The 57,671-nt window shown below is 73.5% G+C and carries 38 protein-coding genes (2 of these 38 cut by a window edge); 22 read left to right on the top strand and 16 right to left on the bottom strand.

All coding sequences use genetic code 11. The annotated features are described in order from the left end of the window. On the bottom strand, positions 1 to 754 hold the 5' portion of the coding sequence (locus WMF22_RS20180; RefSeq protein ID WP_438036744.1) for a helix-turn-helix domain-containing protein. 41 nt of this gene lie to the left of the window's left edge; the window shows 754 of its 795 coding nt (coding positions 1–754); it begins with the start codon at positions 752 to 754; its stop codon lies beyond the left edge, outside the window. Between the two features lie 288 nt (positions 755 to 1,042). Between WMF22_RS20180 and WMF22_RS20175 the strand changes: the two genes are divergently transcribed. Beyond that, the gene (locus WMF22_RS20175) at positions 1,043 to 1,669 is read left to right on the top strand and encodes a recombinase family protein (protein WP_438036743.1); all 627 of its coding nucleotides are present in this window, start codon (positions 1,043 to 1,045) and stop codon (positions 1,667 to 1,669) included. A 33-nt stretch (positions 1,670 to 1,702) separates the two neighbouring features. Here the strand turns inward: WMF22_RS20175 and WMF22_RS20170 are convergent, their stop codons facing one another. Further along, positions 1,703 to 7,351, bottom strand: a complete 5,649-nt coding sequence (locus WMF22_RS20170) for a pentapeptide repeat-containing protein (RefSeq protein WP_438036742.1) — start codon at positions 7,349 to 7,351, stop codon at positions 1,703 to 1,705. A gap of 501 nt (positions 7,352 to 7,852) precedes the next feature. Here WMF22_RS20170 and WMF22_RS20165 point away from each other — a divergent pair. Continuing rightward, entirely contained in the window at positions 7,853 to 10,570 is a 2,718-nt protein-coding gene (locus WMF22_RS20165) for a dynamin family protein (RefSeq protein WP_438036741.1), read from the top strand. 134 nt (positions 10,571 to 10,704) lie between these two features. On the opposite strand, the gene WMF22_RS20160 is transcribed toward WMF22_RS20165, so the two are convergent. From WMF22_RS20160 to WMF22_RS20150, 3 genes are all read right to left on the bottom strand, one after another. Continuing rightward, positions 10,705 to 12,261, bottom strand: a complete 1,557-nt coding sequence (locus tag WMF22_RS20160; RefSeq protein ID WP_437300673.1) for a protein kinase domain-containing protein — start codon at positions 12,259 to 12,261, stop codon at positions 10,705 to 10,707. A gap of 53 nt (positions 12,262 to 12,314) precedes the next feature. Beyond that, entirely contained in the window at positions 12,315 to 13,904 is a 1,590-nt protein-coding gene (locus WMF22_RS20155; RefSeq protein WP_438036740.1) for a 3,4-dehydroadipyl-CoA semialdehyde dehydrogenase, read from the bottom strand. A 116-nt stretch (positions 13,905 to 14,020) separates the two neighbouring features. Continuing rightward, positions 14,021 to 15,511, bottom strand: coding sequence for a TolC family protein (locus WMF22_RS20150; protein WP_437300671.1), 1,491 nt, complete (start codon positions 15,509 to 15,511; stop codon positions 14,021 to 14,023). A gap of 161 nt (positions 15,512 to 15,672) precedes the next feature. Here WMF22_RS20150 and WMF22_RS20145 point away from each other — a divergent pair, with 161 nt between their 5' ends. Then, positions 15,673 to 16,719 (top strand): hypothetical protein, encoded by a 1,047-nt coding sequence (locus tag WMF22_RS20145; RefSeq protein WP_437300670.1) that lies wholly within the window; start codon positions 15,673 to 15,675, stop codon positions 16,717 to 16,719. Between the two features lie 15 nt (positions 16,720 to 16,734). Here WMF22_RS20145 and WMF22_RS20140 read toward each other — a convergent pair whose 3' ends face one another. Further along, positions 16,735 to 18,222, bottom strand: coding sequence for a hypothetical protein (locus WMF22_RS20140; RefSeq protein ID WP_437300669.1), 1,488 nt, complete (start codon positions 18,220 to 18,222; stop codon positions 16,735 to 16,737). Positions 18,223 to 18,362: 140 nt separating this feature from the next. Between WMF22_RS20140 and WMF22_RS20135 the strand changes: the two genes are divergently transcribed. The 8 genes from WMF22_RS20135 to WMF22_RS20100 all read left to right on the top strand — a co-directional run bounded on the left by WMF22_RS20135 (position 18,363) and on the right by WMF22_RS20100 (position 26,477). After that, positions 18,363 to 18,902 carry a hypothetical protein gene (locus WMF22_RS20135; RefSeq protein WP_437300668.1) on the top strand — a complete coding sequence of 180 codons (540 nt, stop codon included), beginning with the start codon at positions 18,363 to 18,365 and terminating at the stop codon, positions 18,900 to 18,902. A gap of 39 nt (positions 18,903 to 18,941) precedes the next feature. Continuing rightward, on the top strand, positions 18,942 to 21,377 hold the full coding sequence (locus WMF22_RS20130; protein ID WP_437300667.1) for a DEAD/DEAH box helicase: 2,436 nt from the start codon (positions 18,942 to 18,944) through the stop codon (positions 21,375 to 21,377). 224 nt (positions 21,378 to 21,601) lie between these two features. Continuing rightward, positions 21,602 to 22,291 carry a hypothetical protein gene (locus WMF22_RS20125; protein ID WP_437300666.1) on the top strand — a complete coding sequence of 230 codons (690 nt, stop codon included), beginning with the start codon at positions 21,602 to 21,604 and terminating at the stop codon, positions 22,289 to 22,291. 594 nt (positions 22,292 to 22,885) lie between these two features. Further along, entirely contained in the window at positions 22,886 to 24,235 is a 1,350-nt protein-coding gene (locus WMF22_RS20120) for an STAS domain-containing protein (protein ID WP_438036739.1), read from the top strand. Positions 24,236 to 24,258: 23 nt separating this feature from the next. Next, the gene (locus WMF22_RS20115) at positions 24,259 to 24,654 is read left to right on the top strand and encodes an STAS domain-containing protein (protein WP_157906757.1); all 396 of its coding nucleotides are present in this window, start codon (positions 24,259 to 24,261) and stop codon (positions 24,652 to 24,654) included. Further along, positions 24,635 to 25,420: an anti-sigma regulatory factor gene (locus tag WMF22_RS20110; RefSeq protein WP_437300664.1), complete on the top strand. Its 786-nt coding sequence runs from the start codon at positions 24,635 to 24,637 to the stop codon at positions 25,418 to 25,420. Before WMF22_RS20115 ends, WMF22_RS20110 begins: the two co-directional genes overlap by 20 nt. Continuing rightward, positions 25,417 to 26,001, top strand: coding sequence for a SpoIIE family protein phosphatase (locus WMF22_RS20105; protein ID WP_437300663.1), 585 nt, complete (start codon positions 25,417 to 25,419; stop codon positions 25,999 to 26,001). Before WMF22_RS20110 ends, WMF22_RS20105 begins: the two co-directional genes overlap by 4 nt. Then, on the top strand, positions 25,998 to 26,477 hold the full coding sequence (locus tag WMF22_RS20100; protein WP_437300662.1) for an ATP-binding protein: 480 nt from the start codon (positions 25,998 to 26,000) through the stop codon (positions 26,475 to 26,477). The genes WMF22_RS20105 and WMF22_RS20100 overlap by 4 nt, the downstream gene beginning before the upstream one ends. Before the next feature lie 51 nt (positions 26,478 to 26,528). Here the strand turns inward: WMF22_RS20100 and WMF22_RS20095 are convergent, their stop codons facing one another. Both WMF22_RS20095 and WMF22_RS20090 read right to left on the bottom strand, forming a co-directional pair. Then, positions 26,529 to 27,554 carry a tetratricopeptide repeat protein gene (locus WMF22_RS20095; protein ID WP_012236238.1) on the bottom strand — a complete coding sequence of 342 codons (1,026 nt, stop codon included), beginning with the start codon at positions 27,552 to 27,554 and terminating at the stop codon, positions 26,529 to 26,531. A gap of 284 nt (positions 27,555 to 27,838) precedes the next feature. Further along, positions 27,839 to 29,752 (bottom strand): L,D-transpeptidase, encoded by a 1,914-nt coding sequence (locus tag WMF22_RS20090; protein ID WP_437300660.1) that lies wholly within the window; start codon positions 29,750 to 29,752, stop codon positions 27,839 to 27,841. A 284-nt stretch (positions 29,753 to 30,036) separates the two neighbouring features. Here WMF22_RS20090 and WMF22_RS20085 point away from each other — a divergent pair, with 284 nt between their 5' ends. The 3 genes from WMF22_RS20085 to WMF22_RS20075 all read left to right on the top strand — a co-directional run bounded on the left by WMF22_RS20085 (position 30,037) and on the right by WMF22_RS20075 (position 33,082). Next, positions 30,037 to 31,386 (top strand): hypothetical protein, encoded by a 1,350-nt coding sequence (locus WMF22_RS20085; protein WP_437300659.1) that lies wholly within the window; start codon positions 30,037 to 30,039, stop codon positions 31,384 to 31,386. A 122-nt stretch (positions 31,387 to 31,508) separates the two neighbouring features. Continuing rightward, entirely contained in the window at positions 31,509 to 32,780 is a 1,272-nt protein-coding gene (locus tag WMF22_RS20080) for a hypothetical protein (protein WP_438036738.1), read from the top strand. A gap of 53 nt (positions 32,781 to 32,833) precedes the next feature. Then, positions 32,834 to 33,082: a hypothetical protein gene (locus WMF22_RS20075; protein ID WP_231864921.1), complete on the top strand. Its 249-nt coding sequence runs from the start codon at positions 32,834 to 32,836 to the stop codon at positions 33,080 to 33,082. Between the two features lie 17 nt (positions 33,083 to 33,099). On the opposite strand, the gene WMF22_RS20070 is transcribed toward WMF22_RS20075, so the two are convergent. The 5 genes from WMF22_RS20070 to WMF22_RS20050 form a co-directional block, all read right to left on the bottom strand. Next, on the bottom strand, positions 33,100 to 34,815 hold the full coding sequence (locus tag WMF22_RS20070; RefSeq protein WP_438037273.1) for a hypothetical protein: 1,716 nt from the start codon (positions 34,813 to 34,815) through the stop codon (positions 33,100 to 33,102). A gap of 207 nt (positions 34,816 to 35,022) precedes the next feature. After that, complete coding sequence (locus tag WMF22_RS20065; RefSeq protein ID WP_438036737.1) at positions 35,023 to 39,063, bottom strand: hypothetical protein; 4,041 nt, start codon at positions 39,061 to 39,063, stop codon at positions 35,023 to 35,025. A 198-nt stretch (positions 39,064 to 39,261) separates the two neighbouring features. Continuing rightward, entirely contained in the window at positions 39,262 to 40,239 is a 978-nt protein-coding gene (locus WMF22_RS20060) for a hypothetical protein (protein WP_438036736.1), read from the bottom strand. Between the two features lie 202 nt (positions 40,240 to 40,441). Then, a complete protein-coding gene (locus WMF22_RS20055; RefSeq protein ID WP_438036735.1) occupies positions 40,442 to 42,037 on the bottom strand; it encodes a methyltransferase domain-containing protein in 1,596 nt (531 codons plus the stop codon). 6 nt (positions 42,038 to 42,043) lie between these two features. After that, a complete protein-coding gene (locus WMF22_RS20050; RefSeq protein WP_437300652.1) occupies positions 42,044 to 42,694 on the bottom strand; it encodes a transaldolase family protein in 651 nt (216 codons plus the stop codon). 328 nt (positions 42,695 to 43,022) lie between these two features. On the opposite strand from WMF22_RS20050, the gene WMF22_RS20045 reads away from it, so the two are divergent. Beyond that, positions 43,023 to 44,567, top strand: coding sequence for an ATP-binding protein (locus WMF22_RS20045; RefSeq protein ID WP_438036734.1), 1,545 nt, complete (start codon positions 43,023 to 43,025; stop codon positions 44,565 to 44,567). Between the two features lie 20 nt (positions 44,568 to 44,587). Here the strand turns inward: WMF22_RS20045 and WMF22_RS20040 are convergent, their stop codons facing one another. Continuing rightward, positions 44,588 to 46,099 carry a sigma-54-dependent transcriptional regulator gene (locus WMF22_RS20040; protein ID WP_437300650.1) on the bottom strand — a complete coding sequence of 504 codons (1,512 nt, stop codon included), beginning with the start codon at positions 46,097 to 46,099 and terminating at the stop codon, positions 44,588 to 44,590. Positions 46,100 to 46,218: 119 nt separating this feature from the next. On the opposite strand from WMF22_RS20040, the gene WMF22_RS20035 reads away from it, so the two are divergent. The 6 genes from WMF22_RS20035 to WMF22_RS20010 all read left to right on the top strand — a co-directional run bounded on the left by WMF22_RS20035 (position 46,219) and on the right by WMF22_RS20010 (position 54,065). After that, positions 46,219 to 47,076: an outer membrane protein assembly factor BamD gene (locus tag WMF22_RS20035; RefSeq protein WP_437300649.1), complete on the top strand. Its 858-nt coding sequence runs from the start codon at positions 46,219 to 46,221 to the stop codon at positions 47,074 to 47,076. Further along, positions 47,073 to 47,387: a hypothetical protein gene (locus tag WMF22_RS20030; protein WP_044965207.1), complete on the top strand. Its 315-nt coding sequence runs from the start codon at positions 47,073 to 47,075 to the stop codon at positions 47,385 to 47,387. Before WMF22_RS20035 ends, WMF22_RS20030 begins: the two co-directional genes overlap by 4 nt. A 110-nt stretch (positions 47,388 to 47,497) precedes the next feature. Then, entirely contained in the window at positions 47,498 to 47,974 is a 477-nt protein-coding gene (greA, locus tag WMF22_RS20025; RefSeq protein WP_012236225.1) for a transcription elongation factor GreA, read from the top strand. Next, positions 47,971 to 51,483 carry a sulfatase-like hydrolase/transferase gene (locus WMF22_RS20020; protein ID WP_438036733.1) on the top strand — a complete coding sequence of 1,171 codons (3,513 nt, stop codon included), beginning with the start codon at positions 47,971 to 47,973 and terminating at the stop codon, positions 51,481 to 51,483. The genes greA and WMF22_RS20020 overlap by 4 nt, the downstream gene beginning before the upstream one ends. A gap of 31 nt (positions 51,484 to 51,514) precedes the next feature. Then, the gene (locus tag WMF22_RS20015; protein WP_438036732.1) at positions 51,515 to 52,807 is read left to right on the top strand and encodes a tetratricopeptide repeat protein; all 1,293 of its coding nucleotides are present in this window, start codon (positions 51,515 to 51,517) and stop codon (positions 52,805 to 52,807) included. After that, a complete protein-coding gene (locus WMF22_RS20010; RefSeq protein WP_438036731.1) occupies positions 52,794 to 54,065 on the top strand; it encodes an outer membrane protein assembly factor BamB family protein in 1,272 nt (423 codons plus the stop codon). Before WMF22_RS20015 ends, WMF22_RS20010 begins: the two co-directional genes overlap by 14 nt. 600 nt (positions 54,066 to 54,665) lie before the next feature. On the opposite strand, the gene WMF22_RS20005 is transcribed toward WMF22_RS20010, so the two are convergent. Then, positions 54,666 to 55,262 (bottom strand): GNAT family N-acetyltransferase, encoded by a 597-nt coding sequence (locus WMF22_RS20005; RefSeq protein ID WP_438036730.1) that lies wholly within the window; start codon positions 55,260 to 55,262, stop codon positions 54,666 to 54,668. A gap of 64 nt (positions 55,263 to 55,326) precedes the next feature. After that, positions 55,327 to 57,027: a hypothetical protein gene (locus WMF22_RS20000; protein WP_438036729.1), complete on the bottom strand. Its 1,701-nt coding sequence runs from the start codon at positions 57,025 to 57,027 to the stop codon at positions 55,327 to 55,329. A gap of 498 nt (positions 57,028 to 57,525) precedes the next feature. Here WMF22_RS20000 and WMF22_RS19995 point away from each other — a divergent pair, with 498 nt between their 5' ends. Next, positions 57,526 to 57,671 carry the 5' portion of a serine/threonine protein kinase gene (locus tag WMF22_RS19995; protein WP_437300642.1) on the top strand. Its footprint extends 1,285 nt past the window's final position, so 146 of the gene's 1,431 nt are visible here — the first part of the coding sequence; the start codon lies at positions 57,526 to 57,528; its stop codon lies beyond the right edge, outside the window.

Below are 57,671 nucleotides of genomic sequence, written 5' to 3'. Positions count from 1 at the left end.
AGGGGCTCACCCCGAACATCCGTCGGAAGGTCCGGGTCATGTGCGCCGCGTCCGCGAAGCCGGCCGCGCTGGCGGCCTCCGAGAGCGCCGCGCCGCCGGCGATCGCCGCCCCGGCGCGCTCCAGCTTGAGCCACAGGAGGTACGGCCGCAGCGGCACGCCGACGCTCTCCGTGAAGGCGTGCATGAACCGCCCCGGCGAGAGCCGCGCGACACGGGCCAGGGCTTCGAGCGACGTGTCCGCGTCTCCGGCGCCCGCCCGCAGCTGGCGCAGCACCCGCTGGACGCCCGGGTGCCTCGGCCTCGGCGAGGAGGGCGGGACCGCGATCCCCAGCGCCTCGAACACGCCGGGCAGCGCCGCCGAGAGCCCGGCCTCTCCACGCTCGGCGATGCACGATCGCAGCCGATCCGCGATCTCGCTGCCCATGACCTCGATGGGCGACGCCCCGAGCGCCTGGGCGAGCCCATCTCCGACGTCGCTCTCCGGCTCGATGAACACGATGAGCACACGGACGCCCGACGCGTCGATCGCATGCGCGGTGTCCGGGGCCGTGAGGACGGCGCTTCCCGGCTGGAACGGGCCCCTGTCGGCCGTCCCGACCTGCAGCTCCCCGTCGAGCGCCAGCACGAGGTGCCAGCAATGGTGGGCGTGCAGCGTGCTTCGCTCTCCAGGGCCCCACGTCGCCAGCACGGAGGGCCACGGGCGCAGGACGCCCGCGGGCGCGGCGAGGCCTGTCGTTCTCGGCGGGAGGAGCATCGGTCCGGAGTCTACCCGGACGCAGCGGACGCCTTGGCTGGGCGCATCGCGCAAGCGCCGCGCCTTTCGGGCGCGCTGCGCTGCTGCGTGCCGCTCGCAGAGCTGCCGCCCTACCGTCCGATGCGCGCGCGGATGGCGGCGCGCCTCTCCGCCGAGAGCGTGTCGAGGTAGGAATCGGACAGGGGCGCGGCGAACCTCCGGCGCGTGCCGCTCGGAGACGAGCCACCCGCGCCCGCGCGACCACGCCCCGCTGGACAACCGTCGCCGTCCAGGATTCTCTCATCCCGGATGACAGCTCGCCGGTTCAAGCGCGGCAGCCCCGAGCGCGCCGTCGCCTACGTCCGCGTCTCCACGGACGCCGCGTGCGCATCGGCTCAAGAGCAGCGCCAGGCGATCGAGGCCTGGTCCAGCCGGGAACGCGTCGAGATCGCGTCCTGGCACGAGGATCGCGGGGAGGACACCACCGCCCGGCCCGGCTTCACCGCGGCGCTCGAGGGGCTCACCCTCGCCGGCGCCGGCCTGCTCGCGGTCGCGAGCGAGGACCGCATCAGCATCGTGGGGATCAGCGGCCCGTACCGGTTCGCCGCGGGCGAGCGCGGCGCGCGCCTCGTGACCGCCGACGGGCGCGGGATGCCGGACGGGACGCACCGCTGCCCGATCTGCGGCGATCCCTTGGAGCTGTGGCCTCGCCACCCGCGCGTGGTGTGCGGGCTCTGCAAGCATGAGGCCACGGACGAGGGCGGGCGGCCTCTCGAGTTCTTCAACACGACGTTCGACGGCGGCTTCGGGGCGCGCTACGCCGATACCGGCGAGCCTCGGGACGGCCACGCCTGCGTCATCCGGGGCGTGAGGTGTCGCGCCGACGAGGCCCGGTTCGGCGGGATCGTGATCGAGGCCATCGACGAGACACCGTAGGAGCTCGACGGCGCTTGCCGCGCGCCCCGCGGATCACCGGGGTCGGGCGCGAAGCGCGTCGACCGCGCGCCGGATGCCCTTGGCCACCTCGGTCCAGGCTTCGTCCTGGTTTTGCCAGGAGGTGACCGCCTTACCATCGACCGGAAGCGCCTGGAGCCGGGCGAAGGGGGCGCTGTGCCAGTCGGTCGGCCGGAGAAGAACCGGGATGACCCGGGCTTTGCCGGCGTCGTGGCGCTCTAGGGCGCGCTTCATCTCCCTGTCGAAGCAATAATCGGAGGCGAGGAAATCGGCGCTCACGAGGAGCAGGATCACGTCCGCCTCTTCGAGGTTCCTGTCGATCTGGCCGGCCCACTCGTCGCCGGCTGCAATGCGGCGGTCGTGCCAGCCCCGGACCAGGCCGTCGCGCTCGAGGGGGGCGAGGTGCTTCTCCAGGTCGTTGCGGAGCCCCTCGTCCTCGTGGGAATAACTGAAGAAGAGGCGGACGGGGACGGTCGTCAAGAGGCTATCGCTCGGCGTCGAGGCGCGGAGAGCAGGCGATGCGGAGAGCAGCGGCTCGTCGTCCGGGATGCGCAGACCGGGAAACAGCGCATCGAGCTCGCCCGGCTCGAAGCGGCAGAGGTTGGCGGCGTGCCAGAAGCCGCCTGCGATGTTGCCGCCGAGCTTGTAGCGGCCGTCGGGGCGGAAGGCGACCCAGCCCTCGGGGAGCTTGAGGAGTATGGCGAGGCAGGCGCCGGAGCGCACGTCCCAGAGGCGGATCGTGGTGTCGTGAGAACAGGAAAACAGGGTAGCGCCGTCGGGACTGAATGCCACGCTCGTGACCGCATCCAAATGCCCTGTCAGAACGCGAACGAGCTCACCAGTCGACGCGTCCCAGAGATGGATGCTCTCGTCGAATGAGCCGGATGCGAGAAACGCACCGCTCGGACTGAACGCGACGCTGGCGACGGGGGAAGTATGGCCCAGCAGCATGCCTGTCGCTTCGCCAGTCGCCGCTCGCCACAAGAACACCTTGTGATCGAAGCCGCCTGAAGCAAGCGTCACACCGTCAGGGCTGAAGGCCACGCTCGTGACACTGCTCGCATGCCGCTGAAGCTCGTGCCTCATGCTAGCGTCTGCTATCCGCCAGATCCGGACGGTCCCATCTCCCGAGCCCGAGGCCAAGGCCGCACCGTCAGGACTGAACGTCACGCTCCGGACACCGCTCCTGTCGACTCGGAGCACATGCAACGGCGCCCCGGTCGTCGCTGCCCAGAGTCGCAGTGTGCCGTCCTCGGAGCCGGAAGCCAGCGTTGCGCCATCGGGACTGAACGCGACACTCGATACGGCGAGGAGATGTCCTTCTAGCGTGTGCGCATGCTTGCCCGTGCTCCTGTGCCAGAGCCGGACGGTGTTGTTGTGCAAGCCCGCAGCGATGGTCAGGCCATCGGGGCTGAGAGCGAGATTCGTCAAATAGCCGATGCTCCCCGGTTGAATGCTCGACACGTTCCCCGTCGCCAGGCTCCAGAGATGAATACCGCGTTCGGGGAATGTGGTGGCGGTGGTCATCGTCGCACCGTCACGGCTCAGAGCCATTTTCGTGACGATCTGGGGGCGCCCCTTCAGCACGTGCAGCGTTTCTCCCCTCGACGCCTGCCAGAGCCGTACGATGCCGTCGTCAGCGCCTGTGGCCAGGATCGCCCCGTCAGGGCTGAAAGCTACACTCGGCACACGTCCTGAATGGCCCTCCAGCACGCGCAACGTCTCTCCCGTCGAAGCCCGCCAGAGGCGCGCTGTGCCGTCGCGGGAACCGGAAGCCAGCGTGACGCCGTCGTGGCTGAACGCCACGCCCAGCACCGCACCCGAATGCCCCTCGAGAACGCGCAGCGTCTCCCCCGTCGACACCCGCCGGAGCCGCACTCTGCCGTCGCGGGAGCCGGTAGCGAGCACCGCGCCATCGTGACTGAACGCCGCGCTCGACAGGCGGTCGACGTGGCCACCGAACTCTCGAAGCAGCCGCCCTGTCGACGCTTGCCAGAAGCGCACCGTGGCGTCGTGGGAGCAGGACACCAGCGTGTCCTCCGAAGGACTGAAGGCCACGAACGAGATGCCATGGGGCTGATTTCGTAGCACCCTGACCTCGGTGAAGGTGGTCATGTCCCAGAGCCGGATCTCCTGATCCGAAGAGCCGGAAGCGAGCGTCTTGCCGTCAAGGCTGAACGCCACGCTCATCACGGCCCGCGAGTGTCCCTTCAGCACGCAGAGCGCATTACCAGTAGAAACATCCCATATCCGGACCGTGCCATCCTTCGAGCCGGTAGCGAGCGTCTCGCCGTCAGGGCTGAACGCGATGCTCATGACCGGACCGGAGTGCCCCGTCAGCATGCGCAGGGGACTGCCGGTCGCCAGGTCCCACAGCGCGAGCCCATCCGCATGGCCGGAGGCCAGCAGCGCCCCGTCAGGACTGATCGCCACGGCGCCGCATTCCCCGACCTGCACCCAGGTCGGCTCGAAGCTCGCCGCCTCCGGCATCGCCGCGCCGAACGTATCGCACCCGTCGAACCGCGCGCCCCGCGCCCCCACGAGCTTCGCCCCACGCAGCCTCATCGAGGCGAGCTTCGCCCCCGTCAGATCCGCGCCAACAAGCCGCCCCCGCACCGCCGTCGCCCGCGTAAGATCCGCCCCGCAGAGCGTCGCCCCGGAGAGATCCGCCCCATCGAGCAGCGCCCCCGCCATCCGCGCCCCGCTCAGGTTCGCCCCCACGAGCTTCGCCTCGCGCAGATCTGCTTCTCGCAGATCGCATCCGCGGAGGTCCTTCCCGGACAGATCCTGTCCCCGCAGATCCGCCCCCGCAAGGTTCATCCGCTCACGCACCCCGAGCCCCATCCGCCCGTCGATCCGCAGCGCGTTCCCCGCCGCCACCGCCCCCCACGCCCCAGCGAGCGCGTTCCGCGCCCACCGCGCCGTCGCCCCGCGTCCGGCGAGCGCCCCGAAGAAATCCGCCATCAAGTCGCTCGCCTCCCGCTGCGCGAGCGCCGCTGCCTCCCCGGAGCGCTGCACCTCCTCGGCCGCCGCCCGCGCCACCAGCCACTCGAGCACCGACTGGTGGATGAACCGGAAGTTCTCCTGGTCGTCCCACACGAGCAGCGTCCCCGACCCGATCTGGTGCTTCGTCACATCCAGATCGAGCTCGTGCCGACCGAGCGCCTGCAGCGCCGCGATGAGCTCCACCGGCAGCTCGCGGATGTTCACGCTCTGCTCCGTCCGGTGCCACAGCCGCGTCGCGAGCTCCGTCACCGCGCGCCACCGCTGCGCCACCGACAACCCCGGCTGCGCGCCCTTCGGGTGCGCGCGCTCGTACTCCCAGACGAGCCACCGATCCAGGAGCAGCTTGTAGAGCCCCGCCGAGGTGATCTCGCCGTCTCCCGCCTTCGCTTGCCGCAGCTGCGCCGCATCGATCTCGGCGATGAACCCCAGCATCCGCGGGTTCGCCGACAGGCCGAGCAGGTCCTTCACCTCTGCGAGCAGCTGCATTCGCTCGTCGGCCGCCTCCTCGCTATCGAGCCGGTTCACCAGGAACCTGCGGATCTGCGCTCCTGTGAAAGGCTGCAGACGTGCGAGCCGGTAGCCGGGCAGCAAGGCGGCCTTCTCCGCGAGCGCGGACCTCACCTGCTGCTCCGAGATGAAGTGCTGGCTCCGGCTCGTCACCACCACCTTCGCCGCCTTGCCCTGCGCCGCCTGGATCAGCGTGTCGAAGTGCTCGACCGCGCGGTCGTACGTCACGCGGAAGGCGAGCTCGTCGAAGCCGTCGAACAGGAGCGCGATCCGCCCCTCGGCCAGCATATGCCGGAACGCGGGCAGATCGATCTTGCCGAGCCCCGCGAGCGCGAGGTGCTGCGCGATGAGCGCGTTCAGGTCGCGCGCCTTCTCCAGCGCGCGCATCTCGATCAGCACCGGCGTCAGCGGGCCGCCCGCCTTGCCCATCCGCCGCGCGAGCTCGTGCAGGAGGAACGTCTTGCCCGTGCCGAAGTCCCCGAGCACCAGCACGAACCGGCTGTGCTCCGAGTCGAGCAGCTCCGCGACGGCGTCGAGCGCGCGCTCGTGCAGCACGTCCTCCTGGCCCGTCGTGAGCGCGACGCGCTGGTCGACGTAGAGATCCGGCGGATACGTGAGATCCCGCTCGAGGCCCGCGTTCTGCCACGCCAGGTAGCCGCGGAAGTCGATGAGCCCCTGGTACTCGAGGAACCGCACGAGGCGCACGCGCCGCGCGCTCGCGTAACGCACGAGCTCCTCCGGCGCGGGCTCGCCGCCGTAGACCAGCGTGGACACGAGGCCCGGATCCTCGCGCCGGTACGAGGCGTCGATGCTCTCGATGAACGCGGAGACCGCCTCGGTCGAGATGCCGCTCTCGAGCGCCGCGAGCGGCGCGATCCGGACGATGCCGCCCTCGTTGACCGAGACGCGAAGGTAGACGCCGAAGGGGAGGGGCGCGTCGAACCACTCGATCTTCACGCCCTCGGGCTCGCGCAGCCTGCACACGCGCTCGACCCGCGAGAGGAAGTCGTCGCTGCGCCCTTCCCCGGGCAGGAGGATGTCGTCGCCGTGCGGCTCCGCGTGATTGCCCCGCACGCGCGCCGGGAAGCGGCGCATCCTCGCGCCTCGCTCGGCGCGCGCAGGCGCAAGAAAGCGCCTCAGAAACGCGACGAGGAACTCCGCCGAGGCGCGGCACGCGAACGCGCGGAAGCTGTCGTCCTTGTCGTGATCGGCGTGATCCGAGACGGCCTTCGCGATGATCGACCGCCTCCCGAGGCGCTCCGCGACGTAGCCGATCGCCGCGGCTTCCATCTCGACGCCGAGCACCTTCCGCCCGATCGGCTTCAGCCGCTCGAACAGCCCCGCGTCCTCCTGCACCGCCTTGCCCGTGGCGATCGGGCCGATGTGCACGCGGAACGGCCGGGCCGGCGGCGGGCCGTCCGGGTGGAGCAGGCGATCCCGGCGGACCTGCGCCACGCCCGCCTCCGTGAGCTCGAGGCCGCCGTCGCCGATGCGGAGCGCGCCCGCCGCCTCCAGCTCGCCGATGCGCTCGGTCCAGCCCGGGCACCGCGCCGCGCGCTCCGGCCGCGAGACGGGCGGCGGGCCCCCCTCCACCTGGCTCTCGTAGAGCGCGTGCCGGAGCCACCACGCCTGCGAGGGCTTCGACGGCGGGCGCTCGGCCGCGAACGCAACCTGCCGCTCGAACTCGCGCGCGAAGAGCGCGGCATCCATGTTCCACGTGCGCTCGAGGTTGTACGTCTCGATGTCGTGGAAGAACGCGCCCTCGCCGCCGCCGTGGGCGACGCGCTTGCCCTCGTCGTAGCTGTAGACCCGGTCGGCGACGATGACGTCGCCGAGCGACACCTCGCCGCGCTTGCCGGCGCAGATGCCGCACATCGCGAGGCACCCTGGATCGAGCTCCTCGATGAGCCCCTGCGCCCTCGCCGCCGCCGCGCTCTCGCCCATCCGCCCCGACCACGCCGCGGCGACGCGGAGCGGCTCGCCGCGGTCGTTCGGGAGGTCGCGGACGAAGTACGGGAACCCGCCCGGATCCCGCGCCTCCCGCCAGCCGTCTCGACCACCCTCGCCGAGCGCGAGCACCGCCTCGAGCTCGTCCTGCAGCGCGGTGACGATCAGCGCGTCGACGCGCCCTGTAACGATGTCCGCTGGCACGGGTCCACTCTAACAACAGGCGCTCACGTTCCGGGCTCGGTCCAGGTCGAGACCTGGCCGAGCGCTGGTGGTCAGATCCTGAAGGGACCCTGACCTGGCGGTCCCCCTCGGTTTCGAGGCACCCCCCAGGTCGAGACCTGGCAAAGCGCCCGTCACCAGATCCTGAGCAGGGCCAGACCTGGCGGTCCCCTCGTTTTCGAGGCCCGCCCAGATCGAGATCTGTCCGAGCGCTCGTCGCCAGACGCTGAGCAGGGCCCAGACCTGGCGGTCCCCTCGTTTTCGAGGCCCCGCCCAGATCGAGATCTGTCCGAGCGCTCGTCGCCAGACGCTGAGCAGGGCCCAGACCTGGCGGTCCCCTCGTTTTCGAGGCCCCGCCCAGGTCGAGACCTCCAGCGAGGCTCCCCGGGGGAGCCTCCGGCCAGATCCGAGCCTGGCCGCCCGCCGCGCGGGCCTTCGCTTCTTCCTGGACGACCGCCCTCCCGGGAGGCTTTCATCCCGCCCATGGCGAGGCTCGTCGAGGCGCTCAACCGGTTCTTCGGGCGGGTCGAGATCCTCGCCCTCGGCCTCGAGAACGAGCGCAGCGCCGCCGAGGCCGCGCTCGCGAAGGGCATGCCCCTGGAGGCCCGTGAGCACGCCCGCTCCATCCTCTCCGTGCTGCCCGACTCGGCCGTCGGGCTGGCGCTCTGGGCCGACGCCGCGGAGGACGCGTGGCTCGACCAGGAGGTCGTCGCCTCGCTCACGGATCTCGCGAAGCGCGTCCCGTGGCGCGCCGACGTGTGGCTCCGCCTCGGCCGCGCTGGGCAGCGCATCGGCTGGGACGGCGCGCGCGACGCGCTCGAGCGGGCCACGTCGGCGCCGGAGGAGCGCGACGCGGCGCGCCTCGCGCTGCTCGATCTCTCGGACCTCGACCTCGCCGCGGGCGACCCGGCCCGCGCGCAGCGCTGGCTCGACCGCATCCCTGCGCCGCTCACCACCGTGCCCGACCGCGACGTGGCCCTCCGCCGCGCCGAGTGCGCGCTCGCGTACGGCGATCTCGACGGCGCGCGCGCCGCCGCGGAGATCCTCGGCGAGCCCACCGCGATCGAGGGGCGCGCCGCCCTCGTGCTCGCCCGGCTCGCGCTGGCCGAGGCGAGCGCCGCGGCGGGCTTCTCCGCGGCGGGCTCCTCCGCGGCGGCCCTGCCGCCCGCCGTGGTGGGGCGGGCGCTCGACCTCGGGCTGCGGGCGCTCGTGCTCGACGTCCCCGGCGCGGCGGAGCTCTGCGCCGCCCTGGTCGCCGCCTCCCGCGACGTGCTCGTCGTCGACCGCGTGCGCCGCGTCGTCCGCGCCGCCGGCGCGCTCGACGAGCCGACCTGGGCCGCCGCGTTCGCCTTCGCCGAGGGGCGGCGCGACGACGCGCGGCAGGCGCTCGCGCGCGGGCTCTCCGCGGGCGACCGCGCGGCCGCGGCGGCGCTGCTCCGCATGGCCGTCGAGACCCGCGACCTCGGCGCGCTCGACGCGCTCGCCGCGCGCGGCAAGAACGACCACGACGACCGCGACGACGACAAGGCGCCGCGCGGCGCCGCCGCGCCCCCGCTCCCGCCCGACCTCGTCCGGCTGCGCGACGCCGCGGCGATGGCGTCCGCGGGGCAGGGGAGCGGCGCGCTCGACGCGCTCGACGCGGTGACCGGCGAGGGCGCGGCGTGGGCCGACGACATGCGCCGCGCGATCGCGCAGGCGTGGGTGCCCCCCGCGGGCGGCCCGGCCGGGGCCCGCGCCGCCGCCGCGTGGGGCGACGTGCTGCGCGAGCTCGCGCGCACGGCCAAGCTCCTCGACCGGCTCGACCTGCTCGCGGCGATCGAGGCCCTCGCGGTGGAGCGGGAGCGGCCGCTCCGCGCGGCCGTGGTGGGCGAGTTCAACGCGGGCAAGAGCACGTTCCTGAACGCGCTGCTCGGCGAGGACGTGGCGCCGACCGGCGTCCTGCCGACGACCGCGACGCTCCACTGGGTCGCCTGGGCGCCCGATCCGTTCGCGCGCATCGTCGTGCGCGGCGGCCAGGACCGCGTCGTGCCGCACGCGGCGCTGAAGGACACGCTGCGCGCGCTCGCGGCGGCCGGGGACAAGGTCGCGCGGGTGTTCATCTACGCGCCCATCGAGCGGCTCAAGCGCGTCGAGATCCTCGACACGCCCGGCTTCAACGCGCCCGACCCCGATCACATCGCCGAGGCGCGGCGGGCGTTCGACGAGGCCCACGTCGCCGTCTGGCTGCTCGACGCGCCCCAGGCGATGAAGGAGTCGGAGCGGCGGGTGCTCTCCGAGATCAGCGCGCTCGGCGTGCCCGTGCAGATCCTCGCGAACAAGGCCGACCGGCTCAAGCCCGACGCCCTGGAGACGGTGCTCGCGCACGTGCGCGACAGCCTCGCGGCGAGCGCCATCGCGTCGCTCACGCCGCCGATCGCGTTCTCGGCGCGGCTCTCGCTGAAGGGGCGCCTCGGCGACGAGGAGGCGCTCGCGGCGTCGGGGTGGGCCGAGGTCGAGGCGCTCTTCGCCGAGCAGATCGTCGACGCGAGCGACGCGCTCCGCGAGCGCGCGCTCCGCCGCAAGGCGGGCCGCATCGCGGCCGAGCTCGCCCATACGGCGTCGGCGCGCGCGGCCGAGGACCGAGAGGCCGGGCGGAGGGCGCGCGCGGAGGCCGACCGGCTCCGCGCGAGCGCGGCGTACCTGCGCCGCGAGCGGCGCGCGCTCGCGGCGGTGATCGACAAGGCGCTCGAGCCGGCGCGCCGGGAGCTCGCGTCCGACCTGCGCCCGATCGCGGCGCTGCCCGAGGAGCGCAAGCGCGCCGACGCGAGCGTCCGCGCCTACGTGCAGGAGCGGCTCGTGGCGCGGCTGAGCTGGCCGCTCTCCGCCGAGATCGCGAGGGCGGCGCGGGCCGGCGCGGAGCCGGGGGCGCGCGGCGCGAGCGGCGCGCGGGGCGTCGAAGAAGGGGGCGCCGCGCCGTCGCCGCGGGCGGCGGCCCACGTGCGCGCCGTCCTGATGGGCATGGTGGCGGTCCACGACGCCCCCGACGAGCTCGCGGCGCGCCCGATCGAGGGCGTCGTCGAGGCCGCGATCGACGCGTTCGCGATGGCGCTGTCGGCCGAGGCGGAGGCGCCGGTCCCGCCGCCCGCGTCGGCGGCGATCGAGCTGCGCGCGCAGGCGCTCCGGGCCGCCTTCGAGGCGCCCGTCACGCCGCCCAGCGCCTGAGGCGCGACGCGTCGGCGCCCGTCACGCCGGCCAGCGCCCGAGGCGCGAGGCGTCGGCGCCCGTCACGGCGGCCAGCGCCCGAGGCGCGAGGCGTCGGCGCCCGTCACGGCGGCCAGCGCCCGAGGCGCGAGGCGTCAGCGGCTCAGGAAGAAGGCGAGCACCCCGAGCGCCAGCCCGAGCACCAGCGCCAGCGGCACCACGAGCTTGACCATCCACAGGTCCGTGGGGCGCGCGGGCGGGCGGCGGTCGCGCCGGACCGGCGCCGGCGCGATCTCGATGACGTTCTCGGTCGAGGACCGCGAGGGCGGCCGCGGCGGCGCGGCGGCGGCGGTCGCGCCGGCGCCTCGCGGCGCCTCCGGCCTGGGGGACGGCGCGCGGGCGCCCGCGGCGGGGAGGAGCGGCCCGAAGTCCTTGCGATCGTGGATCACGACGTCGCTCGCCGGCGGATCGCTCGTCGGCGCGACGAGCCGCCGCACCGCGGGGAGCGTGCGCGAGAGGTCGTCCGACGTCGGCCCGGCCGGCGCCTCGCGCGGGAGGGGGATGCCGGGGAGCGTCGCGGCGAGCGACAGGATCGCGCTCGACGGCGGCCCGTCCGTCAGCGACGCCTCGCGGAACACGGACTTCGCCAGCACCTCGCCCCGCTGCGCCGGCGGCGGCAGATCGCCCTCGCGCAGCGGCGGCGCGGCCGTCATGGAGCTCCGGAGCGACGGCGGCATCGCCACTTCGAGGGTCGGCGCGTCCTCGGGCGCGCTCGCTCGGGCGGCAGGGAGCAGCGCGTCGGACAGGTGGGGGAGGAGCCGCTCGAGCTCGTCGCGCAGCTCGGCCGCGCTCTGCTGGCGCTGGTTCGGCCACTTCGCGAGCGCGGTGAGGATGATCGCCTCGAGGGCAGGGTGGATCTGCGGCAGGAACTGGCTCGGCGCGGGCGGCGGCTTCCGGAGGTGATCCATCGCCACCTCCCACGCGACGGCCGTGGGCGGGAAGGGGAGCCGGCCCGTGACGAGCAGGAACAGGAGCACCCCGCACGCGTACACGTCGCTGCGCCCGTCGATGACGTCGCCGCGGCACTGCTCCGGGGACATGTACGCGGGCGTGCCGACGACCACGCCGACCGTGGTGACCGAGCCCCAGACGCTGATGGGCGCGCTGTTCGGCCCGTCGTCGCCGCCGCGGGTGTTCCTCTCGACCATCTTCGCGATCCCGAAGTCGAGCACCTTCACGCGCTCGACCGACGGATCCGCGGGATCCCGCATGACCATCACGTTCTCGGGCTTGAGATCGCGGTGCACGATGCCCCGCGCGTGGGCGGCGGCGAGGGCGTCGGTGATGCCGATCAGGAACCGCGCGGCGCGGGCCTCGGAGAAGCGGCGCTCGGCGAGCAGGACCTCGAACAGGTCCTGCCCGGCGACGAGCTCCATCACGATGTACGGCAGGTGCCCTTCCACGCCGGAGTCGAGGATCTGCACCGTGTTCGGGTGGTGGAGGCGCGACGCCGCCTTCGCCTCCCGGTAGAAGCGGGTGACGAACGTCTCGTCGCCGAGCAGCTGCGGGTGCATGATCTTGATGGCGACGTCGCGCGGCTCCGCGTCCTGCTCGCCGCGGTAGACCGCCGCCATCGCGCCCTCGCCGATGAACCCGGTGACGCGGAAGCGCCCTGCGATCGTCTTGCCGATGAGTTGCGGGCCCGCGCTCATGAGCGAGACTTCACCATAAAGTCCACGGAAAGAGCTACCCCGGCCTTCGCGATCTACGGCCTCGCCGGCGCGGGGCGGGGCTCGCCCTTCGCCCCGAGGATCGCCTCCAGGATCGGCCGCGACCCCTGCACGGCGGTGCGCTGCGAGTAGAAATGGAGCCCGCGCAGGCCGCCGAGCTCCTCGCCGCCGCCGGCGCGGCCCGGGCCGCCGTGGATCGTCTGAGGGAGGACGGTGCCCGGGCCGGGCGCCTGATCGGCGATCTTCTCGCTGCCGAGCAGGACGCGGCCATGGTACGGCGCGACGCCGATCAGCACCTCCGCCGCGAAGGCGCGGTCGTCGCTGTAAACGGAGCAAACGAGGCTCCCGCGGCCCCGGCGCAGCAGCGCCACGGCGTGCGCCGCGCCGCCGTCGTACGGGAAGAGCGTGGCGACGGGGCCGAACACCTCGTGCTCGTGCGCGGCGGGCGCGTCGTCGGGGCCGCTCGCGACGAGCAGCGTCGGCGGCACGAAGTACCCCTTGCCCGGGGGCACCCCGATCGCCTCGAAGGGCCCGGCGCCGCCGAGCGCCACCGCGGCGCCCGCCGCGAGGCGCTCGATGCCCGCGCGCACGCCGCGGAGCTGATCGGACGTGGTCAGCGGACCCACCGTGACGCCGTCCTGCGCGGGATCGCCGACGCGCGCATCGCGGAGGCGGTCGACGAGGTCGTCGCGCACGGCGTCGACGACGGCCGCGGGCGCGAAGATGCGGCGGATCGCCGTGCACTTCTGGCCGGCCTTCTGGGTGATGTCGCGCGCGACGTCGCGCAGGAACATCGCGTACGTCTCGGAGCCGGGGACGGCGTCGGGGCCGAGGACGGCGCCGTTCAGGCTGTCGGCCTCGACGTTCACGCGGACGCCCTCCCGCACGAGGCCCGGCATCAGCCTGAGCGCGGCGCCGGTGGCGCTCGATCCGGTGAAGGCGAGGACGTCCTCGCCGCCGAGGTGCGCGAGGAGATCGCCCGGCGGGCCGGCGACGAAGGAGAGCGCGCCGCGCGGCAGCGGGGCGCGCTCGGTGAAGAGCTTCATCAGCCGGAGCGCGACGAGCGCGGTGCTGGTCGCGGGCTTCGTGATGACGGGCATGCCCGCGAGGAGCGCGCAGGCGGCCTTCTCCGCGAGCCCCCACGCGGGGAAGTTGAAGGCGTTGATGTGCACCGCGACGCCGGGGCGCGGGACGAGGATGTGCTGGCCGAAGAAGCGCGGCGAGCGCCCGAGCTGCACGCCGTCGCCGTCCGTGAGCAGCCGCGCGTCGCCGAGCTGGGCGCCGAGGTCGGCGTAGTAGGCGAGCGTGCCGATCGCGCCGTCGATGTCGAACTTGGCGTCGCCGCGGGTGTTGCCGCCGTTCCGGATGGCGACGTCGATGAGCGCGTCGCGCTCGGCGTGCGCGGCGCGCGACATGGCGCGGAGCAGCTCGCCGCGCTGCGCGAACGTGAGCTCGCGCAGCGCCGGCCCGCCCTCGGCGCGCGCGAACGCCACCGCGGCCGCGAGATCGAGGCCGTCCGTGCTCGTCTCGGCGAGCGGCTCCTCGGTCGCGGGGTTGACGAGCACGTGCGGCGCGCCCTGGCCGGCGCGCCACTGCCCTTCGACGTAGCTCTCGAGCCGCTCCATCGGGCGCGTAGCCTACTCGCGCGGTCGCTCGGCACAACCCTCGCGCGAGGTCGTGGCCGCGCTCGGCGCGCGCCGCGCCGCGGCCGCGCTCGGCGGGCGCACGTCCTGCGCGCACCTCATCTGCACGAGGCGGACGCGAGCAGCGCGGTGATCTTCGCCTTCACCACCTCGAACTCCCGCACCGCGAGATCGAGCTCGGCCTCGCGCTGCCTGCGGCCGGACTCGACGAGATCGAAGCTCGTCGCGGTGCCGGCCTCGAACGCGACCTGCGTGAGGCGCGCGGTCTCGCGCGCGAGGTCGCGCGACTGCTCGGCGACCGCGCGCGACTGCTCGGCGACGGCGACGCCCCGGACCGCCTGGGTCGTCTCGAGCCCCGCGGTGCGCTCCACCGCCCCGAGGCGAACCCGCTGCTGCTCGACAGCGGCCCTGCTGATCTGGAGATCGCCGTAGCGCGCCCCGCCGTCCCAGATGGGGACGGTGAGCACGGCGCCGATGGACCACCCCCAGGACCGCGCCCTCCGGGTGGACTCGTCCCCGATCGCGGTGCGGGCGCTCAGCGTGCTCGACAGATCGACGTACGGGGCGAACGCGAGCTTCGCGTCGGTGAGGTTGCGCTCCGCGATCTCCAGCTCGGCCCGGGCGGCGCGGACGTCCGCGCGCTGATCCGAGCGCGCCTCGGCGCACTCCGATTGCACCTCCGCCGCGATCGCGTTCAGCGAGAAGCCCTGCGGGACGCCGACCTCGCCGCGCTCGCCCAGCACGGCCCCGAGCGTCTCCCGCGCCTTGCGCAGCGCCTCGTCGCCGGACACGAGCGTCGCGCGGGCGAGGGCGACGTCCTGCTCCGCGCGGACGACGTCGAGCTTCGTGCCGGTGCCGAGGCGCTCGCGCCGCCGGGTCAGCTCGAGCCGCTCGAGCGCGCTGCGCAGCCCGACCCGGTTGATCTCGCTGACCCGCTCGGCCGTGACGATCGAGACGACGGCGTCCGCCACCGCGCCGACGGTGACGCGGCGGCGATCCTCCAGGCTCAGCTTGGCGACGTCCACCGAGCGCCTGGCGGTGCCGATCCCGTACCAGGCGCGCGGGGCGAGGATGGGCTGGCGGAGCGTGAGCGACGCCGACGCGGTCGTCGGCGCATCCTCTATCGCCCCCGCGCCCGGCTCCCCTGGCGCGGGGAGCGAGGGGCTCACGCTGCTGCCGCCCGCCAGCTCGTGCGTCACGTCGCCGCGCGCGTCGAGGCTCGGGAGCGCCGCGGCGAGCGCCCGCCGCGCGACCCCCTCGGCGCGGGCGACCTCCTGCACGGCGATGGCGAAGTCGACCGACCGCTGTTCGATCATCGCGCGCGCGTCGTTCCAGCTCGCCAGCGTGCGCGCCGGCGGGGGGACCGGCGCGAGCGCCGGATCGTTCACCTCGATGCGCTGCGGCATCGCCGCTGGCGCGGCGGCCGCCGTCGTCGGGGCCGTCGCGGGCGCCTGCTGGCCCGGCCGCTGCTGAGCTTGCTGGGCCGGTCGGCCCTGGGGAGGCGCCGGCTGCGCGAGGGCGACGCCTTGGCACAGGGCGAGGACGGCGAGGTGGCTGACAGCGACCATGCGGAGCCGGCGATGGGGCATGCGCGTCTCGATGCGCCGGACAGGGCGCGACGACAAGCCCGAAGCGGGCAGGGGCGCGCTCCCGCCCTGTGCGCGTGTGCGAAACCGTGCGCGCGGCGAGCCCGCGCCGTGCGTCAGGTCGTGGCGACGAACCGAGGATGCGCCACTATTCTGGACCACCGATGCCAAGCCGGTTGCCCCCGATCGACATCTGCCTCGGCTGCGGGACGCGGCGGCGATGTGGCCCCGCGGACCCTTGCGCTCGCTGCGGCGAGCCGCCTCACCGCGCCGTATGGCGGCGGTCCGAGCCGCGCGGCGCGTCGCCGAAGATCGAGCTGTTCCTGAGCGCGATCACGAGCGGGTTGCTGCTCGCGTACACGGCGCTCTACGGGCTGCTCCTCTCGGGCCTGGCCGGGGCCGCGGACGACTCCCTCGCGGCCGCCGCGCTGTTCGCGGCGAGCGTCCTGCTCGGCGCGAGGCTCGCGCGGTGGATCGTGCGGTCGCTGTTCGATCTCTGGGGCACGACGTGGGCTTACTGCTCGGCCGACGGCGCCCGCCGGGGGACCGTGCGCGCGCTCCTCGGGTGGTACGGCGCCGGCGAGGGCGTGAGCCTGACGGGGTTCCACCCGACGAGCCCGGGCTCGACGCTCTTCTGTTCCTCGGACGCGATCGAGGCGGGGCTCCCCGTCGTCGCCGCGAACCTCTCGCGCATCGCGGGGGCGAAGGGCGGCGACGCGTTCTCGCCGTTCGAGGTGCTGATGCTCAGCGCCTTCACGGGCCTCGTCGCGCGCGGCGAGGCGACCATCAGCAGGGCCACGGCGGTGCGCTGGCGGAAGGGCTGGCTCGGCGCCGCGCGGCGCGGCGCGGCGAAGCCGGTGTTCACGATCGAGCGCTCCGGCGATCGCGAGGAGGGCAGCGCGATCGAGCGCGAGATCCTCTCGGCGCTGCAGGCGAAGGCGGACGGCCTCGCGCTCCTCGCGGAGCCCTCGCCGCCGGGGGGCTACCGCGACGCCGCGTGGCGGCCGCCGCCCGCGCGGCTCTGCATCGAGGAGGTGCTGTGCCCCCGCGCGCTCGCGCTGGCGGCGAGGGCGCTCCGGAAGGAGCCCCGCGGCGGCGCGCCGGTCGCGGTCGCCGCGGCGCTCGACGAGTTCGGCAAGCGCGACCCCGCCCGGATGAGCCACCTCCGCGTGCTGCTCGCGGAGCAGCACCGCCGCGCGCTGTCAGCGTGAGCGGCGCCGCGGCGCTCAGTGCCAGACGCCGATGCCGGCGCTCACGCTGTCATAGCGGGGCGCGAAATCCATCGACGCCTGCAGCGTCAAGGCGGTGTCCGGGATCAGGCCCCAGAAGGTCGTCGAGAGCACGCGGACGTCCGCGCCGAACGTGAAGTGCTGCCGGCCGACGCGCCCGCTCCCCAGGCGGCCGAAGCGGTTCGGCTCGTAGTAGCTGCCGAACCGCGTGTGCACGCGGCCCGGGATCGGCTCGGTCTCGATCCCGAACCGCGGCGAGAAGCTCACGTGCGCGCCCGAGGTGCCCACCGCCGACGGGCCGTGCTCGCTCCCGGGCTGCTTCTGCGCCAGGAAGCGCTCCAGGCTCACCCCGTTCGACACCGGGCCCGTGACGAGGAGCTCCGCCGTGATGAGCAGGTGCTCGCGCGGCCAGTTCCAGTAGCGCGCGCGCCGCTCCGCCTCGAGGACGGCCGGCCCCGCGGCGAGCTCGCGCTCGTCGGCGGCGCGCTCGCGCGCCCTCTCCGCCGCGAAGACGCGCTCGCGCCGCGCGCGCTCCTCCGGGTCGTCGATGGCGCGGAGCTCGCGCTCCCTCCGCTCTTCCCGCGCGGCCTGCCTGCGCGCGACCGCCTCGCGGAGCTCCCGCTCCTGGACGCGCGGGTCGATCCACGCCGGGTTGAGCGGGCGCGGTCCGACCTGCACGGCGAGGCCGATCTCGAGCTCCCAGGGGAGGACGACCTCGTTCGGCAGGATCAGCCCGCCGGCGCGGCGGACCTGCCCGTCCATCACCACGCCCTCGCCGAGCAAGCGGCCGCCGTTCACCGGGAAGCGGAACGTGGCGCCGAGCCGGTAGGACGCCCAGTCGGGGCGCACGAGCACCCCGAGCTCCGGGGAGATGCCCGCCATGGTCAGGTCGGTCTGCTCGGCCTGGAGGTTGAGCGTCACCGCGCGCGCGCCGGCGCCCAGCACGAGCGCGTCGCCGAGCAGGCGGACCCCGCCGAGGAAATGGTACTTGCCGATCACGACCGTGGTCTCGGCGCCGGCCTCGTCCGTCAGGGAGTACCGCTGCAGCTCGGCGTTGACCCCGACGCCGAAGTCGCCCGCCTGGAGCTGGCCGCCGAGGGTCAGGTACACGAAATTCGAGTAATCGAGATCGATGTCGCCGCTGTTGTCGAAATCGTTGTTCTCGAAGAGCTCGATGGGCAGCGAGATCGACGCGGCCACGTCCCACTCGAACCAGCGCATGCTGAACGGCTCGCGGAGCGCGGGCGCCGCCGCGTTGGCGACCATGCCGGCGATCCCCTCGGCGTAGCCGGCGTAGGCGCCGGCGATCCCGGTCACGCGCAGCGGCGCCAGGATGGGCCCCTGGAAGAGGTCGATGGTGTAGGCGTTGTCCTGGAGCGGCTGAGCCAGCGCGGCCCCGGGCGGGCCCAGGACGAGGGCCAGCGCGGAGAGCGCCGCAGCGGATCGGCGAGCGATGATGCGGAGCGCCGCGGTCCTGTCGGTCACCTCGCGCTGCTCCCGTCCAACAGCATCTCGTCGCGCCCGCCGCGAGGTGATAGCACTGGCCCGCGCGGAAGGGACCGTGGAAGCGGGGCCCGACCGTCGGCGGCCGCGCACCCCTGCCCGCCCTAGGAATCGCAGCTCCCATGCCCGCTCAAGCTCCCGCGCCCATCGCTCCCGCCCCGGCCGTGCCGGGGACCGGGGCGGGAGCGCCCCCTCCTGGAGCGCGGCGCCGCCCTGGCGGGCCTCGCGCCCGTGGCCGGCGCATCGCGCTGGTCGCGTACTACAGCTTCGCCGCGCTCATCATCACCTCGTGCACCCTCCAGCTGATCCGGCAGGTCTTCTTTCTGCCGGCCGCGCCGTCGCCCTACGCGAGCTGCGAGGAGGGCCTCCTGGCGCTCGTCCGGGCCGTCGAGCGCGCCAGGGAGGCCGCCCCCGGGACCGACGGGGAGGACGCCGCCCTCGCCCGCTTCAGGAGCACGCTCGCTCCGGCGTGGACCTACCGGGACGGAGTGGCCGCCTCGTGCCGGGGCTCGGCGGACAACGAGCGCGCTCTCGACGCCATCGAGCGGCTCCGCTATGCGGAGGAGCACGCAGCGCGGCGCGAGGCAGGCGATCTGGCTCCGCTGCGGCGGCGGGTCCGGGCGATCGTCGATGGCCAGCTTGGGCCCGCGTCCCCGAGATAATACCCCGACGCGGCGATCACGCAGGACGATATGACCGACATGACCGTTCCTTCTCCCCCTGCCGCAGTGGCGGGTGAAGCGCCGACCGGCGACAAGCCCCAGCCGCCGCCTACCTTCGATGTGCTCCCCCTGTCGTCCGAGCTGCGCGAGACCCTCGCGGAGATTGGCTACGTCCACCCGACGCCGGTGCAGCTCGCCGTCTGGGAGCCGGTGACGCGCGGGCGCGACGCGGTCGTGCAGGCGCGCACCGGCACCGGCAAGACGGCGGCCTTCGGGCTCCCGATCGTCGATCATGCCGTGAAGCGCTCGCTCGCGCAGGCGCAGGTGCTCGCGCTGTGCCCGACGCGGGAGCTCGCGCTCCAGGTCTCGGCGGAGGTCGAGCGCCTCGGCAAGCGCAAGGGCATCAAGGTGGTCGCCGTCTACGGCGGCGCGCCGATGCAGCGGCAGATCGACGCGCTCGCCGCGGGCGCGCAGGTCATCGTCGGCACGCCGGGCCGCGTGCTCGACCACCTGCGCCGCGGGACGATCGTCGCCAAGCACATCCGGCTGCTCGTGCTCGACGAGTGCGACGAGATGCTCTCGATGGGCTTCGAGCGCGAGCTCACCGCGATCCTCGCCGAGCTGCCGCCGGAGCGCCAGACGCTCTTGTTCTCGGCGACGCTCCCGCCCGACATCGAGCGCATCGCGCGCAGCAAGCTGCGCTCGCCCGAGTTCATCACCCTCTCGGGCGACGCCGTCGGCGCGCTCCAGATCCAGCACTACGTCTACCTGATCACGGGCGACAAGCTGACGTCCCTCGTCCGCATCATCGAGGTCGAGAACCCCGAGAACGCGGTCGTCTTCTGCAACACGAAGGACGAGACCGAGGCGGTCGCCGGGGCGCTGAAGCGCCAGGGCTACGACGCCGACTGGCTGAACGGCGATCTGCCGCAGTCCGATCGCGAGAAGGTGATGAGCGCGACGCGCGAGGGGCGCCTGCGCTTCCTCGTCGCCACCGACGTGGCCGCGCGCGGCATCGACATCTCGCACCTCACGCACGTCATCAACTACGATTTCCCGCAGGACGCCGAGGCGTACGTGCACCGCACCGGCCGCACCGGCCGCGCGGGCCGCACCGGCACGGCGATCGCGCTGATCACGCCGCAGGACGTCGGGCCGCTCTACATCCTCCGGCTGACGTACAAGATCCGCCCGCTCGAGAAGCAGCTCCCCACGGAGGGGGAGCTCAAGACGCGCGCCGAGGCCGATCTCGTCGCGATGCTCGCCGAGGCGTTCCTGTCGAAGGGCACGCACCGCGACGATCTCTCGCTCGCGCGCCGGCTGCTCACGCACGACCAGGCCGAGGCGATCGTGGCGGGCCTGCTGCGCGATCACCTCGGCGCGCGGCCGACGGCGCAGGAGGAGGCGAGCGCCGCGCGGCGCGCCCAGCAGCCGCAGCGCGCGGCGGCGCGCGAGAGCGAGGGGCGGGGCACCGATCCGTCGACGAAGCCCGAGCCCGCGGCGCGCGGGCGGGCGGCGCGGGAGGCGATCCCCCGCGCGGCCGACTCGGCCGAGCCGCGCTCGCCCGAGACGGAGCGCAGCGAGCGCGAGCGCGAACGCGAGCTGGCCCGCGAGGGCGATCGGGACCGCGGGCGGGAGCGCGATCGGCGATCGCTGCGCCTCCGCCGGGACGAGGGGCGGCGAGGCCCTCGCGGCGCGGACGCGCCCGGGGGGGAAGAGCCGCGCCGGCCCGAGGGGGCGCGGGCGCGCGATGACGGCCCCGTCTCGGTCGAGCCGCTCACGCGGCCGGAGCCGCTGATGCGGATCGAGCCGCCGCGAGCCGAGGGCGGGCCGGGCCGCGGCCCGGCGGAGCGCCTGCGCGATCGGCCCGCCGCGACGCTGCTGTCGGCGCGCCGCGGCGCTGGCGCCGCTGGCGCTGCTGGCGCCGCGCCGGGCAGGCCTCAGGGCGGCGCGTCGGGACAGCCGTTCTCGCGCCACGCCGACTTCACCATGTGGCAGCCGCCCGAGGAGGAGGGCGACGACGAGCCGATCCTCGGCGAGCCTCCGTCTCCGGCGCCCGGCTCGCCGGTGTCGCGCGGCGGCGAGCGCGAGCGCGCGAGCGGCGCCCTGCCGTCGGCCACCGGCGAGGCCGCGGTCGAGATCGAGAGCGGCGAGGCCGGCGAAGCGCCGCGCGCCGAGCCCTCGCGCGACGAGGCGGACGGAGAGTTCGTCGAGGTCTTCATCAACCTCGGCCGCCGCGACGGCGCGCGCGCGGCGGATTTTCAGCGCGCGCTCATCGAGCGGGGCGGGATGGCCAAGGGGGACATCCGGCGCATCCGGGTGCGCGAGCGCAACGCGTTCGTCAGCGTCCCGAAGGCCGAGCTCGCGCGGGTCGTGGCGACGCTGAACGGCGCGACGATCGCGGGCAAGGAGGCGCGCGCGGAGCAGGCTCGGGAGCGCACGTCAAGCGCCGAAGAGGTGGCGGAGGACGCCTGAGCGCGGGTCGCGCGGATCGACGCAAGAGCGTCTGTCCGCTGCCACATGGCGGCGGAGCGGGCTCCACGCGGGCGTTTCAAGCGGTTCCGCGCGGCGCACGACACCGCCTGGCGGCGCAGGTCGATGGTACGTCGGTGGGGGCTTGCGTGCGACGTCGTCCAGGCGTCGCCGCTCGGCGCGCAACGCGCTAGCCAAGCTCGCCCACTGGTCGTATCACGGAAGGGATGGGGCGCAGTGGAGCGGAGGACATCGACCGGCTTCGACGGGACATCGATCGAGCGCTTGCTGACAAGCTCGATGCGGACAGGGTGCTCCCGCTGCTCGCGCGCCTGGCCCGCGCGACGGCGCCCGGGAGCGAGCCGTGGCTCTACGCGCACCGCCACCTCGCGGAGATGGGCGTGGAGCACGATCCGTGGCGCGCCGCGCTCTTCGCGCGCCGCGTGCTTCAGTTCCACGAAGAGGACGACGGCGCCTGGGCGGTGCTGGGCCTGGCGCAGTCGCTGCTCGGCAACTACCGCTACGCCGCGCGCGCCTACGAGCGCGCGCTGGCCATCGCGCCCGAGAACCCCTGGTACGCGCACAACCTGGGGCACCTCTACGACGTCGCGCTGAACCGCCCGCAGGACGCCTTGCCGCTCCTGGCGCAGGCCACCGAGGCGCAGACAGGCGAGGCCGACATCGCCGCGAGCTACGCGCACGCGCTCGCCCGATGCGGCAAGCTGGTGCTCGCCAAGAAGATCTTGAAGCGCGCCATCCGTCACGGGGCGACCGCGGACCAGATGGCGCTGTGGCGCTGGCTCGACGCGGGCGCCCCGACCACGGGCGAGAGCGGCCCGGACCCTCAGCGCCCGGCCGACTCGAAGCGCAAGGCCAAGCGACGGCGCGCTCGCGAGCGTCAGAGCCTCGGCGATTGAGGTGGAGCGACCCGCGCGCGGCTGTGATCACGCAATCCGCGCAGGTGACCGGCGCGCGTCGTTATGGGCGGAACCTCACGTGAGCTTGGACCCTCTCCATCCGCACACCCGAGGAGCGGAAGCAGGAGGTGCGTGCCGACCGAGCTCGGCTGCGCTGCGGCGCGGCATAAGCTGCTTCTGGCGTGCTCGATCGTGACGCGGGGCACGGGCGCGTTTGTGCGGGCACGGGCTACCTCGGCTGGGCGACGGTGGATGCCGTCGCCACAAGCGACACGCATGGCTGACGCGAAGCTTGACGGTGGGTTACCCGGTTGGCGATAAGCTGTGTTTCTCGACTGGTGCTGGACACGGTCCCCGCCTGGGACAGGGCACCCTGCGAGGAGAAGAAATGAGCGTCACGAGCGTGCAAAGGACGGACAGGACGGCGAAGAGCCACGCGCTCTCCGTGGCCGTCTCGCTTCGCCCGCGCGGCTCATCCTCCCGGCGCGCGCATCTGGAGCAGTCCTGCAAGGGGATTCGCCGCGCCGCGCACCGGAGGGACGCGCTGCCTGGCGCCACGCACGGCGCGCGCGGGCTTACGACGGGGAGTTCGCGATGAGCGAAGAAGCTCTGCGGCAAGAGATTGCGAGGCTCACGGAGCGCGTCGCGACGCTCGAGCAGCAGATCGAGGGGCACGAGCGCGCGGCGAAGGAGCAGGCCGCGCAGCTCGACCGGGCGACGCGCGAGGCGCGCGAGCGCGGCGAGCAGCTGGCCCGAGCGGACGAGGAGCTGCGGCGACAGGCTGGCATCTTCAAGCTCGTGCTCGACAGCATGGCGGACGGCGTCGCAGTCGTTGACGACAGGGGCGAGCTCCTGATGCGCAACCCGGCCGCGGAGCACATGCTCGGCCGCGCGCCGCTCGACCTCGCCTCGGGGGACGACGTGGGGCCCGGCGACGCCACGCTGTTCTTCCCCGATCGCGCGACCCCCTGGCCGATGTCCGAGCACCCGCTGTCGCGCGCGCTGCGCGGCGAGACGGTCGATCAGGTCGAGCTCTTCGCGAGGAAGTCCGCCGACCAGGACGCGCGGGTCGCCCGCCGATCCAACGGCATGACGGGCGGCGCGATGCCGACGCTCGCGCCCACCGCGGGGCCGCAGGGGGACGACGTCGAGCCGCGGTCGGTCCGCGTGCCGCCGGTGTTCTCCGAGCCGCGCATCGAGACCGGCCCGGTGTCCGGCCTGTTCCTGACGGTCAGCGCCAGCCCGATGCGGGGCAAGGACGGGGCGATCTCCGGCGCCGTCGCCGTGTTCCGCGACGCGACCGAGAAGAAGCGCCTCATCGAGGATCTCGAGGCGAAGAACCGCGACCTCGTGGAGAGCGAGAGCGCCAAGAGCGAGCTCGTCGAGCGGCTCCGTTACGCGATCGACGAGATCTCGACGCCCATCCTCGAGCTGTGGGACGACGTCCTCGCGCTGCCGATCATCGGCGTCGTCGACTCGCGCAGGAGCGCCCAGATCATGGAGCGGCTGCTCGACGAGATCGTCCGCCGCCAGTCGCGCTACGTCATCATCGACGTGACGGGCGTCGAGGTGATCGACACGCGGACGGCCGACCATTTCATGAAGCTGATGAAGGCGGTCGAGCTGCTCGGCGCGCGGTGTCGGATCACCGGGGTCAGGCCCGCCGTCGCGCAGACGATGGTGGAGCTCGGCATCAACCTCGGCACCGTGCGCGCCGCGCGCAACCTCAAGCACGCGCTGCGCGAGAGCATGGCGCTCGCCGGCCAGAAGCCGACGCCCGCGTCCCTCATGGGGACCCGCCGCGGCGCGGCCAAAGACAACGAGAAGCAGACAGGACAGCCGTACACACCTGGCGGCCCGCGGGCCGCCTTCGATCCGTCGGGCAGCGGTGCAATGACCACGACACAGCTGCAGCTCAGCGCGAGGAAGGAGACGTCCACTTGATGCAAGCGGGTAGGGTCCCCATCGTGGGCCTCTTCGGGAACTTAATCGTCTCGGTGCAGGGCGGGCTCACCGACGGCCAGGTGGAGCAGCTGCGCGACGACGTGACCGGGTCGATCGAAGCGCGATCTCCCCGCGGCCTCATCGTCGACCTCTCCGGTGTCGAGATTCTCGATAGCTATCTCACCCGCGCCATCCGTGACATCGCGCTCACGGCCCGGCTGATGGGCGTCCGGACGGCGGTGTGCGGCTTGCGCCCCGCGGTCGCGATCGCGCTCGTGGAGATGGATCTCGAGATCCCTGGCGTGGTGACGGCGCTCAACCTGGAGCGCGCCGTCGAGATGCTCGCGCCGTCCGCGGAGGACGACATGATGCCGCCGGAGCTCACGAACGAGGTGTCGCATGAAGATCCCTCCTCGTGACGGACCGCCCTCCAGCGGCGGCGCCACGGGGCCGCCGTCGAGCCGGTCCAGCGGACCGGTGTCGACGCGCTTGCCGGGTACGCCGCAGTCGGGGCGCGGCCCCGTGCCGTCGTCTCCGCAGATCGTCGGCCGCTCGATCACCGATCAGATCGAGACGGTGCTGGCGCAGTTCCTCTCGCCCGCGGTGAGGAAGAGCGTCATCGACTGCGGGATCCGGCAGGCGAAGGTCGATCCGCTGGTCGCGCGCGAGGGTGATCTCCGGCGCCTCCTCGTCGAGGTCAAGCGCGGGGTGAAGCTGTTCGTCCGCGACCAGGCGCAGCTCGATCGGTGCATCTCCGAGCTCGGTGAGCTCGATCACGCGGCCCCCGCGCCGCGCGAGATCACCATTGATGTGCGCAACGAGGAGGACGTGCTGCGCGCGCGGTCAGCCGGCCGCGAGCTCTGCATCGAGCACCTCGTCAGCGACGTCCTGCAGACGAAGATCGTCACGGCGATCTCCGAGCTCGGGCGCAACATCGTCAGGTACGCGGGCAGCGGGCAGGTCGTCGTCCGCTCGCTCACCTCGCCGATGCGCGCGATCGAGATCGTCGCGCAGGACAACGGGCCTGGGATCACGAACCTGCCGGAGATCCTGAGCGGCAAGTACCGCTCGCGTCACGGCATGGGCGCGGGCCTCCGGGGCACGAAGGCGCTCATGGATGCGTTCGACGTCAAGACGGCGCCCGGCGCGGGGACGACCGTGACGGTCAGGAAGTACCTCGGATGACGGTCGCCATCGGGACCGCGTGCTGCGTCGCCGCCGGCGAGGAGATCGCCGGCGACGAGGTGGTGGTGGTCCGACAGTCCCCGTGGGTGCTGATCGGCCTCGCCGACGGGCTCGGCCACGGTCCCCACGCCGCGCAGGCGGCTTCCGCGTTCTGCCGCTACGTGGAGGACCACGCGTCGATGCCGATCGAGGATCTCTTGACCGGGGCAGGGGAGCAGCTCGCGTCGACGCGCGGCGCCGCGGCTGCGCTCCTGCGCATCGACGAGAGCGTGGGCGAGCTCGAGTTCTCGGGCGTCGGCAACATCGCGATGAAGGCGATCACGCGGACGGCCATGCCGAGCTTCTGCTCGGCGGGGATCCTCGGGCGGCGCGTGCGGCGGCTCCGCAGCTTTCGCTTCCCCATATCGCCTGGCGATGTCGTGCTGCTCCACTCCGACGGGATCTCCAGCGGCTTCGATCTCGGCGCGTTCCGCGACTTCGACCCCGAGGAGATGGCGCGCCGGATCGTCGACGCCCACAAGAAGTCGTTCGATGACGCCACGTGCGTCGTCGCCGTGGTCCGCGACAGGGGCGCGGCGTGACGCAGCGGTCCCCGCCTGCGTTCAGCATCCCCGTCACGCGCGAGGAGGATCGCTTCGCCTGCGCGGCCGAGGGCGCGCACATCGCGCGCTGGGCAGGGCTCTCGGAGCGCGCCCAGCACGAGCTCGCGATCGCGATCGCCGAGCTCGTGTCGAACGCGGTGCGCCACGGCGGCGGCGGGAGCATCAGCATCCGCGCGATCCGCGACGACACGCAGACGGGCGGCGGTCGGTGGGGCGTCGAGGTGATCGTGCGCGACTCCGGCCCAGGCCTGGACCCGAAGCTGGCGCTGCTCGAGGACGTCGGGCCGAAGAGCGATCGCGGCCCGTCCTCGTCGAGCTCCGCGCGGCTGACGCCGAGGATGCCCGGTCAGGGGCTCGGCGTCGGGCTCGGAGCGGTGCATCGGCTGATGAGCTCCGTCATCATCCGTTCGTCACCCGGCATCAGCACCGAGATCATCGCCGTCAAGTGGAAGTGAGCGCCGCCCCGCACGCGGCGCGGCGGTCGTGGCGAGGAGCGCCTCGCCCGATCAGTTGAGCTCTTTCTCGGTCCGCTCGTTCTGCTCGGCCTCGAGGAACGTCGCGGTGATCTCGCGCTCGAGCGCCAGGTTGATCTCGCGCTCCAGCGCCTCGATGCTGCCCGCGAGGCGGGCGACGTTGAGGGCGTAGACGAAGACCCGCGCGCACGGGTGGACCTCGGCGCTGCCGCGGAGGCCCCGCTCGCGCTCGTCGGCGTTGAGGCCGTCCAGGAGGACCAGCGCGCGGGGATCGACGCCCTCGGCGACGAGCTCCATCCCGGGCACGTCGGAGATGTAGAGCTCCGCGCCCTCGACGTAGCGCCGGAGCACGGGGTTGAGCGCGGCGACCGTCTTCTGGGCCAGCGTCACGAAGCCCTCGCGGCTCGGCGCCCAGGGGGGCATGCCGAGCTCGACGTCGAGCTCGCGGGAGCGCAGGAAGGCCTGCGTCGCGCCGCGGACATCGCCCCGCTCGTCGCGGATGAGGCCGAGGTAGTAGTGGGCCTCGGCGTGCCGCGGGTCCTTGAGCGCCGCCTCCTCGATGAGGGCGGCGGCCTTGTCGGCCTGGCCGATCTCGTAGAACGCGCGGCCCACGAGGAAGGTGTGGTTCGGGTTGTCGTAGGGGCCCTCGGGGATCCTCGCCGCGACCTGGGCCGCCTCGTCGAGATCCCCCTTGCCGAGGAGCGCGTCGAACTTCAGGAGGAGCGCGTCGATGATCTCCTCGTCGACCTCGGCCAGATCCAGCGCCTGGTCGCACATCTCGATCGCCTGGTCGAAATCGCCGAGCGGGTGGATGTAGACCTCGGCGGCGTTGAGCATCGCCTCCAGGTAGGTGTCATCGAGGGCGATCGCCTGGCGGTACGCCTCGATGGCTTCCTCGCCCTCGCCCTCGAGGGCCGCGACGAAGCCGAGCAGGTTGTGAGCCTCCGGCGAGTTCGGATCGAGCTCGAGCGCCCGTCGGGCCGACGCCTCTGCTCCGCGCGTGTCCCCGCGCTGGACGAGATCCCACCCGCGGTCGAGGTGCGCCGAGAACTGGTCCATGGCGGCTCCACAAGTGTGCGAAGGGGAGCCCCGAGTCAAGAGGGAGCCCTGTCAAAGCGACCGTTCGAGCTGTTCCGGGCACGGCCCGCCCGGATTTCCAGCAACCGGCGGAGGCAGGACGGCAGGCGGCCAGGCTCGCCAGGTGGGTCCAGGCGAGGCGCGGCTCCGGCGCGCGCTCGTACCCACGCGTCGCGGCGAGCCCGGTCCGACCGCTCCCGCGCGGCCCGCTCGATGGGGAGCGTACTGTGTTGCTGCGTCCTCGGCCGCGCGGCCGCGCGGCCCGCTCACTCGTGGATGGACACGAGCGTGCCGCGGTTCTCCGGCGTGGCCCAGACCCCGTGCCAGCCGCGCGGGAGCCTGGGCTCGCTCCAGAAGAAGACCTTCTTCGCGTCGAGCGGCGAGAGGTTCACGCAGCCGTGGCTCATCTCCCGGCCGAAGTTTCCGTGCCAGAAGGCGCCGTGGAGGGCGTACGAGCCGTCGTAATACGCGACGAACGGCACGTCCTCGATGCTGTACGGCAGATCGCCCGCGACCGTGCCGTCGCCGTCCATCGTTGTCGCGATGTGCTTCTCGCGGATGCGGAACACCCCCGTGGGCGTGGCGTGGTCCTTCTTCTTGTCCTTCGAGCGCCTCCCCGGCGAGACGAGCGCCGCGAAGACGGGCTTGTCGCCCTCGATCGCGACGAGCGTCTTGCGCGACAGGTTCACGTCGATCCACTTCTCGCCCGGCGCGAGATCCGGCGGCGGGGCGCCGAGATCGGTGTACGTCCCGTCGGCGCCCTTCATCCACCAGCCCTCGGTGGTCTTCCGGTACACCGTCGACCTGTGGGTGTGGCTCTCGCCCGTGAGGCCGAACGCCGCGAAGCGCTCGAGCGAGCCGGCCACGGAGACGGACTTCTTCTCGGCGTCGAACTGGTATTTGCTCGCCGACTTCGCGAGGATGAAGCCGACCGACTTCGCGCCCTCGGGGAAGTCGATGCCCTGCGAGGCCGGCGGCTTGATGATGTACATGCGGTCGCTCGGCGCGACGAGGCCCGCGGTCGTCTTGTACCAGCTGCGGCCGTTCCACCCGAAGGTCTTGTCGACCGCGACGAAGAAGCCCTTGACCATCCGCTTCGCGACCGTCGAGTCGGCGTCCTTGTCGAGATCGGCGAGCGTGACGTTGAGCGGCCTGCCCTTCTCGTCGACGTTCTCCCACCAGGGCTTCTCGGGCTCCTCCTCGACCGGCGCCGGCGCGATGCCGAGCGACGCGGCCGCGGCGACGGCCGCCGCCTTGTCCTCGACTGCAGCCGGATCCGCGGCGACGGCGGCCACCGGCGCGGAGCTCGCGGCGGCCTCGGCGCTCGCCGCGGCGCGCGCGGCGGCCGCCGCGGCGACCTCCTTCTCGGTCTCCTCGTACAGCGCCTCGGCGCGCTGCTTCTCCTCTTCCTTCCGCTTGCGCTTCGCGGAGTCGAGGTACGGCTCGTAGCGCGTCATCTCGTCCTTCGAGGGGACGGAGCGGTAGAGCGGCGTGCCGTGGGTCGTGTTGAAGGCGTACTTGTACGGGAGGACCTCGTCGAGGTTCGGCGGCGTGATGCCGAGGCGGACCTGGGGGTTCGACAGGTCCGTCGTGGCCGACCTCCCGCAGACGTAGCCGCCGTCGAGGAGGCGGTACCAGCCCTTGGCGCAGCTCCCGCCCTTGATCGGCTTCGGATCGACCGGCACCTTGCCGCCGAGCCGGATGTAGCCGAGCCGCTGCTTGGAGAACTCCATCGTCGGATAGACCGACGCTTGCGGCATGATCGAGCCGAGCAGCGGCCCCGTGTACGGCGTGTCGGGCGCGGGCGGCTCCGGGGCCTCGGAGGGCGCGGTGGCCGGGGCCTCCCTGGGCGCCTCGGCGGACGCGGCGGCGCGCGCCGAGGACGCGGGCGCGGGGCGGGGGAGGGACGATGTCCGCTCGGGCGGCGAGTCGCCTTCGGTGGAGGGGCCGGGAGGGGCCTCGCCCTGGCAGCCGCTCGCCCACGCCGCGGTGCCGGCGAAGGCCGCCGCGGCGATGAACCCGAGCGCGCTGGACACGAGCGAGGTGCGCGCGCCGCCGGCGCGTCCGGCGCCAGGCGCCGGTTGCGGGTTCCGCAGGTCGTCGGTGCGGACATTGCCGCTGCCGTGCGATCGTGCGGGGTCCTTCTGCCCGCGGGGGCGGGGCGCCTGAGAGCGGTTCATCGCATCCACAGCGTTGGGCGAGGACCGGCCTTCCCGATCCTCGCGGTCTGATGATCGACCCGTAGGGTCGGGTCGGCTCGGCGGTCTTAGTACCTGGTCACTCACGTGTCGATCCACTTCTCTGCGGAGCGCGCGCCCCTCGAGCTGACGACGGCGGACGCCGGGGCAGGCGACATCGCATGACCATCGCTTGAGCGAACGACGTGCCACGACGCCGCGACGCGCGGCGCGGCCGCGCTCCGGGGCATGGATGCCGTTCGGACGGCTGCTGCTAGGGTACCGCCGTGGCGGAACGGACCCCGGGGCGTGGCTTGAACAACACGACGGAGGCCCAGCGCGTGGGCCGTGGCACCGCGGTCGTCCCGCTCGTTCGCGCCGCGTCCAGGCGGGCGCTCGTCACCGCGGCCGTCGTCGCGGCGCTCCTGCACCTGCCCCTGCTCCCGACCCCGCTGTTCGCGTGGCTCGACGCGATGTTCGCGCTCCGGGGCGAGCTGGCCGACTACGACGCTGGCGAGACGATCGTGCCGATCGATCTCGATCTCCTCGCCGACGACCCCAGCGCGGTCGCGGCGGCGCCCTCCGCGAGCGGCGGCGAGGGGGCGCCTTCCGGGGCGGGCGCCGCTGCGCCCGCGACGCCGCCCGCCGCGTCGGCGAGCGCCTCGCCGGAGGCGCCGGACGCGGGCGCGCCCGAGCGGCCGCGCCGGAAGCCGCCAGGCGACGCAGGCCCGGACGCGTCTGGCGACGGGGGCACGGAGAACGACGGCGACCCCCCGAACCTGCGGACCCCGCTGAGCGCCGCGGGCGCGCCGGGCAAGCTCGCGTCGAAGGACCCGAACGTCCAGGTGCTCATCGCCGGCGACCGGCTCCGCAACCACGAGCTCGGCGCGTGGTTCGGCCGGATCCTGACGACCATCCCCCAGTGGCAGTCCTTCTTCAGCGACACCGCCGTCGACCCGATCCGGGACATCGACCACCTCCTCATCGCCGGGCCGCAGCTCCGCGACTCCAGCAAGGTCGTCGCCGTCATGGACTACCGGGCGCCCGAGGAGACCATGCGCGCGGCCGTCGACGTCATCGTGCAGCGGTCGAACGGCTCGTGGATCGAAGACGCCCCCGTCCCCGCCGCGCGGGCCACCGCCGACCGCAGCAAGCGCATCTTCGCGATGGTCCCGGACCGGCGATTGCTCGTGGTCCTTCCCGCTGCTGAAGAAGATCAGCTGTCCAAGTTGAAGTCCATGAAAGGATTCAACAAATCTTCGACGGCGGGCATCGTCGTCTCGATGCTCACGCCCGCGAACGCGTTCCGCGGGGTCCAGGCGGTCCCGCGCAGCCTCGCTTGGATGCGCCTCACCGTCACGCCGACCAAGGACGGGGGCGCGGACCTCGCCCTCACGGCGGGCGATGAATCCGCTGAAGATGCGCTGGTTCACGCGCAGGAGCTCACGAAGACCTTGAACGCGATCCGGACCATCGACCTGGGGATCACGAGGATCGATGTGGTGGATGAGATCGCCTTCAACACCGACGGGAAGGTCATCTGGTCGAAGCTCCACGTCACGAACCGGCAGCTGAAGCTGATCATGGGCTTCGTGGAGAAGGCGCTCCTGGAGCAGGGCGGCGCGCGGAAGCCGTAGCGCGCGGGGCGAGAGCGGCCGCGCCGGGGTCACGGGGGCCGTGCCGGGGCGGAGCGCGGCCCGGGCCGCGCGGAACACTAGCCAAAGCGGCGGCGTTCAGTTAATCCGACCAGCCCGCGCCGATGACGCCCGAACACTCTCCGTACGCCGTGCTCGATGAGCTTGCCGGACACCCCCGCGGCGACGACCTCGCGCGGGTCGTCCACACCGCGGCCTTTGCCGCCGCGGACGAGCGACGGACGACCCTGGAGGGCGGCCTCGCGGAGCTCGTCGACCGGGCGGGCCTGTCGGTCGCCGACGCGGAGACCCGGTTCGGCAACGTGGTCCGGGCGCTCGAGCGCGGCACGAGCGAGGGCGCGGGGAGCGCGACCCGTGTGCTCCTGGCCACGCTGCTCGCGCGCGGGGTCGCGCTCTCGCCGCCCGACGGGCCGGAGGCGGAGGGCCGCGTCGCCGAGGCGCTCGTCTGGCTGGCGACGTACACCTCCGTCGACGCGCTGACCGCGCTGGACGCCGCGCTGGGCGAGCGCGCCGCGGGCCTCTGGCGGTCGATCGCCGCGCTGGTCCGGCGCGCCGACCAGGGCGCGCTGCCGCAGCTCGGCCGGGCGGGCGCGATCATCGCCGCGGCGGCGCTGCGGGGGAGCCCCTCGCCCGATGCGCGCGCCGAAGCCGCGGCGCTGGTGGACGACGTGCGCGATCCGATCGTGCGCTCGCTGCTGCGCGACGCGCTGTCGCCCGCCAGGCGGCCGAGCCGCGCGCCGAGCGCCAGCGGGGCCGCGCAGGAGAGCGCCGGGGCGACCGGGGACGAGAGGTGGGCGCCGGAGCGCGACGGCGGGGCGACGGCGCGGCTCGCGGGCGAGCTGTCACCGCCGCCGCGCGGGCCGGTGGCGCTCGTGCTGCTGGCGGCGACGGGGATCCTGCTCGTGATGCACGTCCTCCGGCTCGCCGGGCGCTTCCTTCTGCGGTACCGCCGGCCCGCCGCGCTGGAGGTCGGCCCGAAGGGCGTGACCGTCCGGAGCCGGACCGAGCTGTTCGGCCGGACGCTGAAGGAGCGGGAGACGTACATCCCGGTCGAGGCGCTCCTCCGGGCGACGCGCGAGGTGCGCTACCCGCGGCTCGCCCTCTACGCGGGGCTCGTCGCGCTGGGGCTGGGGACGTACCTGGGCGTGTCGCTGCTCGTCGACGGCGCGCGCGCGGGCTCCCCGGAGCTGCTCGGCATGGGCGCGCTCGTCTTCGCCTTCGGCGCGGCGCTCGACTTCGGGCTGTCGCACCTGGAGACGGCGACGCGCGGCCGCTGCCGCGTGGTGCTCGTCCCACGGAAGGGCCCGGGGGTCGCGCTCGCGGGGATCGAGCGCGACGCTGCGGACCTCGCGCTGGGCAAGCTGCCGCGCGCCTGAAACTTGGCCGGATCGCGCCGCCTCCGCTAGGCCGATCGGGCGAGGTGATGGCGATGCGCTCGAAGACCGAAGCGATGGCGGGGCTCAGGCGGATGCTGCACGACATGCTGACCGCGCGGGAGGGCGGGGAGAGCGCTCCCCGCCTGGCGCGGGTGAAGGGCTGCGTGGACGGCGCGATGCGCGCGCTGCTCGACAGCGGGCAGGCGACCCGGCAAGAGCTCCTCGATCTCGTGGCCGCGGAGCGCGCGCGTGTGAGCGGCCCGGCGACGGCGGAGATCCGCGCGGTGTCGCTGAGCGCCTGACGGCGCGGCGGCGCCGATCACGGCCGCGGGCAGCTCTGGTTCGTGGCGAAATCCCAGCAAGCGCCGCTCACCCCGGCCGCGCCGCCGCTTCCGGGGGAGCCACCGAGACCGGCGGAACCGCCGTTGCCAGCCGTGCCTCCAGTGAACGGCACCTCGGCGGCCGCGGGGCTCGGCGTGACCTTGTAGGCGATGCCCACCGCGTGGCCGCCTCGGCCGCCGCCGCCAGGGCCGCCATCGCCGCCCGCACCGCCCTTGCCACCCATGCAACCCGCGAGCGAGCCAGCGCCGGAGACGCGACTCCCCCCCTTGCCCCCCATGCCGCCCTCGCCGCCGGGGCTTCCACCTCCGCCCTCGCCTCCATGGCCCGCCTTGCCGACGGCGATGGTCACATCGGTCAGCGCCAGCTTGGTCCCCAGGCTGAGGATCCCGATGCTCGACCCACCGGCCTTGCCACCGCCGCCTCCCGTCCCACCGCAGCCGCCGGCCCCGCCGCCGCCGCCGCTGGCGCCCGCGCCGTCGATGTAGCCACCCCCGCTGGACATGCAGAAACGTCCTGCTTTCGCGCCGCCGCCTCCTCCTCCGCCTTGACCGCGCGTCCCGCCGACGCCTGTGCCGCCGTCTCCTCCGGTGATGCTGGCCAGCGTCAGCGTTGTGCCGTTGCCAGCTGTGCCAGCGCCGCCAGAGGCGCCCCTCGCGCCGCTCGCGCCGTCCCTGCACTCCACCGTCTCTCCCGTCTCTCCGGTCTGCCCGTGTCCGATGCCGCCGATGCCGGATGCGGGCGGGGAGGCCGCACCAGGCGTGCCGTCGCTACCGGTCTGCCCGCGCCCTTCATCCACAGCGGGCTGTCCACCCAGGCCGCCGACGCCGCCGCTCGTCTCGCCATCCGCGCAGGTCGTCACGCCGGGCTGGCCGCTGTAGACCGCCACGAGGCACGCGCTCGAGACGTCCTCCAGCGCGTCCGCGCCATCCTGCACGACCTCCGGCGTCTCGCCGCTCGCGCCGTTCACCCCGTTCCCCGCGATCACGTCGACCTGCTCGAGCTGCGCGTCGATGTCCGCGACCGCCACGCCGATCGACGACCCGCCCGGAGCCGTCGCGTTGGCCGCGCTGATCGTGAAGCTCCGCACCCGTGCCCCGCCCGCTTCCTCCGTCAGCGTGAGCGCCACCTTGTTCGCGGGCCCGTCGATGGCGCTCCGTGCCGCCGGGCTCCACGCCCAGCCCGCGCCGCAGTCGAAGCCGCCGATCACCTCGACGGCCGCCCTGACCGTGACGCTCTCCGCGAATACGCCGCTCGAGCACGCCAGCACCCGCTTGCCGTTCGCGTTCGCGAGCGCCTCCGAAAGCGACGCGTACGGCCTGGCCTTCGTCCCATCTCCTTCGGACGCCGCGCCCGCGCTCGCGAACACCGCGCACCGGTCCACCACGGTGCTCGCATCCTGGGTCGGGTCCGGCTCGCACGTGGGGCCAGGGCCGTTGCCGCCGCCCGTCGGCTCGGAGGGGCAGTACCTCGAGTCTTCCTTGCAATCCTCGACGTAGGACAGCGGCCAGCACCCGGCGAGGTGCAGCGCCGCGACGGCCGACGCGGCGGGGAACAGCCACAGCGAGAACGGGACGCCGATCCGCCGCCGCGCGGCGCGCCGCGCGGGCGCACCGGCCTGACCCTGCGCTCCACCGGACGGCGCAGGGGATGCGTTGCTCACCGCGTTGCTGCTCGTTCGTTCCGTCGCTCTCATCATCCCAAGCCTTTCCTGTGACGCTTCGCTCTGCCTGCGGATCCTCGCAGAAGACGCACCCGCGCCCTGGCCGCGCCGACCCAGGAGCATACCCAGTCGGCGGATCGCCTGCTCGACGGCGATCGGTCGGCCGAGCGCTCCAAGGCGACGCCGCACGCGGTGATCCCGCCGTCTCACGGCCCAGGCGCTCGCGCTCCGGCGCGCGCTTCAGGGGGTGACGAGCGCCACGTCTCCCTTCGTGGTCTGTCCGCCGGCGCGCCACCAGTTCGCGATGAGCAGCCGCCCGTCCACCTCCACGATGCGCGAGAAGGCGCCCGCGAACCCCTCCTGCGCGATCTCCTGGATGAGCCAGCTGTGGCCGTCGCCGCTCTTCGTCCCGATCGCGAGCCGCAGGGTCCCGCTCGTGGCGTCCTGGTAGCTGATGCGCACCTCCCCGGCCGCCGTCACGAACACGTTCGCGTCGTCGCCGATGAGGTGCTGCCCGTCCTCGAAGGGGACACCCTCGATCCCGAGCCCGTCGTCCGCCACCTCGGAGGGCTCGACCTCCGTGCCTCCCTTCACCCGCGCGTACCGCAGCCCCTCCGAGCGGCCGTCCGCGTAGGCGAGGTGCCAGTCGCCGGCGCGATCGATGAACAGCGACGTCCCCATGCCCACGTCGCCCGTGTCCGTCCCGTCCGGCGCCGCGCCGTCCACGATGCGGGTCTCCCACGCGCCCATCGACCTCGACGCGATCACCACGTCGCCGTGGATGCGATCGTAGAACGCCAGGCCGAACCCGCCCGCATCGTCGGGCGCCATCGCGATGTAGTCGCCGATCGCCTCGGGGTACGTCTCGATCCGGTTGCCGTCGGAGGTCGCGGCGCACGCCGGCGAGCCGCCGTCGTCGATGCACGCCTGCCCGGAGGCGCACCCCGGCTCGCAGTCGCCGGCCGCGAGCGCCGTCGCGCAGCGCCCCGTGCTCCGGATGCACTTCGCCCCGGCGCCGCAGAGGGAGGCGCGGCACGGCGTCGCCTCGTCCTTCGCCGCGTCCTCGAACCGCCACGCGCCCTCCCCGGGCGTGGCGCTCTCGCCGGTCGCGATCCGGACGCTCGACGTGACCGCGCCGCCCTCGCCCGGCTCCATCGCGAGGTAGGCGATGACGGGCGACCCCTTCACGAAGAGCAGCTTCGCGTAACGGCCGATGTCGCTGCTCGGCGCCTGCTGCACGAAGCTCACCGCCCACGTGCCGCCCTGCCGCTGCGCGAACTTGAGCGCGCGGTTCGTGCGGTCGTAGTAGGCCACCGCCGGATTGCCGTCCGGCCCCACCGCGATCGACGTCCAGAGGCCGACGTCGTCGCCGGGGTCGGTCTGGCCCCCGCGGAACCCGCTCACGTCGAACCGGGCCGGGTCGACCGGGGGCTCCGCGGGCACCCCGTCGATCGCCTCCCACGCGACCGCCTCGCCGTCCCACGTGCCGACCACGAGGTCGCCCCACGCGAACGCGTTGCGCCAGTCGGCCTCCGCGTAGCCGGCGACCCAGACCGTGCGCTTGTCGGCGGCGACCGCGACCGAGGTGTACGCGCCGATGAGCCCGTGCTCCAGCGTCATGCAGTCGGGCGCGACGCACCCCGGCTCCACCTGCTCCGGCTCCTCGCTGCACGAGCATCCGGCGTGCGAGCCGAGGAGCGCCATGACGGCGACCCCGGCCAGCGCGCCCTTCACGCCGCGCGCGCCGCGCGCGGCGTGAAGGGCGCGGCGCCGGGGCGACGAGCCCCGGTCGCCGCGCCGCGCGAGCCGCAAGGCCGCCGCCGCGACGGCGAGGCCGAGCCAGCGGACGCCCGACGGCGTCTCGCCGGCGCCGCCAGCCATGACGCAGCCGCAGCCCGCCGACGGGTCGACGGGGACCCGGCCGCGGAGGATCGCCTGCCGCGCCGTGCCGAGGTTCCCCTCCTCGTCCACGGCCTCGACCTCGATGTCGACCGCGTCGCCGACGTCCACCGACGTCGTCTCCGCCGCCGTCGACCACGGGGACCACGCGCCGTCGTCGAGCCGCACGCGCACCTTCGCGCGCGCGGCGTCCGAGACCCGATCGCGCACCTCGAGCGGCGCCCGGCCGTCCACCGCCGCGCCGACGGAGATGACCGGCGGATCGACGTCGACCACCATCTCGACGGTCGCCGGCGTCGGATCCAGCGACAGGGGAGCGCCCGCGATCCGCGATCGCACCGAGATCACGTGACGCCCCGGGAGCCGCAGCCAGTCGTCGCGCAGCTCGACGATGCGCTCGCGCGTGAACGGGCGCCACACGCCGCTGTCGATGCGGTACGAGTACTCGACGGCCCGCGTGCCGTCGTCGAGCGGCGAGCTCATGACGAGCCGCGCCGTCGGCCCGTTATCGCGGGTCATCGTGGGCAGGCGGAGCCCCTCGGCGCGCACCTCCTTGCGGCTCAGCTCGGCCTGCGTGTCGCTCATCGTCGCGCGCTGCTGCGCCGTCGTTCCGAACGCCGCGAAGATGCCGAGGTAGTTGTCCTGCCCCTTCGTGAGCTTCCGCAGGCCGGGGGAGCCCGCGCCCTCGGCCGACTCCGGGATCACCAGCGAGAGCCCGAGCGCGGAGAGCGACCCGTCGAGATCGATCGCCGGGATGCCGCCGCCGATCAGCTGCCCGAGCTGGCCGCCGAGGAGGCCGCCCAGCGCCTCCGCGATGTTGTCGGGGTTCTCCCGCAGAAGTCCGTTGTTCGTCACCTTGCCGTTCTCGACCCTGAGCGCCTCGATCACCGGCGTGAGCCCCTCGGGGGTGACCGAGAGGTTCATGGGCACATCCACGTCGAACGTCGCCGTCATGAACCGGATGAACCTGTCGAGCGACCAGACGTAGAAATCGAAGCTCGCCCGGTCCAGCTGGATGCGGATCAGCGGGTCGTCGCTTCCGTTCGTGCCATTGCCAAAGGTGAGCCGAGGGGGCACCTGCGGACGGATGACGACCGCGACCTGCTGCGACTCGCGCTGCAGCGCGAGATCCTTTGCGGAGGGGGCCAGCAGCCCCAGCGTGCCAGAGTTGAGGAGAGGCACCGTCTCCGTGGAGATCCCGAGACAGAGCAGGCCGCTGTTGTAGAGACCGTTCATGGCATAATTCGCGAAGCGCTCGGAGATCGCGAGACCGACGTGGGGGCCGGGAAGGTCCGCTGGCCAGTCGGAGACGGTGTTGGCGACGAGCTCATCGGGAATCGGGATGCCCGCCGGGAGCGCCATGTTCGACAGCGGCACACATTTCGATGTCGGCACCGGCTCGGCGCCGCCGTAGAGGCCGAGGGTGAGCCCGTTGCCGACCGGGTTGAGATCGCCCCACGCGAGATCGGAGCCGTCGTCCCGCTCGCCCGTGCCGCCGCCGGCGAGCAGGAGGTCGAACCCGCCCTGCGTGCCCGGGGAGATGCTCGCGAACAGCCGGCCGAGATCGATGTGGCCCTCGACGCCGAGCAGGATCGAGGCGCACTCGTCGTTCGCGTGCGTGCCGTAGCGGCAGACGCCGCCGATGTCGTTCGTGCCGTCGGGGCAGGCCGGGTCCTGCGTCGGCTCCGCCTTCAGACAGAGCTGCTGGTCGAGCTGGGCCTTCAGCGTGTCAGCGAGCGAGCCGGTCAGGAGGGGGAGGACGATTGGGCTCAAGAAATCGAGGATGTCGCCGGCGACGGAGTCGCCGCAGTCGAGCTGCAGCCTCGACTCGAGCTGATCCTGGGCGATGCCGAGCCGGACGATCTTGACGCGGGAGTAGCCCTGCCGCGAGTGCTGCGGATTCACGTCGATCTCGACCGAGAGATCGACGTCGAGGTCGATGTTCGTGAAGGTCTGGTCGGCGGGCGGGCACGCGTCGTTGCCGTTGAGGGTGGCGATGACCGTGCTGTCCGTGACGAGGAAGTCGATCAGGATCGGGAGGTTCTGCAGGCGCACCGGCAGAGACCCCCGGATTCGCAGGTTGTGCGGGGTCCGCGGTTCGAGGTGAAGCGCCGCGCTCCCCACGTCGATCTCCGCTGCGCACCTCGGCGGGCTCGCGTTCGGGTCGGCTCCACCAGGACAGACCGTGTAGTCGACCAGCGCGGACCCGGAGGACCGGGGGATCGGGAAGGTGATGATTCCACCGTCCCCACCCCCGAGGAGCGCGCGCCCGAGGACACCCAGGTTCTGCTCGAGGAACTCGACGCCCGACTGCGTGAGCCGCGCCGCGCCGGCGTTCTCGATGCGGTCCGCGGGCTTGAAGCCGGCGGGGAGGGGAGTCATTCCACAGCCGGCGCACCCGCCGCCCGAAGCGGCACATCCGGCGATGACGAGGAGAACAAGGATGGCGGAGAAATGCGTGATGACGCGGGGCATAAGGAACCCTCCGGGGGAGCACGACCCGCAGCGCCGCGCCCGCTGGGCGCGGGCTCCAGGACGCCACGACAGATCGTACGCTCCCCTGAGAGCCGCCCGCAAGCGCTACTGGGGACAGAGACCGGTAATCTTGACAGCGCTCGCGGCATACTCGCCGCCGAGCGCATAAGCGTCGGCGCACTCGTCCGTCGCGGCCGAGTTCGTCGCGCTGCACCAGTCGCCCTTCAGCACGATCTCGCCGCTCGCGTCGCGCTTGCACGTATTGGGCGTCTCACCGGTGCCGTACTCTCCAATATCGCCCGAGAGCACGACACAGAGGCTCTGCTCGATCCCGGGGATGATCACCCGGTCGACCTCCTCCAGCGTGATGAACGCGGCGAGCTTGCCGCCGTTGATGAACGCAGGGGGATCGCCGTCCGGGCCGGGGAGGCAGGCCTCGATCGGGCTGAGCCCCTCCCGGTTGTACCGTCCGATGCAGTTGTTGTCCGCCGACACCCTCGTGTCGGTGAGCTGCACCTGGTGCATGGGCAGGACGATCGGCTCGGCGGCCACGTCTCCCGAGCCCGTGTCCAGGAAGATCGGGACGTTCAGGATGTCGGACGCGCCGCTCCATGCGCCGTCGGTCAGGGGGGCGTCGATCTCCTTCGGCGCGATCTCGAACTCGCCTGCAGACATGTTGGCGAAGCAGTAGCCCGCGAGCGGGTCGCTCGTGGGCATCGCGCCGCCGGTGCGCAGCTTGCCGGTCGCCGTGTCGAACTCGAGCAGCCAGGAAAAGGTCCCGGTGCCATTCAAGTTGCACACGGGCAGGTTCATCGTCAGGCCCTCGGCGACGAGGCGGGCGATATAGCCGACCGCGAGCACGTCGGGCTTCGTGATCGTCAGCTGCGCCATCCGCAGACCGAACTTCGTCGCGCCCTGATTGTCGTGGACGGCAATGCACTCGGAAGCGACAGCCGTGCAGACCGGGTTCGTCGGCGAGCAGTCGCCTGGAGCCCCGCCGCCGGTCCCTCCCGCCGAGCTCGAGCTCGAGCTCGTCTTGCCGGCGTCGTCGCCCCCGCACCCCGCTCCCGCCAGCGCGGACACACCTAATACGCAAAAACCCTTCAGAAACCGCATCTCTCGCCTCCTCTGGTGTTGCAAGGTGCGGAGTATAGGCGGCGGCACTGCGATGACCACGCGGTCGAGGTGACGCCGCGCCGCGTCGCTACAGCCACATTCACGTCACACGCCGATGAGCCCGGCGCGCTTCGTCCGGCTTCGTCCGCGTTGCCGCGCGGCGTGACGCCTAGCGGCGCTCGTAGCGGTCGCCGAGCCGGGCGCCGACGGGGAGCGCGCGCAGCAGGCGAATCATCGTCCACACCGTGCCAGCCAGCTTGCGCAGCTTCGAGGTGCCGACGCGCTCGTTGTACTCGATGGGCATCTCCACCACGCGATAGCCGCACTTCGCGGGGAAGAGCAGCGTGTCGATGGGCAACGCGTCGCCCTCACCGTCGAAATCGAACGCGCGAATCACCGAGCAGCGGTAGGCGCGCATTCCGCTGTGGACGTCAGATGTCGGGATGCCATGCATCGCGTGTGTCATGGCGGCAAAGGCGCGGTTGGCGATGTAGTTCGGGACCGGCATGGCCGCCGGCCTCGTGCGGGTGCGCGCGCAGTTCACCACGTCGGCGCCCTCCTCCTCGATGAGGCGCCTGATCACGGGGATGTTCTCGGCCGGATAGGTGAAGTCACAATCGAGGTAGATGAGCAGATCGCTCCGGGCGGCGGCGCTGTACATGAGGAGCTCCATGGCCGGCCCGTGGCCGCGGGGCGGCACCTGCCGGAGCACGCGCGCCCCGAGGCCGGCCGCGATCTCGGCGGTCCTGTCCCGCGTGGAGCTGTCGACGCAGAGGATCTCCGCGTCGGGCGCCGCCTTCCTGATCTCGCCGATCATGGCGCCGACGCTCTCCTCTTCGTCCATGGTCAGCATGCCGACGGTGAGCCGCATCCGGCGCGGGCGCGGCGGCTTCCTGGCGACGATCACGTGCTGGAACGCGAGGAGGCCGGGCGCGCGGTCGGCGACAACGTCCTCCAGCGGGCGGACGAGCGCGTGATACGCCTTGTAGGGGAGCGAGCTGGCGAGATCGCCGGGGTCGTCTCCTGCGCCGAGGCCGCGGAGGATGAGCCCCTTGGCGGCCCGGACGAGCATCGGGTTCTGCTCGACGCGGAGCACCTCGAGCCCGGCGCGCTCGATGAGCCGGACCGCCGACGCGCGGGTGAAGAAGCGGAGGTGTGTGTCGTCCAGGATGCCGCTCGGCTCGTAGTCGAACCGGCCGGCGAGCAGGCCGAGGCGCACCGGCCAGGCCGCGACGTTGGGGAGCGAGATGATGACGTGGCCGTCCTCGTCGAGGTGGGGCAGGAAGCGGCAGAGCACGGCGAGCGGGTCGGCGGTGTGCTCGAGGACGTCGGCGAACAGGAGCAGGTCGAAGCGCCGGTCGCCGAGCGCCTCGCGCACGGCGGCGTCGCTCGTGATGTCGGCGGCGAGGACCTCGTCGAGCGCCGCGCCGGCGCGCGCGAGCGAGCCGGGCGCGATCTCGATCCCGGTCACGCGCGCGCCCGTGCGCTTGACGGCGGCGCCGTTGAGCCCGATCCCGCAGCCGACGTCGAGCACCGTCCGCGGCCGGCCGGCGACTGCGACGAGGGCCCGGTTCACCTCTTCGACCGCGTACTTGCGCCCGGCGAAGGCCTCCGGCGCGGCGCGGGGCGGCGAGCGCCGGCCCGGGGCGTCCCCGTTGCCGAGAGGGCGGGGCCCGCGGTCTTCGCGGCCTTCGCGGCCTTCGCGGCCTTCGCGGCCTTCTCCGTCTTCCCCGTCTCCTCGCGCGTGGCCGGGCTCGGCGTTCACGCGCGGCTACTTAGCACGCTTCTCCCAGGCGGCGTTGAATTCGCGGATCGTCTCCTCGGTCTTCGGGTTGTGGAGCATCTTCCGCAAGATGGCGGGAGGCACGGTCACGATGTGCGCGCCGGCGTCGAGCGCCTCGTTCACGTCCATGAGGTGGCGGATCGAGCCGACGATGATCTCGGCGCCCAGCCGCTCGCGCTCGATCCTCGCGCGCGTGCGCTCGATGACCGGGGTCGCGGCGTAGCCCATGTCGCGGATGCGCCCGCTGAAGATCGAGACGTACGCGCCGCCGGCGAGCGCCGCGAGGTACGCCTGGTTGAAGCTCATCACGCACGTGACGTTGGTGCGCACGCCGCGCTTCGCGAGGGCGTGCGTCACCTTGAGGCCGACGTCGCTGAACGGCACCTTGACGCAGATCCGCTCGGGCGCCCACGCGTGATAGCCGCGGGCCTCGTCGAGCATCGCCGCCTCGTCCTCGCTCGTCAGCTCGACCGACACGGGCCCCGCCGACGCCGCGAGCACCTCGCGGATGCGCCGCTCGAGATCGACGCAGCCCGCGTCGCGCGCGAGGATGAGCGGGTTCGTTGTCACGCCGGCGAGCACGCCCCAGGAGAAGAGCTCCTTGATCTCGGCCGGGTTCGAGCTGTCGAGGAAGAACATGGAGCGCTCCAGCGGGCTCGCTCGAGCCCCGGCGCGGTCTAGGCCAGTTCGATGCAATAGAGAAGGGGGATAGCGAAGGGGGATAGCGAAGGGGGATAGCGAAGGGGGATAGCGAAGGGGAATAGCGGAGGGGAGAAGGGGAGAAGAGAGAAGTGGAGGAGGAGAGAGAGCGAGACACCGTCCACGCTGCGCGGCTCGCCGCGCCGCCCTGCGGTGACGTTCGCGGTGCGGCCGGTGTGAACGACGTTGCAAAGACGGAGAGTCCGCGCTTCAGTTCTGGTTGTCGGAGATGTCCCTCCGACGGAACGTTCTCCACGGCCATGCGTCGATGAGCAGCGGACGATCGTCGAGGGATCCGGTGGCGCACAGCCCGCTGCTCGCGGCTTGCTCGCCGGCGGGGCTCTACGTCGCCGCGCCCGATGGCCACCTCGTCGACTGCAACGAGGTGCTCGCCCGGCTGCTGGGCTATGGGTCGCGGGAGGAGGCGCTCGCGGCGGGCGATCTCCACCTCGGCGGGGGCGCGGCGGGCGCGACGCCGCCGTCGGCCGGCGCGGTCGAGGGCTTCCTCACCCGCCGCGATGGATCGGCGGTCCGGGTGATGAGGACCGAGACCATCGCGGAAGCGCGCGGCGAGCGGCTCGTGGTCGGGGCCGTCGTCGATCTCTCCTCCGCGCGCTGCACGGACGATCGCCAGCGCGAGCTCTCGGAAGGGCTCGGCCAGGCGCAGAAGATGGAAGCGGTGGGGCGGCTCGCGGGCGGGATCGCCCACGACTACAACAACCTGCTCGCGATCATCCTGAACTACACGAGCCTGGTGATAGAGGAGCTCGACGAGCAGAGCCCGGTGCAGAAGGATCTCGCCGAGATCAAGCGCGCCGCGCAGCGGGCCGCGTCGCTGACGCGGCAGCTGCTCACGGTGAGCCGGCGGGGGCTCGCGCAGCCGGTCGTGCTGGATCTGCGGGACGTCGTGCGCGGCATGGACGGCGCGCTCCGCGCCGCCGTCGGCGGCAGCGTCGATCTCGCGATCGCGCTCGGTCCGTCGGCCTGCCGGGTGCTGGCGGACGCGGGGCAGATCGAGCAGGTGGTGATGAACCTCGCGCTGAACTCGCGGGACGCGATGCAAGGCGGCGGCCGGCTGTCGATCGAGACGCGCGCGGTCCGCGTCGGCGCTGCGGGGAGCCTGCGCGACGCGCACCCGGCGGTCCCGCCTGGCCGGTACGCGCGCCTCGTCGTGAGCGACACCGGCAGCGGGATGTGCGACGACGTGCGGACGCGCGCCTTCGAGCCGTTCTTCACGACGAAGCCGAGGGGGAAGGGGACCGGCCTCGGGCTCGCCACCGTGTACGGGATCGTCAAGCAGTGGCACGGCCACATCGAGCTCGCCTCCCGGCCCGGGGAGGGCACGCGCGTCGAGATCTACCTGCCGCTCTCCGCGCGCGCGGCGTCCTCGCGGCGAGCGCGCGCGGGGCATCCGCGCCGCGCCGCGCCGCGCCCGGGCGAGGGCGGGACGGTGCTCGTCACCGACGATGAGGACGCGGTGGTCGCGCTCGCGAGCCGGATCCTGGGGCAGAACGGCTACACGACGCTGACGGCGCGCGGGCCGCGCGAGGCGCTGCGCGTCTGCGAGGCGCAGCGCGGGCGCGTCGACCTGCTGCTCACCGACGTGCTGATGCCCGAGATGTCCGGCGGCGAGCTCGCCGCTCGCCTCGTGGAGCTCAGGCCGGACATGAAGGTGCTCTTCATGTCCGGCTACACGGGCGACGCCCTCGACGGCCCGTTCGCCGTCTGCCCTGGCGCCGCGGTGCTGGGGAAGCCCTTCACGGCCGAGTCGCTGCTCCGCGCCGTCCGCAGGGCGCTCGAGGGGGCCGCGTAGGCCGGACGCGCCGGCCTTGCTTACGGCGCCTCACCTCGCTTGATGCCGTAGGTGCGGATCTTCTTGTGGAGGTTCGTGCGCTCGACGCCGAGCAGGACGGCCGCGCGCGAGATGTTCCAGTCGAGGCTGGCCAGCACCTCGACGATGTAGCGGCGCTCGGACCGATCGCGGAACTCGCGGAGCGTGAGGCGAGGGCGCCCCGGCTCGTGGCGGGCCGCGCCCGCGGGCGGCTCGGCCGCGCCGGGGGCGGGGGGCGCCGCCGCGCCGTCACCGGCGGCCCCCTGCGCGTCGTCCTCGAACGGGTTCTCGTGAGGATCCTCCGGGAGATCGGCGATCGTGACGACGTCGCCCGAGAGGATCGCGGCGCGCTCGATCACGTTCTTGAGCTCGCGGACGTTGCCCGGCCAGCTCCGGCGCTCGAGCGCGGCGTAGACCACCGGATCGATGGCCTTCTGCTTGAGGCCGTTCTCGTTGCAGAACGCCGCCATGAACGCGTCGGCGAGCGCGCGCAGGTCCTCCATGCGATCGCGCAGCGCCGGGCTCTTGATGGGGAACACGGCGAGGCGGAAGAAGAGATCCTCGCGGAAGCGCAGCGCGGCGACCTCGCGCGAGAGGTCCTTGTTCGTCGCGGCGAGAACGCGGACGTCGACGTGCCGGCTGTGCTCGCTGCCGACGCGGCAGATCTCGCCCGACTGCAGCGCGCGCAGCACCTTGGCCTGGGCGGCGAGGTCCATGTCGCCGATCTCGTCGAGGAACAGCGTGCCGCCGTGGGCCTGCTCGAAGAAGCCCCGCTTCGGTCCGCTCGCTCCGGTGAACGCGCCGCGCTCGTGGCCGAAGAGCTCGCTCTCGATGAGCTCGCGCGGGATCGCGGCGCAGTTGACCCGGACGAAGGGGCCCCGCGCCCGCGGCGACAGCCGGTGGATGGCGCGGCTGACGAGCTCCTTGCCCGTGCCGCTCTCGCCCGTGATGAGCACGCTCGCCTTCGTGGGCGCGACGCGGTCGATCTCCTTGAACAGCCGCTGCATCGCCGCGCTCTGGCCGATCATCTCGTAGCGCGCCTGCACCTGCGCCTTGAGGTCCTCGACCTCTCGAGCGAGCCGCGAGTTCTGCAGCGCGTTCTTCACGCCCACGAGGACGCGCTCGCGGTTCAGCGGCTTCTCGAAGAAGTCGCTGGCGCCGAGCTTGATGGCCTTCACCGCGTCGTTGACGGTCGCGTGGCCGCTGATCACGATCACCGGGAGCTCGCGGGTGGCGTCGTCCTGGCGCACGCGCTGGAGGAGGTCGAGGCCGTTCATGCCGGGCAGGAGCAGGTCGACGAGGGCGAGGTCGACGGGGCTGTCGCCGTGCGCGAGCAGCTCCAGCGCCGCCTCGGCGCTCGGGGCCTCCGCGACCTGGTAGCCCTCGCCCTGCAGCACCAGCGCGAGGGTGCGGCGGATGTTGCGCTCGTCGTCCACCACGAGCACGGTGGGCGCGGCTGCGCCTCCGGGCGGGGCGGTGGCCACTAGGGCGGGCGGCGGAGAGGAAGCGGGCATGGGTCGACCATACCCCAGCTCAGCCGTGCGCCACGATGCGGGGAGCGAAGGAGCACAGGCTCGGCTCCGCGGCGGAAGCCCTGGCGCGCCGGCGCCGGATTGGGTACGAGGCCTGCTCGATGAGACCCTCCGCCGCTGTCCTCGCCCTCGCCGGGTGCCTCGCTGCCCTCGGCGGGCTCGTGGGCTGCGATTTCGAGTTCAACGACGGCCGCACCGCGACCCTCACGTACACCGAGGACGCGCGCGCCGCGTACAACGAGGCGATGGCCGCCTTCCAGGCCAAGGACTGGGAGGACGCTCGCGCCCTCTTCGGCGAGGTGAAGCGGCTCTTCCCTTACAGCCGCTACGCCCGGCTCGCCGATCTCAGGATCGCGGACCTCGATTTCGAGCAGGGAAAGTACCCGGAGGCGATCTCGGAGTACCGCGCGTTCATCCAGGAGCACCGGACGGACCGCAACGTCGAGTACGCGAAGTACCGGATGGCGAAGGCGCTCTACCTGGACATCGACGACACGGTGTTCCTGCCGCCGGCCGAGGAGCGCGATCAGGCGACCACGCTCGAGGCCTACAAGGAGATCCGGACGTTCCTCCGGCAGTACCCGCGCAGCCGGTACCGCGAGGACGCGGCCTACATGCTCGAGGTCGTGACGGGGCGGCTCGTGCGCCACGAGCTCTACGTCGCGCGCTACTACCTCAAGGAAGACGTGTTCGACGCGGCCCTCGCCCGGATCGACTACGCGCTGCGGACCTTCCCGGGCTCCGGGCTCGATCCGGAGGCGCTCGTCCTCAAGGGCGAGACGCTCCTCAAGATGAAGAAGCCCGACGAGGCGCGCGCCGTGTTCGAGTCGGTCATCCGGGACTGGGGCGGCCCGTTCGCCGTGACCGCGCGCCGGTTCCTCGACGAGATGGGCGGGCCGCGCGGCACGCCTGCCAAGAAGGCGGCGTCGGGCCGCGCCCCCGCGGGGCCGCGGCTGTGACGCAGGCCGTCGGACGGCCGTCCTCCGGCGCTCGCTATGTGCTGGAGCAGGCCGACGCCGGAGATGCGCCAGGGGAGTTCGTGTACCGGGGCCTCGTGCGACTCCCGGACGCGGACGTCCCGGTCGAGGTGCGGGTCGCCGAGGCGACCGGCGCGGCCACGGCGACGGTGGACGCCGCGGCCGTCCCGCACGGCGGACCGCATCCCGAGGAGCTCTCCAGGACGGCGGCGGCCCTCGTCCGGAGCGCGACCAAGTCAGCGGACGCCCATGCGCGGCGGCCGCCGCGGAAGATCGTTCGCTGGCGCGGCTAGGCGAAGGCGGCGGGGGCACGCGCTGCGGTCCGGGCGCCTGGCGCCCCGGGCGATCGGCGCGCCCAGGGCCGTCGTCTCCCGGCCGGGAGGCATGCTAAAAGCGTCCCACCATGTCCGAGAAAGTACCGATGACGCCCGAGGGGCAAGCGCGGCTCCGCGAAGAGATGCGACGGCTGAAAGAGATCGACCTGCCGCAGGTCGTCAAGGACATCGGCACGGCCCGGGAGCACGGCGATCTCTCCGAGAACGCCGAGTACCACGCCGCCAAGGAGCGGCAGGGCATGATCGTCGCCCGCATCAGCTACCTCGAACAGACGCTCTCGCGCGCCGAGGTGATCGATCCGTCGAAGCTGAGCGGCAGCAAGGTCCAGTTCGGCGCCAAGGTCAAGCTCGCGAACGTGGACACGGACGAGGAGCAGAGCTTCCAGATCGTCGGGCCCGAGGAGGCCGATCTCAAGGTCGGGCGCATCTCCATCGCCTCGCCGCTCGCGCGCGCGCTGCTCGGCCATGAGGTCGGCGAGGAGGTCCGCGTGAACATGCCCGCCGGGCCGCGCACGTACGAGATCCTCGAAGTCTCGTACGCATGACCGATCGCAACGGGGCCGCTCCGATGCGCCCGCGGGGCCATGGGGGCGCCAGCCGGCCTCCTGGGGGGCCCGCGCCTTCCGGGCGGCCCCTCCTGGGGAGCCGGCCTGACACGGCGGCCGCCGGGGAGGGGATCGCCGGCGTCGTGCCGGGGCCGGCCGGCCACCGGGCCCCGGCGGCGCCGCGCCCGCAGGCCGGGCCGGCGCGCCCGTCCACGCCGGCGCCCGCGCCGAGTCGCGCCACGTTCCCGAGCGGGAACTCCGACGCGCCTCCGAGGAAGCTGGAGACGGAGATCGGGTGGCGCATGGCGGACGCCTACCTCGCGATCGCGGCGCTCGCGCTCGCCGAGCTCTTGGTCGTCGGCGTGTGGCGGTGGCGAGAGCTCCTCGGGCCCTACGAGCTCGGCCGCGCCTTGCGCGACCTCCTGCCGCTCGCGCTCTCGGCCGCGGCGCCGTGCGCCGCCGTCCTCGGCGCGGTGCTCGAGATCGTCATGCGCGCCGAGCGCAAGGCGTTCCGCGCTGCGGCCGCGCTGATCGCGGGCGCGTTCGGCGGCGCGGTGGCCTTCGGGGTCTCTACGGGGCGCATGCTCGAGGGCGGCCGGCGCGCGCCCTTCATCGCGGCGCTCGCGCTCGTCGCCGCCGCCGCGACGTTCGCCGCCGCGCCGCGCGCGGCGCGCGTCCTGAAGCGAGCGCGCGCCGCGGCCTCCGGCAGGTGGCTCCTCCTCGCGGCGATCTGCGCGATCGTCCTGCTCGAGGTCGCGAACGTGCGCGTCTTGCCGCGCCTCTACGCCGCCTTCCACCTGGGGCTCGCGGCGCTCACCCTCGCGGCGGCGACCTTCGCGACGCCGGCGCTGCCTGCCCGCGCGGCGCGCCTGGAGGACCTGCACGGGCGGCGCTCGCCCAGGCTGGTGCGCGCGGCGCTCGCGCTCGTCCTCTTCGCGTTCGGCGCGGCGCTCGCGCCCGGCGCCGCGGACAGGCTCGCGTCGGCGGACAACATCCGGCTGATCTACGCGACGCACGGCCCGCTGCTCGGCCACGTGGTCGAGCTCGCCGCCGTGCTGTCGCCGCCCGAGCCGCTCGACGCCGCGCCGCTCGACGAGCGCGCGAGCGGGCACGCCATCGATCTGCGGGGGCGCGACGTCGTGCTGATCAGCGTCGACGCCCTGCGCGCCGACCACGTGGGGGCGTACGGCTACGACAGGAAGATCACCCCGAACCTCGATCGCCTCGCGGCCGAGGGCGTGCGCTTCGACGCGGCGTACACGCCGACGCCGCACACGTCGTACGCGGTGTCGTCGCTCATGACGGGCAAGTACATCCGCCCGCTCGTGCTGCAAGGGCTCGGGGACGACTCCGAGACGTTCGCGCATCACCTCCGCCGCTACGGCTACAAGACGGCGGGCTTCTATCCGCCGGCGGTGTTCTTCATCGACGGCGAGCGCTTCGGCGCGCTGCGCGACCGGGCGCTCGACTTCGAGTACCGGAAGATCGAGTTCGCGAGCGCCCAGCTCCGGCTGGAGCAGGTGCGGAGCTACCTCGCCGGGCTCGGGCCGGAGCAGCGCGCGTTCATGTGGGTGCACCTCTTCGAGCCGCACGAGCCGTACGAGGCGCACCCGGAGCACCCGCTCGGCGACCGCGACATCGACCGCTACGACGCGGAGATCGCCGTGGCGGACGCGGGGGTGGGCGCGATCGTGGACGAGGTCCGCAAGGGGCGCCCGGACGCCGTCGTGATCGTCACGGCCGATCACGGCGAGGAGTTCGGCGAGCACGGCGGTCGCTACCACGGCACGACCGTGTACGAGGAGCAGGCGCGCGTGCCGCTCCTCGTGAGCGCGCCCGGCCTGCTCTCGCCGCGCGTGGTCCGGGCGCCGGTGCAGCTCGTCGATCTCCTGCCGACGGTGCTCGCGGGGCTCGGCATCCCGAGGCCGGCGCGCGTGCGCGGCGCCGACCTCGGGCCGCTGCTCGCCTCCGGCGACGAGGCGGCGGAGCAGGGCAAGGCGGCCCCGCCGGGCGGGCCGCCCTCGCTCCCGGGCTTCGCGTTCGCCGAGACGGACACGCAGACGCTGCTCGCCAAGGGCACGCTGCGGCTCGTCTGCGCGCGCAAGATCGGCGCGTGCGCGCTCTACGACGTGGCGACCGATCCGCGCCAGCGGGAGGACATCTCCGCGCTGCGCCCGGCGGAGCTCGCCGCGATGCGGTCGGAGCTGCGCGCGATCGAGGCGTCGCACGGGCGTTACGAGGTCCGCGGCCTCCGGCAGGAGGGCAAGGGCTGGCCCGACGCGCTCCGCCGCGGCATCGCGGGCGACGCCGACGCGGTCGTCGAGGTCGCGGCGCTGCTCGACGACGCGGACGTGGCCATCCGGCGCAAGGCGGGCGAGGTGCTGTTCGATCTGCGCCGCTCCGAGGCGGCGCCCTCGCTGCGCCTCGCGCTCGTGCGCGACGAGGACGACGAGGTGCGGCGCTGGGCGGCGCTCTCGCTCACGCGGCTCGGCGAGGGCGCGCCGCTCACCCGCGATCTCGTCGTCGATCGCGATCGCAAGTGGCGGCGCCTCGCGGCGCTCGCGCTGGCGGAGACGGGCGATCGCCGCGGCGACGACGTGCTCGTGGCGTGGCTGCGGCAGGTGGTCCGCGGCCCCGAGCAGGACGGCGGCGCCGACGCGGGCGAGGTGACCTCGTTCGAGCGGGCGCGCGAGATCGTGGACGCGCTCGCCAAGATCCGGGTGAAGGCGGCGCTGCCGCCGCTCATCGCGGCGCTCGGCGACGTGCGGCTCCGCCCGTACGCCGCGGCCGCGCTCGCGGCGATCGGCGAGGACGCCGCGCGGCCGGCGCTCGCGGAGCGGCTGAGCCAGGAGCCGTACCAGACCGCGCGGGTCGCGATCGCGGAGGCCCTCGTGAAGCTCGGCGCCGGCCCCGAGCTCCGGGCGCCGCTCCTGCGCATGCTCGGCACGCCCGATCCGCTGCCGGGGGGGCTCGGGTTCGCGCTCCGGGCCGACATCCTCGACCTGCTCGGCGGGCCGCGCGAGCGCGATCTCGGCCGCCTGCGCCGCTTCGCGAAGAGCGGGGTGGGCCTCGGCGTCGTGATCCCGAAGGCCGGCAACGGCAAGGGCGTGCGCGTCATCTGCCGCGCGCGGACCGACGACGGCCGCCCCGGCGAGGTGCGGTTCGGCAGGCCCACGCGCGCGTGGCGCCCGCCGAAGCGGGACGGCGCGTCGCTCGTCCCGGCCAGCGCGCCGGAGCTCGATCCGGAGCGCGCGGTCACGCTCGCCATCCCGCCGGGGAGCGAGCCGACCGAGGCGTTCGCGGCGCTGCCGCCCGCGGCGGGCGCGCAGGCCGGCAATTACGGCGATTTCGTGGTGTACGCGACCCAGAACGTCGAGGTGTCCGCGTGCGCGGTCGTCCCGCTGAGCGACGAGATCCCGCCCCCGCCGCCTGCGCCCTGGTCGCCCGGGGAGGCCGGGGCGCCGCCGCGCTCGGACGACGAAGCGCCCGCCGTTCACCGGCCAGATTGACGCCGCAGGCCGCGAGACTAGAGTCCGCCGCGTGTCGGACAAGGACCGAGAGCAGGCCGAAGAGAAATCCGCGCGGAGCGACGGCGATGTCGCCACGCGGAGCGATGGCGACGAGGACGGGGCCGCGGAGGCGGCCCCGGCGAGGCCGCCGCGCGGCGCTCCGGTGAAGGACGCCGGCGGCGACGGCGACGACGAGGCCGCGCAGCGCGTGGCCGATGCGCTCGGCGTCGGCGAGGCGGACGAGGCTCCCGCGCCGGAGGCGGCGGGCGAAGAGGCGGCCGAGGCGGCGCCGAACCGCGCGGCCCGCCGCCGCGACGAGGCCACCGCGCGCCGTCGCAAGAAGAAGGCGACCGGCGAGGAGCTGCCCAAGGACAAGAACGCCCGCGCGAAGGAGCTGCTCGCTCGCCGCAGGGAGCAGGCCGAGGGGCGCCGCCCGGTCCAGCTGCTGCCGGGCGAGATGGTCGAGGACGCGCTCAGCCGGATGAGCAGCGGCGCTGGCCGGTGGATCAAGGCGAACTTCCACATCCTCCAGTGGGGCGTGCTGGCGGCGCTCGTCGCGACGGGCGGCGCGCTGTTCTACGTGTCGCGGGCCGAGAAGAAGGACGCCGTCTCTTCGTCGGCGCTCGTCTCGGCCGTCGCCGCGGACCGGGGCAGGGTGCTCGCCGAGGACACGCGCACCGAGGAGGAGAAGGAGCTCGACGTCACGAGGACCTTCAAGACCGCGGACGAGCGGTCGGCCACCGCGCTCGCCGAGTACAACAAGGTCATCGACGAGCACGCCGGCACCGGGGCGGCGACGCTGGCGAAGCTCGGGCAGGCCGGGGTGCTGCTCGACAAGAAGGACTACGCGCACGCGCTGGACGCGTACAGCGTCGTGGTCTCGTCGCCGCTGGCCGGGGCCGATCCCGACGTGAAGGGGCGCGCCATCGAGGGCATCGCCTTCGCCCGCGAGGGCAAGGGGGATCTCGACGGCGCGCTCGCGTCGTTCAAGGAGCTCGAGGCGATCGACATGAAGGGCTACAAGGAGCTCGCGCTGTACCACCAGGCGCGGCTCCACCTGGCCAAGGGCGACACCGACAAGGCGAAGGAGCTGCTCAAGAGCGCGCACGAGAAGCTCCAGGCGCCGTCGACGGAGGGACGCCCGTTCCAGTTCCTCGAGGCGGTCGTCGAGGAGATGCTGCGCAAGATCGATCCGGCCGCCGTGCCGCCGCGCGCCGCGTTCGGCGGTCCGAAGGGCCAGTCGATGACGCCGGAGGAGATCGAGCAGCTGCTCCGCCGGGCGCGTGAGAACGCGGAGAAGAAGGCGGGCGATGCGCCGCGCTAGCCGCGCAGCGGGCGTCGCGCTCGTCTGGCTGGGGCTCGCGCCGCTGAGCGGCTGCGGCAACCTGGGCGTCGCTGCGGCGCCCGACGCGCCGCTCTGGCTGCACCACCCGGGCGGCGCCCTCGGCATCACGATGCGCCGCGAGCTCACCGCCGAGACGCGCAAGGTCGGCGAGGCCTACGAGCGCGGCCGCCCCGAGATCGACGTGGCGCACCGGCGCGTCTTCGTCGGATCGAGCGATCACGGGCTGTACGCGCTGCGCGCGGACACGAGCGACGTCCTCTGGCGCTTCGAGACGCTCGGCCCGGTGCAGTGCGAGCCGCTCTACGACGCCGCGTCGGACGCGGTCTATTTCGGCTCGGACGATGGCGCGCTCTACAAGGTGCGCGCGTCCGACGGCGCGCTGCTCTACCGCTTCATGACCAACGCGAGGGTCGCGCGGCGGCCTGTGTTGCGCGACGGCGTGCTCTACGTGACGAACTCGAACGACACGCTGATCGCGCTCGACGCGGCGACGGGGGCGATGCGCTGGCACCAGCACAGGACGCCGGCGGGCGGGATGGAGATCTCCGGGCACGCGGGGCCGGCGCTCGGCCGGGACAAGGTCTACACCGCGTTCTCGGACGGGGTCGTGATGGCCTACGACCTCAAGGACGGGTCCGAGCAGTGGGCGCTCGTCGACCTGGCTGCCGAGGCCGAGCAGAGCGCGGGCGGCCAGACGCCGAAGTACCTCGACACGGACACCACGCCGGTCCTCGGGAAGATCGCCTCGGGCGATGTGGTCTTCGTGGCGGGTTACGCGGGTGGGGTCTTCGCGCTCGACGCAGAGAACGGGACCCGGGCCTGGATGAACGAGGCGGCGGTCGGCGTGACCGAGCTTCTCCTGTGGGAGCAGCCTGCGCATCAGCCTCGGAGCGGAGGCGGTCCGATGGTGCCCGCGAGGAAGGTGTTGCTTGCGTCCTCCGGCATGACCGGCCTGTGGGCGCTCGATCCGGAGGATGGCCGCACGATCTGGCGCCGGGACCTGCCTGACGGCGGCATCTCGGCCCCCGTGCCGTTCTCGGGGGCGCTGCTGGTGACGACCACGCGCTACGGGATCTTCCTGTTCTCGCCGCTGGACGGGGCCGTGATCGACGGCATCGAGACCGGCGGCGGCATCGCGATGACGCCGGCGGCGTACGGCCGGCGCGCGTTCGTCCTGACGAACGGCGGCTCGCTGCTGAGCCTCGACGTCGAGACGCCCCCGGTTCCGAAGGGCTGAACACACGCACAGGCTGAGGCGCGGCGGCGCGATGCTGGCGGGCCGAAGGGCGCGCGGGGCGTTGCGGACGACGCCTTGAACCGGCTCCGGAGTGGTGCCTCCGGCGAGCTCTCGTGGCGGGCTGAGCCATGGGTGGCGGCGACCGTGGGCGAGGCCGACCGACCCAGGTTGCGGCGACCGACCCAGGTTGCGGCGACCCACCCAGGTTGCGGCGGGCGAGGCCGACCGACCCAGGTTGCGGCGGGTCGGGTGGCGGTGGGCGAGGCCGACCGACCCAGGTTGCGGTGACCCACCCAGGTTGCGGTGACCGGCGGTGACCGACGGCGGCGACCGCCGCGGGATGCGGCCCGAACGGCCCTCAGATGCATGAATTGCTCGTGAAATCGAGCCGAGCTCCCCTGCCCGCCGCACCGGCCTTGGATCGCATAAGAAACATTATGTCAACTCGCGCCCCCGGTCGGTTCTCCGGGCCCCACGGCTGGCGCGAGCGCAGCCGGGCGAACCCCGGCCGCGCCGTCGCGCGCCTCTGCAACCGCGCCCCTTCGCCCGGGCGCCCGCCGGCCAACGACGGCCCCGAGCGAACCGTCCGCCCGGCCGGGCTCAGCTCTCGCTGCGCTCGTCGCCCCCGTCGCCCTCGTCCAGCGCTTCAGGGCGTTGCGGCGGGATGGCCGCCCACAGGATGACCTCGCCGGCTCGGGCCGGCGGGCTCCCGGAGGCCTCCTGCTCGCTCCACCACGCGCGGACCTTCGCGGGCGCGCCCTCGCCGAGCGGCTCGAAACCCTTCTTCTCGTAGAAAGCCCGGGCCCAGCTCGCCTTCTCCCTGAAGCGCACCACGACCTGCTCCATGCCGAGCTCGCGCGCTCTATCCTGAAGGTCCGCGATCAGCCGCGTCCCGACGCCGCATCGCTGGTGGTCCGGGTGCACCGAGAGCTCCTCCAGCACCGCGACCCCAGGCGCCTCGTCACGCCACGCCAGGTAGCCGGCTACCTCGTCGTCCGCCTCTGCCACGCGCACGTCGTGCCGCCGCGTCAGCGCGGCGAGATCGGCGAGCGTCCGCGCCTCGATCTCCGCCGCCCCAGGGCCAGCCTCGCGGTGCGTCGCCGTACAGGCCTGCTCCAGCGCCACGAGCGCCGGCAGCTGGGCCTCCTGCAGTCCTGTCACGCGGATCCGCTTCGGGGCTGTCCGTTCGTCATCCATCCCCCGAGGCTACCGCCGATGCGCGGGATGCCCCACTTCTTGCCGAACGTGTCCCCGCGGCAGCTCAGCTGCGCAGCTGGAGCAGCCGCGCGATCGTCTCGCCGTCCCCGGGGCTCAGCGGGACGAGGATCCCGAGCGCTGCGCCCCGTGGCGGAGCGTTCCTTCCGTCCATCGGGACGAGCCGGAGCTCCCCGGCGCTCGAGATGCCGATCACCGCGATCCGCAGCGCCGGCAGCGGCTCGATCTGCGACGCGGGCAGCCGCGGCGGCGGCGCCTGCCATTCCGCTTCGTACGGCGGATCGTTCCACGACGAGCCCTCCGACGAGCCCCCACGATCGTCCGTGGGGGCTCCCTGCGACCAGGACGCCGCCTCCTCCGCGCTCTGGCCCTGCATCGCGTCCGAGGGATCCCCCGCCAAGGTCGGGTCTCCCTGCCGATCCGCAGAGGCGATGCCGGCGTCGGCTTCCGCTTCATCCGGCTCGGCCTCGGTCCAGTCGGCGCGGTCGTCGGACGCGTGGCCCGCCTCCGGTGCGGCGGCGGGCGGCTTGCCGTCGCCCGCCAGCTGCTCCAGGGCGAGCATCGGCGTCTCTTCGTCCAGGTCCTCGATCCGGAGCTCCATCAGCACCCGCTGCTCCTGCGGGGTCAGGGGGCGGCGCGCGGTGCCCTCATCGTCCGTGCTCGGCCAGAGGCCTGGGCGCCGCTCGGTCGCCTCCTGCGAAGAGCCCGCGCCGAGCGGGACCGCCGGCCGCCGCGCCAACGCCGCCGCCATGGCCGTCGGCGTCGGCACCGTCGCGCGCTGATCGGCCGGAGGATCCGCGTCGGCCGGCTGCTGCTCCCCGCTGGAGCTCTCGCGCGCGGCGTCCGACGCACCCCACCCCGGCTCCTGGCCAGCGAGCGCACCCGCGGCCGGGAGCCTGACCGCTGGGACCTCCTCGGTCACCGCGGTGGTCGACGACACCCTCCCGTGGGGCGACGCCGCGAAGCTGGTGATCGCACGCGCGTTCGCCGGGACGGCGCGGCCAGGCGATCCGGCCGTCCCCGGAGGGGCGCCGGTCTTCGTCGCCGCGGCAGGGCGCGCCGGGAGCCCTGGTGCGTGGCTCGGTGTGCGCGCCGCGGGCGACAGCTGGGTCGGGGTCACCTCGCGCAGGGCCGCTGCGCTCACCGGCGCAGGGGCGCGCCCCGGCACCACCGACGCCGGCCGGCCCAGCCCCGCCGCGGGCCTGGGCACGGCGCTGTCGCGGAAGGTCGCCACCGCGGACGGGATCGGCCCTGTCGGCGCATCGCCCGCAGGCGCGCGGACCGAAGGCGCTCGCATCGCGGCGGGCGGCGCGCTCGTGCCCGCGCCGCCGCGCTCGGCTCGTCCTGCCTCCACGCCCGGCGGATACGACGGTCGCGCCAGTGCCCCCGGCGCGCTCGGCCTGGGCGGCGGCGCGCTCGCCGCTGCCAGAGGAGCGCCGGACGCCTGGGGAGGCGCGCTCGCGGCCGCATTCGGCGGCGCGCTCGCGGTCGTGGGCTGCGAGGCCGTGGCCGTATCCGCCTCGAGCGTCGCGATCTTCTGCGCCACCTCCGCGGCGGCCTTGAAGAGCTCGAGGGCGCGCAGGTCGGCGTTGGCATCCGAGGCCTGCTCCGCGGCGCGGCGCAGCCATTTCAGGGCCTCATCGCGCTCCCCGCGCCCCCACAGCGCGGTCGCGGTCGACAGCGCCCAGTGCACGTCTTCGTTGTCTTCGTCGTGCGGCGGCGGGATCGGGCGCAAATTGGCTTCCATGAGGCCTCGTCGAGCAGGTCGCTCACCGTGTATCACGACTCCAGCGCCCGCGTCTTCAACGCGAGCTGGCGCACTTTTCGCACCTTTACGCGCACTTTTACACGCGTCTTTACACGCAACGAATCATTCCCGTTCGCCGCACGCGGTTCCCGTCGGTTCGCGTCGGTTCGCGTCGGTTCGCGTCGGTTCGCGTCGGTTCCGATCTCCTCGCGCGCCACATCGATCGCCCCGGCCGCGCTCGCCGCGTCCTCTCTTCGGGCCGCGCTCGCCTACCCTCTCCGCTGCGATGCGTCCCTCCGAGGCGCCTTCGCCCCCGAGCTTGAGGTCCGTATCCGCTTCGTGGCACCCTGGCTTTGCGGGACCTCCTTCGTGACGTGCAGGCGCGATGGCGCTGCGTCGCTCCGGCAGACGTCGAGGCTACGGGCCTCCACGAACGTAACGGTGGCACTCGAGCCCTACCCCTCCAAACTCCGCCTCCCCATCTAGTAGGACCACCGCGTGCAGATCCTGTCGGACCTCAAGCCTGGAGACACGCTGGGCCGCTACGAGCTCCTCATGCCGGTCGCCCGTGGAGGGATGGCGGCGGTCTGGGCGGCGCGCCTCGTGGGATCCCGCGGCTTCCAGAAGATCGTCGCCATCAAGAC

Origin of the sequence: Sorangium sp. So ce204, from assembly GCF_051526795.1 — a bacterium.
GTDB classification, from domain to species: Bacteria; Myxococcota_A; Polyangia; order Polyangiales; family Polyangiaceae; genus Sorangium; species Sorangium cellulosum_B.
The sequence above is the reverse complement of the archived record's forward strand: the minus strand, read 5'-3'. Positions and strand labels throughout refer to the sequence as shown.

Excerpts from the sequence above, each read along its gene's own strand:
- WMF22_RS20175 (WP_438036743.1), top strand. The coding sequence starts at position 1,043 with ATGACAGCTCGCCGGTTCAAGCGCGGCAGCCCCGAGCGCGCCGTCGCC.
- WMF22_RS20165 (WP_438036741.1), top strand. The coding sequence starts at position 7,853 with ATGGCGAGGCTCGTCGAGGCGCTCAACCGGTTCTTCGGGCGGGTCGAG.
- WMF22_RS20160 (WP_437300673.1), bottom strand. The coding sequence starts at position 12,261 with ATGAGCGCGGGCCCGCAACTCATCGGCAAGACGATCGCAGGGCGCTTC.
- WMF22_RS20155 (WP_438036740.1), bottom strand. The coding sequence starts at position 13,904 with ATGGAGCGGCTCGAGAGCTACGTCGAAGGGCAGTGGCGCGCCGGCCAG.
- WMF22_RS20150 (WP_437300671.1), bottom strand. The coding sequence starts at position 15,511 with ATGCCCCATCGCCGGCTCCGCATGGTCGCTGTCAGCCACCTCGCCGTC.
- WMF22_RS20145 (WP_437300670.1), top strand. The coding sequence starts at position 15,673 with ATGCCAAGCCGGTTGCCCCCGATCGACATCTGCCTCGGCTGCGGGACG.
- WMF22_RS20135 (WP_437300668.1), top strand. The coding sequence starts at position 18,363 with ATGCCCGCTCAAGCTCCCGCGCCCATCGCTCCCGCCCCGGCCGTGCCG.
- WMF22_RS20130 (WP_437300667.1), top strand. The coding sequence starts at position 18,942 with ATGACCGTTCCTTCTCCCCCTGCCGCAGTGGCGGGTGAAGCGCCGACC.
- WMF22_RS20125 (WP_437300666.1), top strand. The coding sequence starts at position 21,602 with ATGGGGCGCAGTGGAGCGGAGGACATCGACCGGCTTCGACGGGACATC.
- WMF22_RS20120 (WP_438036739.1), top strand. The coding sequence starts at position 22,886 with ATGAGCGAAGAAGCTCTGCGGCAAGAGATTGCGAGGCTCACGGAGCGC.
- WMF22_RS20110 (WP_437300664.1), top strand. The coding sequence starts at position 24,635 with ATGAAGATCCCTCCTCGTGACGGACCGCCCTCCAGCGGCGGCGCCACG.
- WMF22_RS20105 (WP_437300663.1), top strand. The coding sequence starts at position 25,417 with ATGACGGTCGCCATCGGGACCGCGTGCTGCGTCGCCGCCGGCGAGGAG.
- WMF22_RS20095 (WP_012236238.1), bottom strand. The coding sequence starts at position 27,554 with ATGGACCAGTTCTCGGCGCACCTCGACCGCGGGTGGGATCTCGTCCAG.
- WMF22_RS20090 (WP_437300660.1), bottom strand. The coding sequence starts at position 29,752 with ATGAACCGCTCTCAGGCGCCCCGCCCCCGCGGGCAGAAGGACCCCGCA.
- WMF22_RS20080 (WP_438036738.1), top strand. The coding sequence starts at position 31,509 with ATGACGCCCGAACACTCTCCGTACGCCGTGCTCGATGAGCTTGCCGGA.
- WMF22_RS20075 (WP_231864921.1), top strand. The coding sequence starts at position 32,834 with ATGCGCTCGAAGACCGAAGCGATGGCGGGGCTCAGGCGGATGCTGCAC.
- WMF22_RS20070 (WP_438037273.1), bottom strand. The coding sequence starts at position 34,815 with ATGAGAGCGACGGAACGAACGAGCAGCAACGCGGTGAGCAACGCATCC.
- WMF22_RS20065 (WP_438036737.1), bottom strand. The coding sequence starts at position 39,063 with ATGACTCCCCTCCCCGCCGGCTTCAAGCCCGCGGACCGCATCGAGAAC.
- WMF22_RS20050 (WP_437300652.1), bottom strand. The coding sequence starts at position 42,694 with ATGTTCTTCCTCGACAGCTCGAACCCGGCCGAGATCAAGGAGCTCTTC.
- WMF22_RS20045 (WP_438036734.1), top strand. The coding sequence starts at position 43,023 with ATGAGCAGCGGACGATCGTCGAGGGATCCGGTGGCGCACAGCCCGCTG.
- WMF22_RS20040 (WP_437300650.1), bottom strand. The coding sequence starts at position 46,099 with ATGCCCGCTTCCTCTCCGCCGCCCGCCCTAGTGGCCACCGCCCCGCCC.
- WMF22_RS20035 (WP_437300649.1), top strand. The coding sequence starts at position 46,219 with ATGAGACCCTCCGCCGCTGTCCTCGCCCTCGCCGGGTGCCTCGCTGCC.
- greA (WP_012236225.1), top strand. The coding sequence starts at position 47,498 with ATGTCCGAGAAAGTACCGATGACGCCCGAGGGGCAAGCGCGGCTCCGC.
- WMF22_RS20020 (WP_438036733.1), top strand. The coding sequence starts at position 47,971 with ATGACCGATCGCAACGGGGCCGCTCCGATGCGCCCGCGGGGCCATGGG.
- WMF22_RS20010 (WP_438036731.1), top strand. The coding sequence starts at position 52,794 with ATGCGCCGCGCTAGCCGCGCAGCGGGCGTCGCGCTCGTCTGGCTGGGG.
- WMF22_RS20005 (WP_438036730.1), bottom strand. The coding sequence starts at position 55,262 with ATGGATGACGAACGGACAGCCCCGAAGCGGATCCGCGTGACAGGACTG.
- WMF22_RS20000 (WP_438036729.1), bottom strand. The coding sequence starts at position 57,027 with ATGGAAGCCAATTTGCGCCCGATCCCGCCGCCGCACGACGAAGACAAC.